Below are 57,671 nucleotides of genomic sequence, written 5' to 3'. Positions count from 1 at the left end.
GCCAACTATTATATGAGCTTTACTCGCCCGAGCTAGTCAATGCCCAAGACGATTATTCCCAAGCACAAGACTACCTTAAACAAGATAACGAGCGTGGCAGTAGTTTATTGCTTAAAGCTCGTAAACGCTTAGCACTATTAGGTGTCGATAGCACGGTGATTAATCGCTTAGAAAAAACCGGTGAAACCATTTTTAAAGTGCCTTTTTATGCCCAGCAAGATGGCTTTATCAGTAAGTTAACGATCCGTCCCGGTATGTATATCCAGCCAGGCGATACCTTGTTTGAAATCGTTAACTTAGACAGTGTATGGGTCATTGCAGATGTATTTGAAAACGAGCAAAGTTGGCTACAAAAAGGCCGCAAAGTCACTGTCAGCGCAGCAGCGCTGGGACTGTTTGATATTGACTCGACGATTGACTATATCTACCCCGAATTAGATCCCGTCACCCGGGCTATGCAGGTACGGATCAAACTCAATAATCTTAACGACAAGCTCAGACCTGGCAGCTTAGTGGATGTCACCTTATTTGGCCTTCCTAAGGATAATGTGCTCACCGTCCCAACAGAGGCGCTCATTCTTACTGGCCGCGAGAACCGTATTGTGGTGCAACGCAGTGATACTAGCTTTGCTTCAGTGCCGGTAAAAATTGGCATGATAGCAGACGGTAAGGCCGAAATTTTAGACGGGCTGAATGAGCATGACAAAGTGGTCATATCTGGACAGTTTTTACTAGACTCAGAAGCCAGTATTCAAGGCAGTTTACAGCGTTTAACGAGTAATGATTCAACCACCCAAGATTCAACCCAAGATTCAACCACCACCGATGCTCACCAGCACTAAGGAGCACGCCAATGTTAGCAAAAATTATCAGTGCTTCAATAAAGCAACGCGTCATGGTGTTGATACTCACGGCCGTTATCGCGTTAGTGGGTTATCAAGCCATGCGCATGACACCTCTGGATGCGCTACCTGACTTATCAGATGTACAAGTCATTGTTAAAACCTCATACCCAGGCCAAGCTCCACAATTAGTTGAAGATCAAATTACCTACCCATTGTCATCGGCTATGCTTGCCGTGCCGGGTGCCAAAACGGTTCGCGGGTTCTCCATGTTTGGCGATTCATTCGTCTATGTCATTTTTGAAGATGGCACCGATATTTATTGGGCACGTTCACGAGTATTAGAATACTTATCACAAACCCAAGATCAACTGCCTGCTGGCGTCACGCCAAGCATTGGGCCAGATGCATCTGGTGTAGGTTGGATTTTCCAATACGCCTTAGTCGATCGCAACGGACAGTATGATTTAGCCCAATTACGTTCATTACAAGATTGGTTTTTAAAGCTTGAATTACAAAGTGTTGCAGGAGTATCAGAAGTTGCCACCGTTGGTGGCATGGAACAAACTTATCAAGTGGTTGTCGACCCGCATAAGTTGGCCCTGTATCAAATCGATTTAATGACCATTAAAAACGCCTTAGATGTCTCCAATAGCTCAACTGGTGGCTCGGTCATTGAAATGGCCGAAGCAGAATATATGATCACCTCAAGTGGTTATCGCCAAACCATTGCCGACTTTGCTGAAATCCCCTTAGGCATTTTGTCTGAAAACGGCACGCCGGTATTAATGAAAGACGTGGCCCAATTAAGAACCGGCCCGGCAGCGCGGCGCGGCATTGCAGAGCTAGATGGTAAAGGCGAAGTCGTCGGCGGTATTGTAGTGATGCGCTATGGTGAAAATGCGCTTGAAACCATTAATAATGTGAAGAAAAAACTCGAGCAAATCAGTAATGGACTCCCTGATGGTGTTGAGTTAGTCACCACTTATGACCGCTCAGAGTTAATCTTGCGCTCAGTCGATAACCTTACCCATAAAGTGCTTGAAGAAATGTTGGTAGTCGGACTCATATGCCTACTGTTTTTACTGCATGCCCGCTCAACCTTAGTGGCGATTATCACCTTACCTATTTCAATTTTAGTCAGTTTTATCGCCATGAATATCATTGGGGTCAATGCCAATATTATGAGTTTAGGCGGGATTGCCATTGCCATTGGTGCCGTGGTTGACGCGTCGATTGTGATGGTCGAAAACACCCATAAACATTTAGAACATTATCGTCAAAAACACGGTAAGGCTCCTGAGGGAGAAGATCACTGGCAACTGGTCAAAGAAGCCTCAATTGAGGTCGGCCCAGCGTTATTCTTCAGTTTGCTTATCATCACCTTAAGCTTTACGCCGGTATTTGCCCTTGAAGCGCAAGAAGGACGTTTATTTCATCCACTAGCCTTTACTAAAACCTTCGCCATGGCCGCATCGGCAATCTTAGCGATCACTTTAATTCCAGTATTAATGGGTTATTTTGTCCGCGGAAAAATCCCTGATGAACGTAAGAATCCTATCAGTCGAGTATTAATTGCCATATATCAGCCATTACTTAAATGGGTACTGCATTTCCCTAAAATCACCATTGGATTGGCGATTATGGTCCTATTCAGTGCTTACTACCCATTAAGCCAAATGGGCTCAGAGTTTATGCCCACCTTAGAAGAAGGTGATCTACTCTATATGCCGACCACCCTGCCTGGTGTCAGCGCAGGCAAAGCTGCAGAAATATTGCAGCAAACAGACCGTCTGATAAAAACCGTTCCCGAAGTCAAAAGGGTATTTGGCAAAGTAGGCCGCGCAATGACCGCGACCGATCCCGCGCCGCTAACCATGCTCGAAACTACCATTATGCTCAAACCCACAACTGAATGGCGTGATGGCGTAACCTTAGAAAGCATTATTGAAGAACTACAACAAACCGTGCGTATTCCAGGGATGACCAATGCTTGGGTGCAACCGATTAAAACGCGCATCGATATGCTGTCTACCGGTGTTAGAACGCCTGTTGGCATAAAAATATCGGGATCGAATGTTGAAGAACTGCAACGGATTGGCGCTGAAATAGAAGCGGTAGTGAGCAAATTACCTGGAACAGTATCGGCATTCTCACAACGCAGTAGCGGCGGTCGTTATATTGATATAACCCCGGATCTTAAAAATGCCGCACGTTATGGCATGACCTTAAAAGACATTCAAGATGTGGTGCAAATAGCCATTGGCGGTATGACAATTGGTGAGTCGATCCAAGGTCAAGAGCGCTATCCCATCAATATTCGTTACCCGCGTGAGTTACGTGACAATATTGAGAAGCTCAGAAATTTACCTGTGCTGACTAAAACGGGTAAGTACTTACCGTTAAGTTATTTAGCCGAACTCAAAATCATTGATGGCGCCCCTATGTTAGCCAGTGAAAATGGTCGCCTTATCTCGTGGGTGTTTGTCGATCTAAAAGACATTTCTATCGGCGAATATATTATTGAAGCTGAAAAGGCACTAAAAAAACAAATCACTCTACCTGCGCGCTACAACTATAGCTTTGCTGGACAGTACGAGTACATGCAACGGGTTGACGCTAAAATGAAAATGGTGATCCCATTAATGATTGCGGTGATTTTTATGCTACTGATGATGACGTTCAATTCAGTAACACAAGCATCTGTGATCATGCTAAGTTTGCCTTTTTCATTGGTGGGTAGTGCATGGCTGCTCTATGGGCTGGACTATAATTTTTCAGTTGCGGTATCGGTCGGTATGATTGCCTTAGCCGGGGTCGCCGCCGAATTTGGCGTGGTCATGCAGGTCTATCTCAATAATAGTATTAAGGCCTATAAGCAAGCCGACAACTACCACAGTAAAGCGGATTTAACCGCCGCATTACTCGACGGTGCAGTAATGCGAATTCGGCCTAAAGCCATGACAGTCGCCACCATCTTTTTTGGTTTACTGCCGATAATGTGGGGTAGTGGTACGGGTAATGAAGTCATGCAAAAAATTGCCGCACCTATGGTGGGCGGCATGGTAACAGCGCCGCTATTGTCGCTATTTGTTATCCCGGCGATTTACTTGCTTATTTACGGCCGCACATTACCTAAGCAATAACGACAAACGTTAACGCTAAATACATTCACCCTAGAAACAACAATCCTCAAGTCACTCGGTGACTTGAGGATTATTTTTATGAGCGTTTATACTCATCTTATTGGTACTTACTAAATGGTTTTGATTTAGTTAACCTCTACTCAGGTTAAAAGATGGGGGTTATTGACGTTTAAGTGACTCATTTAACTGATCGACTTGATCTTGCTGCTTTTTACGGCAGGTGGCAATATCGTCTGGGTGACCATACTTGCAAGGATCGCTTGCCAGAATGGCTCTAGGAAGATTAATCACCATATAGTCAGTGTCATTTTTATTGTCATCCCCATTGCCAGCCTTACCAATACGGATTGGATTTGTTCCACTACAAGCCGTTAGCAGCACTAAACTCGATAACAATGTTAATTGAATTATCAGCTGCTTCATTGTTGTAATATCCCTTGTTTTTCACGTGCGAGAATTACCATCCGAAACATACCCCATGCCATAATGACAGCACCAGTAACCAACATAATATTGATGAGTACAGGGTTGGCTAACATAGGTAAAAAGTCTTGGTTAAATCCGGCAAATATTCCGTAAAGTCCTAGGCCAAATAGTAATGTACCGGGAACATCGGTAATGGCCACTATCAGCATACTGCGGTTAATTCGTGCTAATGCGGCTTGAGTTGTTTCTTGGGTCATAGACTCATCCTTGGGTTTTATTCATCCTTTAAAGCCACTCGCAATGACATAGTTTTTTGCTTCAAGTTCCAATTCTGACCTTTATTATCCGTGATTATGTTGTGGGATCCAATAAAGTTATAATTGAGAAAAATCCACCTTGTGGATCAGTAAGAACAGAGAAACGACCTACATCAGGAATATCGGTCGCAGGCACACAGATGGTAGCTCCTAGACTTTTGGCTTTTGCAACTGAAGCATCGCAATCGTCGACAGCAAAATAATTCATCCAATGCGCAGGAGCATCGCCCCATTCTTCAGTCATTTCCAACATGCCACCAATGGCTTGCTCGCCGACATACAATTGCGTGTATTCAAACTCAGCCATGTCAGCTAGCTTGGTTTGGTAGCCTAATACATGGCTATAAAACTGTTTCGCGCCAGCGGTATCACGACAAGCAAGCTCAACCCAACATAGGGTATTTGATTCTTGCGATCGCTTGATGCCAATATGGTCTTGGCCTTGCCACAATGCAAAACGACAGCCTTCTGGATCTGTGCATAGCGCCATTCGACCAGCATCTGCGACAGAATGAGGCCCCGCAATAATCTCACCTCCAGCTTGAATCACAGCCATAGAGGTAGCATCGACATCATCGACCGCAAAATAAATTGTCCAATGAGTAGGTAATGCCTCCATTTCTGCCGGCATTGGGTACATTGCCGCAATATCATCACCGTCTATTTGCAGCATAGTATAATGCCCTTCTGGCATGGGCATATCATCGGCTTCCCAGCCAAATAATGCCTGATAAAATGCTTTACCTGCCGCCCAATCATGAGTCGCTAGTTCAATCCAGCAAGGTTGTCCTTGTTGATACTCTTGTACCTGCATTATCATCATCCTCTATAAAAAATAGTTGCTTTTATATGGCCAACATGAAACGTGTCTCATAAGTTAAGTCGATATCAGCAGAAAAGCAAAAAGCCTTCAAACGAAGGCTTTTTTGAACAATTATAATTCTATGTAACAAGTTAAGATTATTTAAATACCGGTAAGATATCCGCCATTGCCAGTAAGTGACATGTTGCTGTGATCATCCCAAACAACACCACCAGTACAATCAGCGGAGTCCCACCTGGCACCTTAAAACCGTCGGCATTGGGATATTGTTGCCTCACTTTATAAGCCAACAAAGCGGGTACAATAACGGCCCATATGGTGGCCGCAAGCGCAGCAAATCCAATCGCTAAAATAAATCCATTCGGAAATAATAAACCCAGTATTGTCGGCGGTATAAACGTAACCGCGGCCGTTTTAATCCGTCCGGTGCGTGAATCATCAAAATTAAAGAGATCGGCAAGGTAGTCAAACAGCCCGAGTGTCACCCCTAAAAATGATGATGCAACGGCAAGATTGGCAAACAGGGTTAACATGTTATCAAGCCATTGGCTGGCAATCACCCCCGACAAGGCCGCGACTAACACCCCGATATTGCCCCCTTGCGCAATAATATCGGCAAACTGGCTGCGTTGAATATTGCCCATTGTCGCCACTAACCAACACACATAAATAACCAATGCGATACTGGTTCCAGTAACGATGGCTTTCACAATCGTATTGGCATCTTTACCGTAATACTTTACTAAGCTCGGCACGTTACCGTGATAACCAAAACTGGCCAACCCAAAAGGAATAGCAGCGAGTAAATAAGGCAGATAACGCGACTCACCATCGGGTGACGCCAATTTCACCGTGTCAATGTCGATTAATAAATTACCGATAGCCAAGAAGAAAGTGATCATCATACCACCGAGCATGATGGTGGTGATCCGATCGACCGCTTTAGTACTGATAAACACCACAAGTGCCAAGACAATAGCAAAAACCAAACCCGCCACGCTCTGAGGCAAACTAACACCCAGAGCCGATAAGCTGTGATTAACAATCGACCCGCCACCACTGATATAAGCATAGGTTAAAATATACAACACAAAGGCAATAGATACGCCGTTAATCACCCGCCAAAACTGCCCTAGAGTTACGCGGGTTAAGGTGTCAAAACTATCGCCAGGTTCAAAATGCAAATTGGCTTCTAATAACAGCAAACCCGACATTAACATGCAAAACCATACACCTAACAACATGGCTAATGAATAACCAAACCACATTCCTGCACTAACGACCGGCAAGGAAAACATGCCCGCACCGACTGTGGTCCCAGCAATAATCATCGCCCCACCCAATACTGACTTACCGCTAGCTCGATGCTTTGCTGCATTCATGTGGTTGGCCATTATTGTCCGTGCTCCGCTGCCACACTATCAACAATGGTTTGTCTTACTGAAGAACTGAGTAATTTATTGGCATTATCTCGAATTCTTATCACTTCAGAACGATTCTCGACACTGCATAAATATCCCAATTCTTTTAGTTTCACGCTCAAGGTGTTATACAACTTTTTATCATAAAATTCTGGTGCGGTAATGCCATGTAGAGCCCCTAAACGTTGGGCTAACATATGACTATCGGTTTCCAATCCTGAACGCTCAAGCTCCGGATTTATCGCCAGTAAATTAAAGATAATGGCATAGCGTTGCAACGTCTCATTGATGGTTTCAGCAAGCAGTAACACTTGAGTAATATGGTGAAGCGTGATCACCAACTGATCGCTACCGCTCAACAGACCTTGTTCAACCATAAAGTCTAAAATGCAATCTACATGTTTAGGAACATCATCAATACCCATAAAAAGTTCAGCTTTAAGTAATGGGTAAAAATCCATCACTATGGCATGGATTCGGGTGCGATCGCACACATCATAGTGCACTAAACAACTGGCGATGAGTGAAGGTAATGCCATTAAATGAATAATATTATTACGGTAATAACTCATGGTAATAGCAACTTTTTCATCAACCGAAATTATCTCGCCAATAAGGTCCTTAGTACTGACAAACTTATTTAACGACAGACAATGATCAACAATTGACTTGCCATTACCCTCTGCAACGGATGCGTAATGGGTATAAGGCACTGTGTTAAGTAATGCTAAATACAAATCAAGCTGACGTTCTAACTGGCTTCTTTCTAATGCATTTTGCTCTGATGCCAATAACACTAAACTGGTCAATGTCACCGAGCTGGCCGCAGCAGCGCCGTTGATATTGGTCATTACACGATTGGCTAGTAAGTTGACCGATGGGGTAAACCATGATGGTTTCTGATCAGGATCGTTCGCAATCTCTTTACGCCATTCTGGCGCCTGCTCGTTTAAGAAATGTTGTAAATTAATCGGCTCACCAAAGTTCACATAACCTTGGCCAAAATTGCCTAATTTACGCAGAGCCCCAAATAACTGCCAAACAGATTCTTTTTTCTTTTTCTTACCGCTTAATTCTTTATGGTAAGTGGCCACTTCCATCACATGGTCATAACCTAAATACACAGGCACTAAGGTCACAGGGCGTTCAATGCCACGTAACACACTATTAATAGTCATCGCTAACATACCGGTTTTAGGCGCTAGCAAACGCCCGGTACGAGAACGACCACCTTCAGTGAAATACTCGACCGAATAGCCCTTAGCAAATAACTGATCTAAGTATTCACGAAATACTGCGGTATAGAGTTTTTTTCCATTAAAACTACGACGGATAAAGAATGCTCCGCCACGACGGAACATAGGCCCAGCAGGCCAAAAGTTAAGATTAATACCGGCAGCAATGTGCGGTGGAACCATACCCTGATAATACAAAATATATGACAACAGTAAGTAATCCATATGACTACGATGACAAGGCACATAGACAATTTCATGGCCGTCATGATGTAACTGCCTTATCTGTTCTGCACCTTTGATATTGATACCACTGTATAATTTGTTCCATAACCAAGTGAGGAAGCGCTCGGCAATGCGCACAAAACTATCAGAATAGTCAGCGGCAATTTCATCAAGGTATTCAATGGCGGTTTCACGGGCTTTCTCGACAGATACTTTTTTGTTTACCGACTCTTCTTCAATGGCTTTCTTGATTGCATCAGATTTAAGTAACGACGCAAAAAGCACTTGCCGATTCGGTAATTGCTGCCCTGTCATCACTTTGCGTTGACGGCGGAAATGCACTCGCGCAACACGGATTAATTTGTGAGCAATTCTTTTATCGGTACCGTGTTCATCAGCCATAAGACGAAGCGATAATGCATTAGAAAACTGTACAAAATTGTGGCGACCTAGAAACAAAATCATTAGCCATTTTCGCAGCCAGGTCGGGTTTTCCCTTTCAAAAAAAGCCGCTTTCATGCTGTCATCTTCTTTACCCGGTGTGCGACCCCAATAAAGGCTCACAGGCACCAACTGAATATCTAACTCAGGACATTGACGATGAAGCGCTAACAGACTGGTAAAACTATTAATAAATTTTTCACCGCTTTCGCGTTTACCAAAAAGCGGTTTGCGGCCTTCAAGACAAACGATGCGTGATACTTTGAGGCCATCCAATTGCAGTGGCTCATATGGACTGGGCATACCAAAGCTCTCAGTGATTTCGCTTAATGCAGCGGCATCACTGATTGATTCTGTTTTCATAACATAAATCAGAGGTTTAGATGGATCTAAATTAAGATCGTCAAAAGGATCATGTGGCACAACAACCGTGAGTACCATCGATTTTTGAATCCATTTTAACGCTCGTAAAAATATTGAATCTGGTTTTGACATGGTTATTTTCGCAACATAAGCCACTGTAATATTGTCGTATAGGATACCAGAAACCAGCCTGCTTACACTATCAGACCGATTTATCTTTACGCTTGAGTTCTCACTATCAGAAATAACATCAGACAATCAATACACAATAACTAATAGAAACAGGTTGTTGAATGATACTTGACCAACAATATTCAAAAAAGAGTTGGTTAATACTTGCACGAACAAAAACACTGTGTATAATGACAGTCACTGTATAAAAAGACAGGAACCATCATGAGACCGTTAACGCCGCGCCAAGCAGAAATTTTAGACTTAATTAAAAACAATATCACCGAAACAGGTATGCCACCCACTCGTGCTGAAATTGCGAGTCGTCTTGGCTTTAAAAGTGCTAATGCCGCCGAAGAGCATTTAAAAGCATTAGCCAAAAAAGGTTTTATCGAGATCATACCTGGTACCTCGAGAGGTATTCGTTTACCTCATGAAGAACAGCTTGAAATCGGTCTGCCACTCATTGGACAAGTTGCTGCTGGAGAGCCTATTTTGGCGCAAGAGCATGTAGAACAATATTATCAAGTCGACCCAAATATGTTTAAACCCGCCGCAGATTTTTTATTACGGGTTCGTGGTGATAGCATGAAAAACATTGGTATTTTAGAAGGCGACTTGCTCGCTGTACATAAAATGCAACAAGCGCGTAATGGTCAGGTTGTGGTGGCGCGTGTTGATGATGACGTCACCGTAAAACGATTCGAACAAAAAGGTAATATGATTTATCTGCATGCAGAAAATGAAGATTATAACCCGATAAAAGTAGATTTAAGTTGCCAAAGCCTAACCATCGAAGGGCTTGCAGTTGGCGTTATCCGTAATGGAGATTGGTCATGAACAAACTAATGGGCGTAGCGCCACGTCACCCAGGCTTATGGGTAGATTTAACTGAAACAGATCTGCATGGCAACCAAACCATTCAAACATTACAAACTGTCACCCAAGGTGAAGCAGAACTGAGTCAATTGTGTAGCCAACTGGCGACGTTGAGCCAACAAGGCAGATGGATTGTATTAATTAGTCCACCTCACATAGGCTATAAGCATATGCTGGCCAGTGCTGGAGTGAGAATGGATCGTATTTTACTGGTGCACACCAAAGATGAAGTCGAAACATTATGGGCCATGGAAAAAGCTCTCACGAGCGGAACTTCTAGTGCAGTGGTTACTTGGACAAGTTCACTCGATGCTCGCGATAGTCGTCGATTGGAAATTGTCGCTAAGAGCGCGCGAGCATTAGGCGTGGTAATTGAAAATGTGAATGCTCACTTACCTCACAAACATCAACTTGTTAACTCTACATTAACAAGTGGAGCAGGTAATTTTTGCTCATTTCACTAAGCATAAATCCTTAATTACCAAGCCCTGCATTGAATTCAGGGCTTTTTTTCATCTTTTTTTAGCCTATTTACCAACAAAGTGATCTTGATCAATGTTTAATCTACAAGTAATGTGGTTAACAAGGATGAAACATTCTTCATCTTTAATTGGATAAAATGACAGTAATCAAGATTACTGTCAGACAAATAATCCAAATAGAAATTGATAAGTTCAGTCGTAGGTACAAGCGTGGTGCACAGCTAACAATAAAAGCGTAGACAGTCTGTATACAACCACCAGAGTACTTTGAGTTCATCAAGCTTTTTTCGGGAACCGAAGAGTTTGCATAGAGCTGAGATTTACTGTGTGACTTTTCTTTGTAGTTGCTATTTTGCAATTAGCAGGGGAGTAGTCTTGTGAAGCAATGGTTGTATTTTTTATTGGTTGTGTGGGTAGCACTTCCGCTTGGGGCAACAGAAATGCCCCTCAACATGACCCAAGGCGTGACGGATATCAGTGGTAAGGTTTATGACCTCCATATGACGATTCTTTACATCTGTTGTGCTATTGGGTTAGTGGTGTTTGGGATCATGATTTATTCGATGATTTATCACCGCAAATCAAAAGGTGCCGTTGCGGCCAATTTTCACGAAAGTACCAAAGTGGAAATTGCTTGGACCGTCATCCCTTTCATTATCTTAATCGGAATGGCTATTCCAGCCACTAAAACCTTAATTGCCATGGAAGATCCCAGCGATGCCGATCTGACCATCAAAATTACTGGGTCACAGTGGAAATGGCACTACAGCTATTTTGATAAAGACATCGAATTTTACAGCTCATTATCCACCCCCAGAGAGCAAATTGATGGCCGTGAGGCCAAAGGCGAAAATTACCTCCTTGAAGTCGATAAGCCGCTAGTACTGCCCATCAATCAAAAGGTGCGTTTCTTGATGACATCTGATGATGTTATCCACTCATGGTGGGTACCCGCTTTCGCGGTTAAAAAAGATGCCAACCCAGGCTTTATCAACGAAGCCTGGACTCGTATTGATAAGCCTGGAACTTATCGCGGTCAATGTGCTGAGTTATGCGGTAAAGACCATGGATTTATGCCTATTGTGGTACAAGCCTTATCGGAGACTGATTTTGATAATTGGTTAGTTGAACAAAAACAACTGGCCAATAATGCTGCAGTCGCTGCAGCCGCATCAATGTCACAAACCTTGTCCCTTGAAGAACTAAACACGCAGGGCGAGCAAGTGTACATAGCGCGGTGCGCCGCTTGTCACCAACCTAATGGGGCGGGTCTTCCCGGTGTATTCCCATCATTGATTGGCAGTCCTATCATAAAAGGCCCTGTTGACGATCACCTCAATATTGTATTAAACGGTAAACCAGGCACCGCAATGCAAGCCTTTGCCAAGCAACTTAGCGCCATAGAAATTGCCGCAGTGATTACCTTTGAGCGAAATGCTTGGGGCAACAACAGTGGCGATGTTGTTCAAGCAGCTGATGTGGGTAACTTCTCAAGTAGTAACGCGTCAAGCACTGAGCCGATCGAGGTCGTAGCCGATGCAGCAAGTACCATTGCCGCAACAACGACAGACATTACCGATGCGGCCACAGAAAAAACCACTCAAGCTATAGAAGCCGTTGCCAAGGTTGTGACACCTGAAGTTGTTGCAGCGGCAGATCTGCCCACCTTAACCTTGGAGCAATTAATAGCTGAAGGTGAGCAGGTTTATGCCACTGTTTGTGCTGCATGTCACCAGGCCTCTGGCGCTGGTTTACCCGGCGCTTTCCCTTCACTTATTGGCAGCCCTGTCGTTAGCGGACCGGTTAGCGGACATATCGATATCGTTATGCACGGCAAACCAGGCACCGCAATGCAAGCATTTAGTAGTCAACTCAGCCCTCAAAAAATGGCGGCAGTGATTACTTATGAGCGCAATGCGTGGGGCAATAATTCTGACGAGGCGGTGCAAGCTGCCGATGTCGCTAGCCATGGACAGTAGGGGAAAACAATGAGCACAACAACGCACGATACAATTGCTACCGCTCATGATGATCATCATCACGGAGCGCCGAAAGGGCTAATGCGCTGGCTACTCACCACTAACCATAAAGATATCGGCTCGCTGTATTTATGGTTTAGTTTCATTATGTTTCTAACTGGCGGTGCGATGGCTATGGTCATTCGAGCTGAGTTATTTCAGCCGGGATTACAGCTAGTCGAACCTAACTTTTTTAATCAGATGACCACAGTTCATGGTCTTATTATGGTCTTTGGCGCGGTAATGCCAGCTTTTACTGGATTAGCTAACTGGTTAATTCCAATGATGATCGGTGCGCCAGACATGGCACTACCGCGGATGAACAACTGGAGTTTTTGGATTTTACCGTTCGCCTTTTCCATGTTACTAGGTTCGCTATTCATGGAAGGTGGTGGTCCTAATTTTGGTTGGACATTCTACGCCCCACTCTCAACCACTTATAGTCCTGACAGCACCGCTTTGTTTGTATTTGCCATTCATATGATGGGGATCAGTTCGATAATGGGCGCCATTAACGTTATCGTGACCATAGTCAATATGCGCGCCCCTGGTATGACATGGATGAAATTACCGCTGTTTGTGTGGACTTGGCTTATTACCGCATTTTTACTGATTGCGGTGATGCCAGTGCTTGCGGGCGCGGTCACCATGGTGTTAACCGATAAGTTTTTCGGTACTAGCTTTTTTGATGCCGCAGGTGGCGGCGATCCGGTGATGTTCCAGCATATTTTCTGGTTCTTCGGTCATCCTGAAGTTTACATCATGATTTTACCGTCATTCGGCATTATCTCGGCGATTGTTCCGACCTTTAGTCGTAAAAAATTGTTTGGTTATTCCTCTATGGTTTATGCCACTGCCAGCATTGCCGTGCTGTCATTCTTGGTGTGGGCACATCATATGTTTACCACGGGTATGCCTGTGTTTGCAGAGCTATTTTTCATGTATTGCACCATGTTAATTGCTGTCCCTACTGGGGTGAAAGTGTTTAATTGGGTGGCAACCATGTGGCGCGGTTCGATGACATTTGAAACACCGATGCTCTTTGCGGTCGCGTTTATCATCCTGTTCACCATTGGCGGGTTTTCGGGTCTGATGCTGGCAATTACCCCTGCTGATTTCCAATATCACGACACTTACTTTGTGGTGGCTCATTTTCATTATGTGTTGGTCACAGGGGCGATATTTTCCATTATGGCAGCGGCATATTATTGGCTGCCCAAATGGACCGGTCATATGTACAACGAAACCTTAGGGAAATGGCATTTTTGGTGTTCGGTTATCTCCGTCAATGTACTATTTTTCCCGATGCATTTCTTAGGCTTAGCAGGCATGCCGAGAAGGATCCCAGATTACGCTGTACAGTTTGCCGATGTAAATCAAATTGTATCAATTGGTGGGTTCGCATTTGGTTTATCTCAGTTTATTTTCCTCGCGGTGGTACTCAAATGCATTAAGGGTGGCAAACCCGCTGGAGATAATCCTTGGCAAGCAGCAGAAGGCTTAGAATGGTCGATTGCCAGTCCAGCGCCATATCACTCGTTTACCACTCCGCCGGAGATTAAATGAGATGACGCAACCAACAAGATCAAATCGTAAGTTATTAATCATGCTGATTGCTGGATCAATTGGTATGTTTGGATTTGGTTTTGCGCTGGTACCGCTTTATGACGTGCTCTGCGATACATTGGGTATAAATGGCAAAACCCAAAATAGTGCCAGCAGCTATGAAGCGGTGGTGGTTGATAAAAGCCGAACCGTAACCATTGAATTTGTCACCCAAGTTCAATCAAATATGCCGTGGGAATTTAGCCCTAAAGTTAACCAAATAAGCGTGCATCCTGGTGAGCTTACTCACGCACAATTTTTGGTTAAAAACCTGTCTTCACGCGACACCGTAGGCCAAGCGATCCCTTCGGTATCGCCTGGCCAAGGGGCGGCGTACTTCAATAAAACGGAATGTTTTTGCTTTAATCAACAACCCTTAGCAGCGTCTGCCACAGCAGAATTACCACTGATTTTTTACGTGGACCCTGATTTACCAGCGTCCATTAATACATTGACTCTCTCTTATACCCTTTATGACATCACCGATAAACAAGCGATCGACATAGAGCAAGGAGCAGCAAAATGACAACAAAGTATCAACCTTATTATGTACCATCCCAAAGTGCGTGGCCGATAATAGGTGCTATTGGTTTATTTTTAATTGCGTTTGGTGCTGGCAATTATATACAACAATTAACCACAGAAAAAACCTCTGGGGGTTACATTTTACTCGCGGGTTTGGCCGTCATTATTTTTATGATTTTTGGCTGGTTTAAAACCGTTATTGATGAGTCCATGGCTGGATTGTATTCAGCGCAAATGGATCGTTCGTTTAGACAAGGAATGAGCTGGTTTATTTTTTCTGAAATTATGTTTTTTGGGGCATTTTTCGGCGCACTCTTTTATGCACGCATGATTTCAGTGCCTTGGCTTGGGGGCGCATCAAATAATGCCATGACTCATGAAGTGTTGTGGCCTGCCTTTGAGGCTATTTGGCCACTGGTAAAAACGCCTGATGGTACCGCAACCGAAGCCATGCCGTGGACGGGTTTGCCATTAATCAACACCATGATACTGCTAACCTCATCGGTTACATTACACTTTGCCCATACCAACCTCGAAAAAGCCAATCGTAAACCCTTGATCATCTGGTTAGCGCTGACGGTTATTTTGGGTATTGCATTTCTCGGTTTACAGGTTGAAGAGTATAGCCATGCTTACCAAGAAATGGGGCTAACACTCTCTTCTGGTGTATACGGTAACACCTTCTTTCTGTTAACCGGTTTTCACGGTATGCACGTGACGATTGGCACCCTGTTCTTAATTATTTTGTTACTCAGAATTGTCAAAGGGCATTTTACGCCCGACAAGCATTTCGCTTTTCAAGCGGGAAGTTGGTATTGGCACTTTGTTGATGTGGTGTGGTTATGCTTATTCATCTTTGTCTACGTGTTGTAAATCAACATTAATAAGGTCTGGGGTTAGGCTGAATGTAGCCAAGCCCTAAGGCCACCAGCAACACCACAATCACAGCAATAGAAAACAACACTCGGCGACCTAGAAAATGACTCATAGGTTGCTGATGTTGCCCTTTAACCATAATAACTAAGGCTCTACCTAAGTTAAATAATATGAATAAAAGCAACGAGACTAAAACTAACTTAACAATGAAAGGGGTTGTCACAGGCAATCCTTTTAGCAGTGTGGGTGTGTCTCAAATATTATTGGTAATCATTACTTTGGTCGTGTTTGGCTTATTGGTCAAGCTAGGATTATGGCAATTATCACGGGCAGCGTTTAAACAAGAGTGGCAAAGCACATTACTTCAGCGCCAACAGCAGCAAGCTCTCACTTATGAAGACATGTTGGCATTGGTTGAATCATCAAAGCGACAAACCGCCTCTCAGCCAGAGGCGTCTTTACTGACGGGTTATCGCTTATCGATTTATGCTAAACCAGCCAATAACACCGTACTGCTGTTAGACAATCAAGTGTATCAAGGCCAAGTGGGCTATTTAGCTTACCAAGTATTTGAGATAACGCCTGATCAACCTTGGATATTAGTTGAACTCGGCTTTGTTCCAGCAAATAAAGATCGTCGAATATTACCGGAGCTCACAGCGTTAAAAGTCGATTACTACACACTATTGGGTCGGGTATACCAAAAGCAAACCAACCCATTAAGTGATCAATTATATCCGGAGAAGTTAGCAGATATAGATGCCCCGCTACGTTTTCAAAACATCAACATCGCGGCATTGGCTGACATGTTGGCTCATCCGCTGATCTCTGTGGTACTGCAACCAGAGAATGTCCCGAGTTATAACTTACCTCAACCCTGGGTGCCGATCCCACTATCGGCGCACAAGCATCAAGGTTATGCCTTGCAATGGTTCACGATGGCAGGAGTCTTTTTAGGATTAATGAGCTGGATAGCATTTCGACAATTTCGACGTTAAGCCTCGTCGTGAAAAATTAACTTAACAATAATATCAAAATGATAAAGAGGAGATGGAATGAACTCCCTACCTAAAAAAAGCAATAAAGCATTAATAGTATTACTGCTGGTATTTATTTTACCGGTAGCTTTGGCCAAATTAGTGTTAAGCCTAGAACTGTATAATGGTGCGGCGACTAACAAGGGGGCGTTAATCACTCCCGAAGTAAATTATGCCAATTTAGCCATGGACAACCCCAAACCACACGTATGGCAAGTGCTGTTTTTTCTACCTGAAACGTGCAATGAACAGTGCCAAGAACGCCTGTATATTTTACATCAAAGCTATATCGCACTGGGTAAAGATCGGGATCGTGTTACCCCTATCATTGTGGTTAATAACAGCAGCGACACCAAGATACTTAAGCAATTAAATATCGGCTTCGATCAAGTAAACGCCAATCAAGCACTGGCAACCATGCTGACAGAGCAACGTCTAGTTATTGTCGATCCTCTCGGAAACTTGGTGATGCAATATGACAATGTGATAGGTCACGACGCCAATATCGCCCAAGGCAAAGCCATGATTGCTGATTTACGCAAAATGCTTAAGTTGTCGAGGGTAGGCTAATGGCAATTGAGCGATTAATCAAATTCACTTTGGTGTTTACCTTGGCGGTTATTCTAATGGGCGCCTATACACGCCTGTCAGATGCCGGATTAGGTTGCCCAGACTGGCCGGGATGTTATGGTCACTTGGCCTTTCCAAGTGCAAGTCATGATTTAGCCAACATTGAGAGTCGTTTTCCTGATGCTCAAATTGAGCCTGAAAAGGCATGGCTGGAAATGATCCATCGTTATATCGCCGGAACATTAGGCTTAATGGTTTTAGCCATTTTAATTTTATGTCTTAAACAGCCTCAAGCCCCCAAAAAACTTCCCATCTTTATTGCTGGGCTCATTGTGTTTCAAGCCGCGCTTGGCATGTGGACTGTCACGATGAAATTAATGCCTATTGTGGTTATGGCACACCTTATTGGTGGTTTTAGCCTATTTGCCTTGTTACTACTCTTGTATCTACGGCTAAAGCCATTACGGATCCCCGGAGGTGATACCTATGCTCGTAAGCTGATCCCGTTAGCATTAGTCAGTTTAGGGGTGTTAGTCATTCAAATTATACTCGGCGGCTGGACCTCATCCAATTACGCTGCGCTTGCCTGCACCACGTTGCCCATTTGTGAAGGGAATTGGGTCGATAACTTACGTTTTGCCGATGCTTTTTCACCATTTCAAGGCGATCATCCTAGTTTTGAATTTGGCGTATTAGACTACGCAACTCGAATGACTATTCATATTAGCCACCGAATTTGGGCGGTTGTTACCGCCATAACCCTGATCGTACTGGCACTAAAATTACGTTATGCCCAATCACACATTATGCGTAACAGTGGTTACTTATTAGTGTTGTTAATCATAGTTCAAGTCGGACTGGGTATTAGTAATGTAGTGATGAATTTACCCTTGGGTATCGCGGTATCACACAATGGAGGCGCAGCCTTATTGCTGCTTACCTTAGTCTTTATTAATTATGCCTTATGGCGCAAAGCATAGGCGAGGAACGACCATGACAAAACTTGTTACGATTAGTCACCATCAACTTAAATTAACCCTGCAATGGCGCGCTTATTTTGAAATGACCAAACCCAAGGTTGTTGCGCTAATGTTGCTGACCGTATTAGTCGGTATGTGTTTATCTGTGCCCGGTATAGTGCCGCTTCAACCTTTGGTCGCGGGAATGGCAGGGATTGCGATGATGGCGGGGGCTGCGGCGGCATTTAATCACTTAATTGACCGTAAAATCGATGCTTTAATGGCTCGCACCTATAACCGCCCATTACCGAAAGGAAAAATATCAGCAACCAAGGCGTCGGCATTTGCGGTGTCACTTGGCGCGCTCGGTTTTGTGGTGTTATATACCTTAGTTAATCCCCTAACAGCTTGGCTAACCTTTGCCAGCTTGATTGGTTATGCCTTGGTTTATACGGCTTATCTTAAGCGAGCCACCTCACAAAACATTGTCATCGGGGGATTAGCTGGCGCGATGCCACCGTTACTCGGTTGGACCGCGATAACCAATGAACTACACGGTTACGCCTTATTATTGGTCATAATTATCTTCACTTGGACACCGCCACATTTTTGGGCATTAGCTATCCATCGCCGTAAAGAATATGCCAAGGTTAATATTCCAATGTTACCGGTGACCCATGGAGTCGAATTTACCAAAACCTGTATTTTGCTTTACACCATTTTATTAGCCATTGCCTGTCTACTCCCGGTTTTAGTCGGCATGTGTGGTCCGATATATTTGGTCGGTTCAACCTTACTCAGTTGCGGTTTTATCTATAAAGCCTGGCAGTTAAAATTTCATGACTATCCAGAACTCGCCATGCAGGTGTTTAAATTTTCAATTTATCATTTAATGATATTGTTCATTGTATTATTAGTGGACCATTATTTTTGGGTAAACGCTTAAATTAGAAAGGGAAATACATTGAAGATAACGATTATTGTAGGGCTATTTCTTTTGGTCGTGGCCGGTGGGGTCGCTTATCAAAAAATGCAAACCGAACCTATGGAACTGGCGACCAGTTATGTATTTGAACAGCCACGCACATTAGCCCCATTTACATTGGCAGACCAGTTTGGTAATTCGTTTACGAACCAAACATTGCAAGGTAAATGGAGTTTATTTTTTATTGGTTACACCGCTTGCCCTGATGTATGTCCAACCACCTTAAATAAACTTGCGGCGGCTTACCCAAAGCTACAAAAAATAGCCAGTAATGTACAAGTGGTGTTTGTATCTGCTGACCCTAAACGTGACACTCAAGCTAAACGATTAGATTACATCAACTTTTTTAATAAAGACTTTAAAGCCGTCAGTGCAGAACACACAGATTTATTTCCATTCAGCCGTGATCTAGGCTTTGTGTATGCCATGGTAGGAGATGACAGCGATTATCAAGTAGACCATAGCGCATCTTATGTGTTGGTTTCACCGAGGGTTGAAAAAATTGCGGTATTTAAAACCAAGCCACAACCAGGCCAGTTACCACAAATTATTAATGCTGAGCTTATTGCTGACTTTGCTCAAATAGTTGCATCTTGGCACTAGCCATTATTGAATAACCGCTTATTAACCCGAGCTGAGGTTAAATTACTCTTCAAGCCAGTGACCATTATCTTGCGGGCGGATCCACGCTTGTGAAAACCAATAATAACCCGTTTTTGTTTTACTCGGTGCGGTGCAATTGTAGCGCGAACGTCCTGGGGCTAAATCTGATGATGCCTGAATGGATAAGCGATTTTCACTTAACCAAATGGGTTTTTTAGCGCCTTGTCCTTGAATAAAACACATCACTTGATGTGGATATATATCCTGAGTGTCGAGAGTCAGCACCAATTTAGGCCGCCATTGACCTGAAACTAATAGTGGATCGCTTATATTTTGCTTAATAACCGGCATAGGTAAGCTGGAAAATTTAACCGTTAAACTTGCCAAATCAGCAAAAGCATTGGCCACCGGAAAACGGGGTAATGCGGTTAATGATGCATACTCTCCCGCCGCACCAGATTGTTGACCAAAACCAACAAAACCATGCTTAGCCAAAATAGCTTCCAGCTTGTTGGTGTATTCACCATAAGGGTAAGCAAACATTTTTACACTTTGACCCGTTCGTTTTAAGATCTCCGCTTCCGTCGATAGAATATTATCTTCAACGCGTACTTGCCATTGGTCTTGGGTTTCTTTGCCTTGGCGGCGAATTAAATGTTCGTGTCCCCAGCTATGGTTAGCAATGGTTACCCCTTGCTCTGACAGAGTGTTAATATCTTGCCAACTCATCATCCCTTTGAAACCCGCATCAATCGGCGCAACAGAAATAAATACCGTATAAGGAAACTGATGCGCCACCAATATAGGCGCGGCATTATTAATAATACTTTCATAGCCGTCATCAAAGGTGATCACAATACTGTTATTGTCTAATGCCGTGTTATGCTTTAGAGACTCAACCGCATGAGTTAATGAAATCACCGTAAAATCATTATCAGCCAAGTACTGCATCTGCTCGGCAAACTGACTAGGTGTCACACTAGTACTTTTAGGCGTGTTTTCAGATACATGATGGTATTGTAAAATAACCACGGCATTGGCATCACAATGCAATACACTCAAACTGAACACCGCCAACAATAACGCTATTTTCTTAACCATGATTATCCATACCTATGTCTGTTAGCACACTACTGTTCAACCGCCAAAAAAATCGCCAATTATTAGCATTAGCGACCCCCATGATATTGTCTAATATCACTATCCCTCTATTAGGATTAGTTGATACCGCAGTAATTGGGCATCTTGAACAAGCTTACTATCTTGGCGGCGTGGCACTAGGCAGTACCATTATCACCTTGATGATTTGGTTGCTTGGTTTTTTACGTATGTCCACCACAGGACTCGTTGCACAAGCCTACGGTGCTAATGATACCTCAACTCAGCAACAATTACTGATACAAGGTTGCAGCCTAGCATTAACCTTAGGCTTAGTTGGCGTAATACTGCAATCTCCCCTGCTCAATTTAGCACTAAGTCTGAGTGATGCCAGCGAACAAGTGATGCTCTATTGTCGTCAATATGTCGAAATTCGAATTTGGTCATTGCCTTTTGCCCTTACCAATTTGGTGCTACTGGGTTGGTTGCTTGGTCGCCAAGCGCCCAAAGCAGCCATGTGGCAACTCATTATCGCTAACAGCGTCAATATTATTCTCGATCTTGTGTTTGTTATGGTCTTTAAATGGAATGTGCAAGGCGTGGCTTTGGCATCGGTTATTGCTGATATCTGTGCTTTTTCAGTGGCATTAGTCATGGTTAAACGCCAGCTGGTTGATATGGGCGGACTAAAATTAAGCCAAGTTATCGCGCATTTATCATGGCGTGGATATGCTCGTTTACTCACCTTAAATCGTGATATTTTTATCCGCAGCTTGTGTTTGCAAGCCGCCTTTAGCTTTATGACTTTCTATGGTGCCGGATTAGGCGACAACATTATTGCCGCTAATGCGGTACTGCTCAATTTACTGATGCTGATATCTTATGCGTTAGATGGCATAGCCTATTATGCCGAAGCTGAAGTGGGCCGCGCATTTGGCCAAAAAAACCCAACCTTACTCCATGACAGCGTAGTACTCGCATTTTGCTGGTCGGCAATGGTTGCGGTGTTATTTAGCCTGCTATTTTGGTTGGCAGGGCCATGGATAATTCAGCTATTAACCAACATAGAAGCAGTACAAGATACCGCAAATAATTATTTAATCTGGCTTATTTTCATGCCTATATTAGCGTTTGGCTGCTACTTATTCGATGGTGTATATATTGGTGCCGCCCATGGGCAGATAATGCGAAATAGCATGATATTGGCCACCTTTGGAATTTATTTCCCCTGCTGGTACGTGTTGCAAGATTGGGGTAACCACAGTCTGTGGGCTGCGATGTCAATATTCATGCTATGCCGAAGCTTGACTCTTGGCTGGCACTATTACTACAAACTCAGGTATCAACTGCTGACCACATCATAGTGCTTATGAGTCATCAAACTTATCCCGTAATAGCACTAGAACGAACGAAGCCTATTGATACCACAATTCAGAGAATAGCTGCGACACTCCTAATTGAGATTAATTCCAGTAAAAATGTATGCCGCAATGAAGCATTTACATAAACCCGTTAACGACATCGAACGTGAAAATGGCGATCACAATGTCAGCAATAATCCACATCGCCTAAGAAAAACTAGTGAAATAGAACACTTCTTAGCGACCAATCTTGGGGTAAAATAACCTCAAATAGCCCAAGTCGTCACACACGAGAATACTATGACTCAAGAATTGATTATTACCGACATTGAAGTTGGCAACGGTAAAACTGCAGTTAAAGGTGCGTTAATTACAACCCGCTACAGTGGACGTTTAACCGATGGCACCCAGTTTGATGCTTCTGATGCGTTTCAATGTGTCATCGGCACAGGTAGAGTCATTAAAGGCTGGGATCAGGGTATTATCGGCATGAATGTGGGCGGTAAACGAAAATTATCAGTACCGGCCCATCTAGCCTATGGCGAACGTCAAATGGGCGATCGTATTCCAGCAAATTCAGCTTTGTTTTTTGATATCGAATTACTTGAAGTGCTCACACGAGACGACTGAAGTCCAAGCTATACCAGCAAAAAACGCGACCCATAATAAGGTCGCGTTTCTCAATTCAAGCGTCAATCTTGGCATTATTATGCGTAAGAATGGTCACCATGCTGGTGTTCGGTCACATCTCGAACGCCGGTTAATTCCGTTGGGAACATATCTAACAGCTGCTTCTCGATACCATTTTTTAAGGTGATATCAACTTGAGAACAACCGTTACATCCACCACCAAACTGCAATACTGCAACACCATCATCAGTAATTTCTATCAAGGTGATGTTACCGCCGTGGCTGGCAAGTTGTGGATTAATTTCTGACTGAATAACATACTCGATACGTTCAACTAACGGCGCATCACCAGACACTTTACGCATTTTTGCGTTAGGCGCTTTTAATGTCAGTTGCGAACCAAGCTGGTCGGTTACAAAATCAATGCTGGCATCATCTAAGAAAGGGGCGCTCTTTTCATCGACCATAGCGCTGAAGCCATTAAATGGAAGTTCTACATCATCAGCTTCAGCGGCATCAGGTGGACAATAAGACACACCACATTCAGCTTGAGCGGTACCTGGACTTATCACGAAAACACGAATATGAGTGCCTTCTGGCTGATCGGCCAACAACTTTACGAAATGGGCCTGAGCTGTATCGGAAATGGTGATCATAAAAACCTGCTCCGTCAGGGTATACCTGAGTAAATTAGTAAGAATTAGATCTATGATACCCTGTGTTGCATTGGCTTTGTAGTGTCAGTGAGACAAGATCTTAAAAAAATGATCTAGTGCAAAGTTTTTTAAGCCAAATAAACTTCAGCAAACAAGATCCTCAGCCTTATAAGTAATGAGTAAGTTACTGGTTATATTAGATAATAAAACTGGTTATTATTAAAATCGAATTAATCTAACAATCCGGGCGCTTCAGCACGCGCAAGGCACCAAGTTTGTACATGGACAAATTGTGTACTAAATAATCGCGCAATTTCATCCACTGTAGTGCCTGTAGTGACAACATCATCAATCAAAGCGACACGCTGGTACGTCATCCCATCCAATAATCTGAATGCACCATGACAGTTTTTACGCCTCTGTTTACCCGCTAATCCCGTTTGTGGTGAAGTATCAACAACCCTGATTAAACAACTGTCGTCGACAGGAATATTGGTTAATAGACTTAATTCTTTCGCTATTAACCAGGCTTGATTAAAGCCTCGCTGCCGCAAACGATTTGGATGTAAAGGTACCGGGATCAACACCTGTGGCCGCCTAATGATGCCATGTTTAATGAGTAATTCGATTCGACAAGCTAATTGCTGAGTTATCGCGTTAAGCGGCGCACATTGTTGTTGGTATTTAATCGCGGCGATAAGAGGCCCTAACCCTTGATGATAACTGCAAGGTGCAACAACCCAATTGGGTGTGTGTTGAAGGCATTTACCACAATATGCCTGCAGCACTGCTATTTCGCGACCACAACCTAAACACACTTCATGCTGATACAAACTCGCCGCTAAGCACTCTTGGCAAACACCCGTGAGTACTTGATTAGGAAACAATTGCTGATAACCCGTTTGCTCTATCCTTTGCTGGCACAGCAAGCAACGGTTGGGTAAACTGGCCAGTAAAATGACTCTTGCACGCTGAACACTGTTGGTGCATAAGCGTAATACGTGGGCGATGTTGACTGAATTATTGATTGGCGGCATTGGCTATTCATTCCATTAAATAGGCTCAAAAGAGGTATTAACCGTGAGTTTTCCTGCATTGCATATTGATACCGAAGGCTCTCAAGGCCAAGACATCGTGTTATTACACGGTTGGGGGGTGAATAACCAAGTCTTCAGTCCATTAAAAAACGCATTGCAACAGTATAGAGTGCATTATGTTGATTTGCCGGGTTTTGGTTTGAGCCCCAATATCGATGGTGACATTACCCAGTGGGCACAAGCGTTGGCTGAACAACTTCCACAGCAGGCTATTTGGATAGGTTGGTCATTAGGTGGATTGATTGCTAGCCAAGTTGCCATTAACAACCCAGAGTCAGTGGCAGCATTAGTCACTATTGCCTCATCACCCTGTTTTATGGCTCGCGAAGCCAACAACTTAGCCCCAGCTTGGTTTGGGATCCAGCCACAGGTGTTAGCACAGTTTTCAAGCCAATTAAGCCACGATTTATTCCGCACAGTAGAACGCTTTTTGGCGATCCAAGCCATGGGAAGTGATAATCCAAAATCCGATATTCTACACATCAAAAACTTAGTGTTAAATAAACCATTACCGACACAACAAGCATTGTCGCAAGGATTGGATATGTTAGCGCAAGTGGATTTACGGGCAACGATCGCTCAAATAGAGCAACCGTGGTTACGTATATGGGGCAAGTTAGATAGTTTGGTGCCGAGAAAGATTATCACTGCATTACCTAACAGTGACAACATTGAAGATGTGGTGATCCATAAGGCATCCCATGCGCCGTTTATTTCCCATCCAGATGCTTTTTTAGGCCATTTATTACCTTGGATCACAAAATACAGCTAAAAATAACCTAATAGCGCTTTAGCCTTAGCGAAATATTGACTATAATTTAGTCAGGACATCGTATTGGCAAGGTCAAGATGATTATCACCACTCATTATCCGCAAGTGCCGCTAGCAACGTCAAATGTTGCAACGGATCTTGCGCGAGTGGACAACCAACAAAAACCGCCGATCCTTCCACCGCAAGAACCGGCTAAAGGCCACCGAGAGCGATCATTAAATCCACAAAATGAACGCGCTACGGCTTATATCGTCGCAGAAAAAAAACAACAGCAAGAACAGGCCAAGCGCCAGCAACAAAACCTCACCCAACAACAATCTGTTGCCCCTAAATCCGCCGCAGCACAAGCTGTTAGTGTTAAGACAATCAGAGTTATGGCAAGCCATACACCGGCATTGCAACGTAAAGATATTCAGCTAAAAACCCAAACGGTGGCCGCAAAAAAAACAGCGGAACCTTGGCAGCGCCAACTCATCGACGCTGGCGTATCAAAAGCGACCTATCAGCAATTTGGCCAACGGATTGGTCAATTCTATCAACAACAATCCGCGCCAAACAATGAGTCTCAGTTACAAATATTAGCGTGATACTTCGGTGGCTTTTTCGGTGGTCGTTATATCAGAGAGTGTTGGCTTAGCCTCTGTATTCGCCGTACGATACAACATTTTGTTATAGGCCAAACTGCCCCATAACGCCCACCCTAATGCCGCTTCCGCTTGTGTCTCATCCAATGTCGTCGGTGTCATTTTTTCTGTAGCAAAATCGTACATCACACTTTCTGGAGGTAATTCAGGTTGTAAAATTGTCATTTTATCCCCCTCTAATAAACCAAAGTTTTGATTGTACTGCATCATCGCTCGGCCAGGCCAAGAATCTGGTTCTTTGGTTAAATCACGGCCTAACATCGGATAATTATCAGAAATGCCAAGCAAAGAAACTAACGTCGGCGCCATGTCAATCTGGCTGACAATACGAGGGTCTCGCTTCATATCAATACCGTCGCCTAAAATAAGCCCAGGAATACGAAAACGAGACACAGGCACTAATGCTGCGCCGCCAACACGACTATCGTGATCGGCTATAATCAAAAATAAAGTATCTTTCCAATACGTTGATTTTTTGGCTTTCTTGAAAAACTCACCCAAGGCATAATCGGCATATTTTACCGCGTTGTGCATGGTGTACTGCGGTTGTTCATACAGCTCAATTCGATCATCAGGGAACTCATACGGATCATGGTTGCTTGAGCTAAACACTAAACTAAAGAATGGCTTACCTTCTTTGTGCATTCGCGAAAACTCTTCATCGGCGCGGAACAATAGATCCTCATCAGAGACTCCCCAAGACGCTATAAACGCTGGGTCCTTATAGTCACCTTGATCAACAATATCGGAAAAACCATTGCCTAAAAAGAAACTGCGCATATTATCAAAATGACTTTCGCCGCCATAAATAAACTGCGTGGTATAGCCATGTTGTTTTAATAAATCCGCAATGGTAAAAAAGCCGGTTTGGCTTTTACCTAGCTTAACGACCGCCCTTGCTGGCGTTGGCGTAAAACCGGTTGTCACCGCCTCAATACCTCTTACCGAGCGCGTACCTGTCGCGTATAAGTTTTCAAAAAACCACCCTTGTTGAGATAACTCATCAATATTGGGGGTTAACGGTAAGCCACCTAAACTACCCACAAAACGCGCACCTAAGCTTTCTTGTAAAATGATCACAAGGTTCTTCGGTTTACCGCTATAACTAGCTTGATTAAATGACAACGACGGTATATCTGCTGAGGTAAATGCACTCAGTGGCCGACCACTTTCACGGCGCACAATATCAATCACTTTATCATAGGGTAGTTTGCCATACACTTTCGATGCATCTTGTTCATTACCCATCTGCTTAATCGCAAAAATTAATGAAAAAGATGAGTTAAGAACTAAGGAATTAATTAACGGATCGTCAGAAAATGCCACCAGTGAAGGATTAAGCGGACGGTGCCCCAATGATGAACGCGCACCTAGTATCGTAATCGCAATGACCATCACCGCCACCACTGGGCGCCAATACCATTTAGGGTAACAAATACGCTGAGTGAGTTTACCGCTAAACCACCACCCCCCCCACAAACTGCCGATAGTGATCAATCCAGAAAGGATAAGCTCAGCTTTACGCCCAGCCCATAGCATAGATAATACTTCTTTTGGATAAACTAAATATTCTACGTATAAACGGTTAGGTCTAAAGCCATATTCGGCAATAAATGACGGCGAGGAGGCTTCAAGAAAAATAATCACCCATAAACCTAGTGTTAACCACACTCGTAATATCATCACCCAAGCTCGGCCAACTAAATGCTCCCCAGAAAACACTACGGTTCCTAAAGCTGCTATGCCCCATAACCAACACACTGAAGCAAAATCAACGCGCAGCCCCTGAATAAAAATATAACCCCAACCTTGCGCATCACTGACGCGGTCGGCCTGCCACAAAGACAAACCTAGGCGGCTTAGGCTCAAGATAATAAGTGACATAACACTGAATATAATAATGACTTGGAGTAAACTTCGCGAAGTGTGTGGTGTGGATAGCGACGAAGAACGTTCGCTAAGCCCAAAGAAATTTACAGCCATTTATTGCTCCAATATTATTGTTTTTTTATTACTACATACGTCATTTATATTTAACAAGTCGTGCTAAACGTAGCATGTTTGTTATTTACAACAGATTAATGCTCGTTCTCAAGGTCGATTTACCTTGATAAGTGTCGTCTTTACTGTTTGATTAACCCAATCAAATTAAAAATATATTGCTATCTTTATCAATATATTAACTAACACTCATAAGAGGTGAGATCTCTGACACTAAAACGTTCTGAGCCTAGGACTCTAATTAACTATCAAAGTTCAGTGACAATCGACCTATATTAACCTTTTACTAACGATTCGGCTCAATCATTTATCACTTCAATGTGATCTGCATTAGAACAATCTTGTTTAGCCGTCAGCGATTGCTGGGATGTGCAGACTAAACCTAATTTTGTCAGAGGAAACCAACGTAAAGTAAAATTCAAACCCATTCAATTTAGCGATATTTTCCACTATCGCCAATCCTAATCCATGACGTTCACTATTTGAGCGCGACCGTTCGGTTTGAAATAATGGTAATGTGAGTCGTTGTAAATCATTAGCCTTGATGGCGGTCACCAATTGATTCTCAACGCTTATCGTTAAGCCTTGGTCATCGGTTACTAAGCATATTTGAATCGCCGAGTCTGATGGGCTGTAGTAGAGCGCATTATCAAATAAGTTGCTTAGAATGAGGTGTAAAGAAAACTCATCAGCAAAACAGTGATCATTGGAAGCTCGATTGTCAATATTCAAGCGAGAATGGATAGTCGCGAACTTAAATGCTAACTCATCAACAATTTGATCCATCAAGGTATTAATATAGATATCTTGTCGATGGAGGTTAATATTTTCAGATGAGGCTTGTTGCAATAGTAATAGATTATTGACTATCGTTTTCATCCGTAAACTAATATTGAGTACATCTTGTTTATAACTCACACCAATACGTTGATCATCTGGATAACGAATGTAGATCTCGCTTAAGCTGATCAATTCACTGATAGGGGTTTTCAATTCATGAGCAATATCGGCGGTAATGCGCTTTTCTGTTTGTAAGTATTGCTGACTTAACTGAATAAACTTATTCAGTTCGTTGCGTATTGGCTCAATCTCAGTATAACGCTCAAAATGCGACGATAATGGGATGTGTTTTTGGGTTACATCGACGTTTTTTAACGCCAGATTTAATTCGTTAAGTGGCATTAATCCCCGATAAATGACCTTAACCACAGCCCAACGGATCAACACAATCACCAGCAATAAACCAATCGCTAAACTAGAATCAATGATCACCGAAATCTGGGTTAAATCTGTGGTAGCAATCGCAATAGTGAGCCACATAGGCTCAATTTTACTCGCTAGTATTGAGCTATTGCTAGGGACTTGCGGCTCAAAATAAGACACCATAGCGCGACCATCTCTGCCATCTGGTAACACCACATCAGCAAAGATTTCACTGTTTAATGGCAGGTCTTGTTTTAATAAATCCATACCTGGAAACTGGCTTAACGACTCCGAACGCTCAAAAACTGCATCGCCTTGCCATAACTGGAAAAAACTCGCTTTCGTTGAGATGCCAAATTCGGGCATAAACTCACCTGCAAAATCAAATTCCGTGCCATTTTTAGTCACTTTTACTAATGTTTTTAAGTAATTAGACTTATCGGTGAGAGCACTGTCAAATTCAACATCAACCCAGTTATCTATGCTGATATCAATGGCAAGAAACACTAAAATTAAAATCGCTGAGACCACATATGTCATGGTGTTCACTAAATGCGTGCTTAACGATCTCATTAATGTTCACCCACAAAATAGCCAAAACCACGTTTATTTTTAATTGGTAGCGTTGATCCAACTGCTTTGGATTTTTTTCGCACTGACGATAAATGAGCCTCGATGGTATTTTTCGACAAATGGTTAAATGAGCCCACAACCGCTTCACTAATTTGTTCAGGATTGAGTAATTGTTTAGGATTACTAAATAAATACTCAACAATTTTAAATTCGTTTTTAGTTAGATCGATATAGTGACCATTGGCATAAAGAGATTTGTTACTGGTATCAAGCACAAAATCAGCAATACAAATCGTTTTGGCTTGTTGATTCAGCCCACCACGACGGCCAAGAGTCATTAATCTCGCTTGTAATTCATCGAAAGAAAAAGGTTTGCACAGATAGTCATCTGCACCCGCCAATAGCCCCGTCACCCGATCTTCGGCTTGAGATTTAGCCGATAAAATAATCACCTTCGTTTGATTACCTAGTTTACGGATGCTTTTCAACAAACTCAGCCCATCTACATTAGGCAACATTAAATCTAAAATAATAAAGTCATACTGGTTAGTGAGCGCCATACTTAAGCCCTCAGAACCATCACCGGTTTCATCAACGGTGTAACCTAAATGATCTAACCCAACTCTAATGCCGCGACGCAGCGCTTCAGAGTCTTCAATCAACAACACTTTCATTGAGTGTCCTTTATAATAACTAGGCTAATACCGTTTTTTGCTAACACTATTTATTGATCATTTCGGTCAGTCATCACTGATATTAACCACTATAGCTTGCTCATAATTATGCCCACAAAATAACCCACCACACAATTGCTGCCATTAGCATGCTCAGAAAAACAAATGCCGACGCGATGTCTTTTGCTAACCCTGACAAGGTATCAAACTCCAAGCCAATGCGGTCTACCACCACTTCAATAGCCGTATTGACCAACTCAGCGAACAATACAAATAGTAATGCCAGTACCAATATGGCAGATTGCGGCGCGCTAATATTTGCCATACAGGCAAACACAGTCAATGGGATAAACAGTAATATTTCTTGCTGAAATGCCGCTTCATTTCGGCACATCCACTTTAAACCATTAAAAGTATGTTTACAGGTATACAGTAAACGCATAAAGCCATGGCGTTTTACCACAACGGTTGTCTGCTTAGCCGTAACACTTTTTGTTGCGTTCTTTGTTACATTCTTTGTTACATTCTTGATTACATTATCATCAGATGTAGATGATGAAACTGATGTTGTCATGGGTATACCCTAGGTTATTTTACAATCGGTGGTGATGTCTAATTTTGGGTCTCGCACCGAACTGCTTACACCGTAAAGCCCTAATAAAGTATGGAACAAGTTGTCATGGGAATAAGAGCCACTTAAGGCGTGCTCGGCAATACATTTACGATCAACCCCTTTTGCTTGTGTGTAGTCTTGCGGTAACCACATAAACCAAGGCACATGGGTCTGCTGGCTTGGCGCAATGCTATAAGGCGTGCCGTGTAAATACATACCACTTTCACCCAAAGACTCACCGTGATCAGACAAATACACCAGTGCGACATTATATTTGTCTTGGTACTGCTTAAGTAAGTTAATTGTTTTTGCCAACACAAAGTCGGTATAGGCAATGGTATTGTCGTAAACGTTAACAATCTCTTGGTCATTACAGTTTTCAATGTCGCTGCGGCTACAAGCTGGAGTGAATAAAGCTTTATCGGCTGGGTAACGCTGCCAATAAGTCGGCCCATGGCTACCAATAGTATGTAAGGCGATAAATTGATTATCTAACTTTTTACCCGATGCCGCGCTTGCCTCACTTTGTTGTTGTAATTTTTGACTGAGCTTTTCAACTAAAATCTCATCATAGCAACTTGATCCATCACATAATGGGTTTGCCTCACTCGGCGAAATATCTATCTTCTTAATATGTGATCCAACGTCTTTATCACCACCGTCATTGTCAAACCACGTCACATTGACACCAGCCGCTTTAATCACATCAAGTACATTGTTTTGCGAATTGACAACCTCGCGACTGTAATTGTCATGGGTTAGATTTGAAAACATGCAAGGTAATGAATGTGCTGTTGCCGTGCCGCACGACGACACGTTTTGTAAGGCAATAATGTCGAGATTTTCAGTGTAAGGGTTGGTATTACGCTGATAACCGTTATAAGCCATATTTTGTGCTCGAGCGGTTTCACCTACAACAAGTACCATAAGTGTAGGTTTGCCATTCGCACTCGGGGTTAACTGTGCATCTTGACCAATAGGGTTAAAGGTTAACTTTTCAGTAAAGTAACGTTGGTTTAGGTATTTAACCGTATTGAAAATATGCGCAGGAATAATCATCTTATTAAGATAGCTATTGTTGCGCCCTACCGATGCATAATCTTTATAGAAAAACACCACCATCATCCCCAGAACCACTAAACTGATAACCGTAAAACCAACACGGCGAAACACCGCTTTAATAAACGAAGGGCCGCTGGTGACTTTAATACTGACAAGCAATATGGAAGGTAATACCCCTAACACCAACACATAACCAATTGATTGAGCATTTATGTAGGAAAATGCTTCACCAGAATTAGTTTCAAAAATATTTTCAATCATGCCGTAATCAAACATGACATTATATTTTAACATGGCATACATAGCGGCTGACGACGAAAGCAACAACACAATCATCACCGGTTTAAACACAAATTTAAACGCAAATAAGCTAAATATCAGCACAAAACAACTCGTGAGCAAAATCGCTGGTGACAGCGAAAACAACACGTGCCCATCTGCTGATAATCGATAGATTTTACGGATTAACGGAAAATTTAATACCAAACCAAAATACACAGCGATAATGCAGGTCATCGCCTCATAACTGATACTTTTTGGGGTGATACGGGATAGTGTTTGCGTTAGTAATTTCAATGTTGCCACTCGCAATAAACTCGACTGGCGCTGATATTCCGCTTTGAAACTTAAGATTTGCTTAATAAAAACTGAATTGTTACTGTCTGGTTAATTCAGTTTTAAACTCCTCGCTAAAAAACAAAAAAGCCCTAACATCTAAGATGAAAGAGCTTTAATAATCAATGCTTTATTAAAATACGGTTTACTCTAAGCAATAATTTACTATTTCTTGAGTTTAGCAAAGGCATTTGCAAAAGCATCACCCATCGCCGCATTTTGCGGCGCTTTAACTGGCTTGCTGGCCGATTTATTATGACCAGCACTTTTGCCATTGGCTGCAGGCTGACCCGTAGCAGGCTTTTTCTGGTAACTATTTTGGGGTTTGCCTGCCGACTGTCGGGTCGCTTTTTCGGCATCGATTTTTTCATCAAGACGCATGCTTAACGCAATGCGACGACGTTCAATATCCACTTCCATCACTTTGACGTTAACCACATCACCGGCTTTAACCACAGTATGTGGGTCACTAACAAACTTGTCTGTTAACGATGAAATATGCACTAGTCCATCTTGATGCACGCCCACATCCACAAAGGCACCAAAGTTAGTCACATTGGTCACCACACCTTCTAATATCATTTCGACTTTAAGATGCTTTAACTCTTCTATACCGTCTTTAAAAGTAGCCGTTTTAAACTCACCACGCGGGTCGCGCCCAGGCTTGTCTAGCTCAGCTAGAATATCTTTTATGGTCGGCACGCCAAATGCGTCGGTAACAAACTCGGCAGCGTTAATCTGTTTTAATAAATCGCTATTGCCAATCAGTTGAGTTAAAGACAATAACTTAGCACCAGCAATCGACTCGACCAAACTGTACGCTTCAGGGTGAACTGATGATGAATCCAGTGGATTATCACCATTGCGAATACGTAAAAAGCCTGCCGCTTGTTCATAAGCCTTAGGCCCTAAACGTGCCACACTCAATAATTGCTTCCGGTTGGTAAATTGGCCGTTGGTATCACGAAAATCAACCACGTTTCTCGCTAAGGTTTTAGTTAACCCAGCCACTTGGGCCAATAACGCTGCCGATGCCATGTTTAAGTCAACACCCACAGCATTAACACAATCTTCGACGACGGCATCGAGCGACTGCGATAACTGGCTTTGGCTAACATCATGTTGATATTGCCCCACGCCAATGGCTTTGGGTTCAATTTTTACCAGTTCGGCCAGCGGATCTTGTAAGCGACGCGCAATTGATACCGCACCGCGAATAGACACATCAAGATTAGGAAACTCATTAGCGGCAAACTCTGAGGCTGAATACACAGATGCACCCGCCTCACTCACCATCACTTTGGTCAACGTCGGATGCGTTTCTTTCACGGCAGCGATTAACTCGCCGGTTAGCTTGTCAGTTTCACGCGAGCCGGTGCCATTTCCAATCGCAATAATCTCCACTTTGTGCATCGTCACTAAGTTACTTAAGGTGCGAATTGATTTGTCCCACAAGTTTTGCGGTGCATGGGGGAAAATAGTCGTGTGCGCCACCAGCTTACCGGTGTTATCCACAATCGCGACTTTCACCCCGGTACGAATGCCAGGATCCAGTCCCATGGTCGCTTTAGCACCCGCAGGTGCTGCCATCAGTAAATCGCCTAAGTTACGGGCAAACACTCTAATGGCTTCTTCTTCTGCGCTTTCACGCATCTTAGCAATAAACTCGGTTTCCATTTGCAAGGCAACTTTAATCCGCCATGTCGAAGTCACCACGGTTTTCAACCATTCATCAACACTAGAGTGGCTCAGTACTAACCCAAAGTGATCGCTAATAATCACCTCACAATAACTGCCTTCAGTCGCTTGCGTATCAGGGTCGGCGTTCATCGACAGCTTTAACATGCCTTCATTACGACCACGCAACATGGCTAGGGCGCGATGCGATGGGATTTTACTCATCACTTCATTGTGTTCAAAATAATCGCGGAATTTAATGCCTTCTTTTTCTTTACCTTTGATCATGCGGCTTTCAAGCACGGCTTGCGGTACTAAATGCTGACGAACTTTACGCAGTAATTCTGCATCTTCGGCAAAGCGCTCCATTAAAATATAACGCGCACCATCAAGTACCGCTTTGGTGTCGGCAAATCCAGCTTGTGGATTAATAAATTCAGTGGCTTTGGTATCAATATCTAATTGGCGATCGGCTAATACGGCATCAACAAGCGGTTCAATACCGGCTTCGATGGCAATTTGGCCCTTGGTGCGACGCTTAGGTTTGTATGGCAGATATAAATCTTCAAGACGGGTTTTGCTGTCGGCGTCATTAATCGCTTGAGTTAACGCTGGGGTTAATTTCCCTTGGGCGCCAATACTCGACAAAATCACCTGGCGGCGATCGTGTAACTCACGTAAATAACCTAAGCGTGAAAACAAGTTACGCAATTGAGTGTCATCTAAGCCACCGGTAGCTTCTTTACGATAACGCGCCACAAACGGCACTGTGGCACCATCATCTAATAGCGCAATGGTCGCAGTGACCTGTTGTTCACGGACATTAAGTTCTTGAGCGATAATCTGGGCAATATTATGCATAATCAATCGAATTCGACATGGTTTAAAATAAAATTATGCCAAAGATACCATAAAGACCACCCTTTCGCTGCTAGTACGAAAGGCTTTATTATGTGTTTATAGATAATCGATAAAAAGAATGCATCATCGGACATGAAGTGCTAAAACACAGAGATGAATATTGCGGCGCAACATAAAATCCTACCGTTAATCGAGAATATTAAAGAGTATCCAGCGTGAAAACTAAGTTAATCACTTTAGAAGGCTACAATAAACTCAGAATTGAGCATGACTATTTGTGGAAAGAACAACGTCCTGAAGTCACTAAAATTGTCACTTGGGCGGCAGGTCTTGGGGATCGCTCTGAAAACGCTGATTACACCTTTAACAAGCGCTTGTTACGCCAAATCGATCGCCGGGTACGCTATTTACGCAAGCTGTTGCCCGAACTGAAGATTGTCTATTACGATCCCGAGCAAAAAGGCAAAGTGTTTTTTGGCGCCACGGTTGAGATTGAAAACGATGCCGGTGATATTAAAACCTTTAAAATTGTCGGCCCTGACGAAATTTACGACCAACACAAAGGTTACATCTCAATTGACTCACCCATGGCCCGCGCCCTGCTCAAAAAACAGGTCGACGATGATGCGGTTGTCAGCACGCCTCAAGGCGATAAAACCTGGTACATCAATAAAATCACTTATCAGCAAGAGTAGCCGTCAATGGGTGTCAAGACAGCTGAGATGAGTTGGATATCGTCTAGCATAAACCCATTGGTGGTTAACTCGCACTGGATGCTCAGATGAGCAAAGCTATCACTAATGCCGCGTTAAGGTGGGAGTCGCACAGGCTAATCCGTATCATGATGCGTTAAATATAGTGCGTTAAACATGGTGCGTTAAACATGGCGCCCAAAGCAGGCTAACGTTAACTTAATGAGCCAGCATAATCTAAACAGAGTCTTTAACGTTTCAAAACCACTGCAACTAAGCCATATCGAACTGGGTTTATCCACGCTTACGGTAACAGGCCATCGGTTTGTGATCTTGTCAACTTGTCATCTTGTTCGGCATATGACTTTTCGTCTTCAAGAACTGCTCCAAGACTTGCGCCAGTAATCACCACCCTGCTCGCATCATTTAGCCATAAAGTCATTTCTCCATAAAGTCATTCATTATTCCAGCTTGCGCTACTTGGCCAACACTTCCTTAAGCGGCGTTCCCGTCGAACCCGATGGTGGTTTTATGTTGAGATACGTCGTGATTGTCGCCGCGATATCATAAGGCGTAATGGCACGACTCACCGTCGCAGCAGACAAACCCGCACCGGCAAAGATCACTGGCACGAAGGTATCGTAACGCCAGGGCGAACCATGGGTTGAAGACACGGTTAGGCCATCGAAATCATTAATGAACACATCGGGCTGGAAAACCACATAGATATCGCCGGAGCGTTTCGGGTGATAGTTGCTTTTGATTGAACGTATCATCGCATTATCTGGCACGCTATTGGTGCGCAATGCTGCGCTCGATACCGCATAAGCGATGCCATCAAATTTGAGCAGTTCATCAACCAGCGTTTGCTCTATTGCCGCTTGATCCAAGCCTTTTTTATCGATCAGTTTATGATTGAGATAAAGGTAAGGATGAAAATACGCTTCGATTAGCTTTGCTTGCTTTGGCTTATTATTAGCGTGAGCTGAAGCCGTATCCGATGGCTCACCGGACTTATCGCCTAACTTCTCTGCTGGCGTCACGAGCAAACCGAACTGTTGTTTTATCGCCGCGATTGCCGAGCTGTTATCCAGTGCCTCGACATCAAAGTAGCTCGCCTTGGCGATGCCGTTGCCATGCAGATAACCGGGAACCTCTGGTTGACCATGATCAGCAGATAACACAATCAGAGTATTTTCCAGGCCGACTTTTTTATCAACATAGGCAAACAGATCCGCCAGTGTACGATCAAGTTGGGCAATATTGTCTTCGCTCTCCAGACTCGATGCACCGAAGATATGACCGACATAATCGGTTGATGAAAAACTGATGGCGAGATAATCCGGCACGTCATCTTGGCCGAGTTTTTCTTTATCGAGTAATGTCTTGGAAAAATCCAGCGTCAGTGCATCACCGGCGGGGCTAAGTGTCAGTTTGGTGGTGAAATACTTATCATCGGCCTGACCAAAGGCATGGGGAAAGACGCGGCCAAAACCCGCGAGATCGGTCTCGTACTCGCGATCATCGGCATCAGCAAACAGATAGTCGGAAGGTTTACGCAGCAGTTGCCATGATTTATCGGCGAAGGCGTTGGCCGGTTTGCGGGTATGCCATTCAACGACCCAGTCGGGATAACGATCGTAATAATAATTACTGGTCACAAATTCACCGCTGGCCTTGGAAAACCAGAACGCTTTGCCGGCATGTCCGGCGAGTGCCACCGCACCACGGTCTTTGACCGACACCGCAAATATTTTAGAACGGCCGGCAAAACTGATTGCGATCTCATCACTGAGCGTTGAAGTCATAATATTGTTGGGTGAGCGACCATCGACCTTGGCGGTTTTTTGCGTCGGGTCGATCTCGGTTTGCTTATCGACATCAGCGCCAGCTGTGAGCAGATGATAGTTCGCATCTTCGATGTTATAGACTAGGCGGTCTTTATCACGATCAAACCAGACATTAGCCACCATGCCATGAGCAGCTGGCGCAGCACCGGTTGCTAGGGAAGTATGTCCAACAATAGTTTCGGTGTTGGCGTGCTGATAGTGGGCATTGTTATAGTTGATCCCGTTATCCAGCAGATAACGGAACCCGCCCTCACCCAGTACCTTGTCATATCGATTTAACAGATCGCCACGCAGCGCATCGACGGTGATCTGTAATATCAGCCGCGGTTGAGCAGGTGCCTCTTTTGCTACCACAGGCGATGTGATAATCATCAATACGCACATCATCATTATCGCAATGAATGTACCTGTGTTGTGCCTATCTGGCTTAACTTGCATTAGCGGCTCCTTTTTGAGATCACTTTTGAGTATAGGAAGCATAAAGCCGTAGTCAAGGTTGATTTGAACAAGCTATTTCATCTCATTGCGCGTTGAACGCCGCGATGATCACCACGTTGACCTTGCCTCATATGAAGGCATTTACTGTAAAATTGACAAGGGTATTTGTTAGCCATCGAGTCAGCTGCAGTGGGTCGATCGCTACTGTGGGGTGTCTTTCAAACACCCGGGGGGTTGCATCTTGCAGCATATACTTAGCCGGCTCGAGTGCTAGTTTGCCGCGGCGTTCTTCAAGTTCAACCATTTCGGCGAGCAAGTGCTCACGCGTACCTAAACCTATGTTCCCCGATAAATTCAGCTCGGTAGGATAAGCGGGTTTATCCAATACATGTAATAGGGTCACAGGGACATTTAATTGCTCAGCAGCCCAGCCACTGGCATCACATACGGCCAAGGTTGCTTTTGAACCGTCAATACAGGCAATCACATTTGTCATCTACACCTTAGTGCTATTGCAGCAATGCAGATTATTGGCGCCATCGTTTTGAGTGTAGCGCCTTATAACGCGCTAACTATTGTTATGCGCGCTGGAGATGTATCGGTAATTGCTCCATTTCGCTATACTCGCTTGCTTTTTCACTTTAGCGCTGGGAATTTTTATATTTGGAGAATCCCCAAGTTTGCTGACGTTACTTAGCAACCTGCGCATTGTATTAAGTGGTGGTGTACCCTAACCCAAACCCGTAAAACCGTTGCCGCATGCATCATCAAGAATGGGGCATGATTTTAGTTTAATTAGGGGTTAATCGAACTCAGAATTGGGCAAAAGTGGGGTTGAGATATTGATTAACTCAGCTTACTTGGTATTGGTTTAGCTTGATTTATAACGTAGCTTCATTTGAACTTATTGCCTGCAGCATGTGAGCTACAGGACGTAGTAAATGTCGCGATCACAGGGATGTGAAAGAGTGACCTTAGTGCAGATGATTAAGCGAGACGCCAGCTCTTGATGTTAAAATCAGCATCCCTGTGGGCTTAACCAAAACATCCCTGTTTGGATACTCGCTGACTCATCTACACCGGTAATTTAACTCTCTTCGATTTAGCCGCATAGTTGTCTATAGATGAAAGCTAAATAGGAAAAGCTCAAATCTAATTAGCTGACTTATTTTGGGGCATAAATGAGTTTGTCTGCTTAATTGAAAATGTACAAATTCAACTCTGAACTTGAGGACGTTGAAGAAAATAGCGTGAAGCTCACATGGATGTGAGCTTAGCTTTCGCGGTACAGGATGTACCATCGGAAGTGTTAGCATTTTCGAATAAGTCCGAAGAACACTAAATGAAGTTAAAAGCTGGATCAATCCCCATGGCGACCTTTTCTCATCTGTTGTTTAAGTAAATAAGGAAAATGTTGCGGGGCGGCTGGGCCAATTATTTTATAAAGAATAAAGAGGGAATAGCCGTTGATTTCCTCTTAGTCTGGTGTGGGTGAAGCGCCACGACGTTAGTGGCCGCAGGCCATAGCCTAAACACATAATGGGGCAGAAATAAGTTCGATCACAAGGTCTAACTCAAGGGATATTGATTTGCAAAAGTATCACAATAGAATATACGGTAACACCCAAATCAGTTGCCCAGTTGGCGTTACTTGGCTTATATCTTTCTAAATACTGTGATCAAATAGAACAACCTTTGGTGGCATAATTAAGCACTGGTAGACCTGTACCTTTGGACTTAAATAAATACCTTTATATTTAAAATAATATGTTGAGTTCAAAAAAATGAAAACAACTTAGGCTTGTTTCTTTGCTCGATCATTGCCTTTTAAAGGGCTACATACTTATTAGCTTTGTACCTTTTAAAAAGCGGTTGCATACGTTTCACCAAACACCTGCTTTTTTGTGAAAAAAATAACCCGCGAGCACGGTACGTGTGCTGCGGGTTACACATAAGCTATTGCAGGTTGAGACTATTTAGCCGCGTTGCGTGCTTCAGTAAGCCAACCGTTCCATTTATCTTGGTTTTTGGCAATCCACTCATCCACGTGGCCTTGAATATCCTGCGTACTCTTTTCGCCTTCGTTCATCCGAGTGTTTTGTTCGTTGATATCGCCAAGTGGCAGAGTGAATACCTCAAAAAATTTCCTTGCTGCCGGATTCTGCTTAGTGAATTTTTTGTTGGCGACTATCTGGATGTCAGAAACAACAAAACCAAGTTTTACCGGGTCAGAAACCGCACCTTCAATTCCACTTACTGTCATCCGTTCAACACCAGAACGTTGAGCTTCGGATGGCTTAATTTCAGGCACGTTTATCCAGACAACGTCCTTGCCTGGCTTCAGTTTGAAAATGGTCCAGTTTGGTGCCCAAGTATAGAAGAATATTGGTTCACCATTGTTATAACCCGCCATCGCTGATGCCATTCCTGCTGCATATGAAGCGGTCACCGGATTGATAGCATCTTTGAGATCGTATACATCCATATGGTGGCTGATAACTTTTTCACATCCCCAGCCTGGAGGGCAAGCGGTCAAATCGGCTTTGCCATCACCATTGGTATCAAATGCTTTTTTCACCTCAGGACGTTTAAAATCCTCCAGAGAGGTAATATTATATTTATCTGCCTCTTTCTTAGACACCAAATAGCCCTGCAGACCACCGGCCTTAACAACATAACCAACTTTCTCACCTTTGTCGTAAAACCCTTTCGGCATCTGGCCGTCATGATTTGGAAACCAGCCATTGGTCCAGTAATCTACATCACCGAGAGTCAGTGTTTTGTAAAAGATCGGATTCGACAGATCTTTAGGTTTTTCCACATCATACCCAAGAGTTTCAAGACCTCGTCGCACCAGAGCTTCCTGAAAAAAGCCGGTGTCCCACGTGGCCCGTGCAGGTTTGACGGTTATGCCTTCTCCTGGCTGGTGATTATCGGCAAGAGCTGCTGACCCGGTCATGGTCATTGCAGCTAAAGCTACACCCATTATTACTTGCTTAATTCTCATTTTCGTTCCTTATTTTTTTGTTGCCATAGATTGGGTCATTCTCTTTAAATGATTGCCAATAATAGACCTGTGCCTTTGAACTTAATTAAGCACATTCATTTTTCTTATGGGTTATATTTTAAATAATGTGTTGAATTTGAAAAATATGTTCAGAACTTAGGCTTGTTTCGTTGAAAAAACATCATTCCCTCTTAAAGGGCTACATCATTATCAGCGTTGTACTCTTGCTTGAAAGCAGGTCCAAACATTTGACGAAACAATTGGTTTTTGTGAAAAAAAATAACCCGCAAGCACTGTACGTGTGCTCCGGGTTATAAATAAGCTATTGTAGGTTGAGGCTACTTCGCAGCGTTGCGTGCTTCAGTAAGCCAACCGTTCCATGTATCTTGGTTTTTGGCAATCCACTCATCTACGTGGCCTTGAATGTCCTGCGCACTCTTTTCACCATCGTTCATCCGAGTGTTCTGTTCGTTGACGTCGGCAAGCTGCAGGGTAAAGACCTCAAAAAATTTCCTTGCTGCAGGATTCTGCTTGGTGAATTTTTTGTTGGCGACTATTTGGATGTCAGAAGCAACAAAACCAAGTTTTACCGGGTCAGAAACCGCGCCTTCAAGCCCACTTATCGTCATCCGTTCAACGGCAACACTTTGGGCTTTTGTTGGATTAATTTCAGGCACGTTTATCCAGACTACGTCCTTGCCTGGCTTCAGTTTGAAAATGGTCCAGTTTGGTGCCCAAGTATAGAAAAATATTGGTCCACCATTTTTATAACCCGCCATCGCTGATGCCATTCCTGCTGCATATGAAGCTTGCACCGGATTGATAGAATCTTTGAGACCGTATACATCCATATGGTGGGTGATTATTTTTTCACATCCCCAACCTGGAGGACAGGCAGTCAGATCGGCTTTACCATCACCATTGGTATCAAATGCTTTCTTCACCTCTGGGCGTTTAAAATCTTCAAGGGAGGTAATATTATATTTGTCTGCGTCTTTTTTAGACACTAAATAACCCCCTAGACCACCGGCTTTCATTACATAACCAATCTTTTCAGCCTTTTCATCGAAATTGTTCGGTAGTTGATCGTTATGCATTGGAAACCAACCATTGGTCCAATAATCAATATCACCGAGAGTCACTGTTTTGTAAAAGATCGGATTCACCAGCGTTTTGGGTTTTTCCACATCATAGCCAAGAGTCTCAAGACCTCGTGCCACAAGTGCTTCCTGAAAAAATCCGGTATCCCACGTGGCTCGCGCAGGTTTAACGGTAACGCCTTCTCCTGGCTGGTGATTATCGGCAAGAACTGCCCCTGTCATTGTCATTGCAGCTAAAGCTGCACCAATTACTACTTTTTTAAGTATCATTTTCCGTCCTTATTTTTTTTTGGTTGCCATTGATTGGGTTATTCTATCTAGAATGATTGCTAATAAAACAATCGCTAGACCGCCAACGGTGGCTAGACCAATATCGAGTGTATTCAAGCCGAGAACGACAGGTGCCCCGAGGCCTCCTGCGCCAATCATAGCGGCAATCACCACCATGGAAAGCGACATCATGATGGTCTGATTAAGGCCCGCCATGATGGTCGGCAGAGCGAGTGGTATCTGAACTTTAAGCAAAACCTGCGAACTTGTTGCCCCAAAGGCGAGCGCAGCCTCGACCAACTCTGGATGCACCTGCCTGATACCAAGACTCGTCAATCTGACGAGCGGTGGCAAGGCAAAAATTATGGTTGCCAGAACACCGGCTGTATTGCCAATGGAAAAAAGCATCACTATGGGTACCAGATAAACAAAGGCTGGCGTTGTCTGCATCGCGTCCAAAACTGGCCGTAGAATGTTATTCACACGATCACTGCGACCAGCCCATATGCCAAATGGCACCCCAACAACGGTGCAGAACACAACTGATGAAAAGACCATGGCAAGGGTTATCATGGTTTCTGGCCAAAATCCAAGTAGACCGATGAGAACTAATGATGCGACCGTAAACCCCGCAAGTTTAAAACCTGAAACCCGCCAAGCAATAATGGCAAACACCACAACAACAAGGAGAGGCGGAGTTGCCAATAGACCGTCCGATACGCCGGACAGAATAAAATCTACTGGCCACTTGATCATTTGGAAGAACCATCGATATCCTTCAACCAACCAGTCAACAAAACTGGTGATCCAAACATCCAAGGGAATCACTCTTTCATCAAAACTGAACATTATATAAAACTCCTGAAGAAAGTATTCTAGGGTGCTGACTGCTCAAAATAGGTCCCCTTCTCTGCACGATTCAAGGTGCGAAGGAAGAGGTTTTTAGAAACAACGCCGCGATATCTACGTTCTGAATTTACTACCGGAATAGGCCAAGCATGTGATGCTACCAGTGGCAAGATATCCTGGAGACTATCGGTTTCCTGAACTGATTCTGCATCGCCCAGAAAAGCATGTTCAAGTTTGCTGGTACCATTACCTTTATCAATAACGTCGCGCAGTGAATCTGAAGAGACAACACCCAAAAACCGATGTTCTGAGTCAAGAACATAGGCAAATTCTCGATCTTTCATGCTCAACATTTCCAAGGTGGCTCGCGGGCTGCCTGCTTTAGTATGCCAGACGACCGTTGGCTGGCTATCGCGAACAATGTCCCCGGCGGAAATAACACCGGTTGGATCCACGCCCCGGAAAAATGCCCGGACATAATCGTCAGCAGGGTTCTGCAGAATCTCTTCTGGCGTCCCCACTTGAATGACTCGCCCGCCCTGCATAATGGCAATTCGGTCACCGATCCGTAATGCTTCGTCTAGATCATGGGAGATAAAAATGATAGTGCGCTCATGCCGATCTTGGAGTTTCAGCAGTTCATCCTGCATCTCTGTTTTGATAAGAGGATCAAGCGCCGAAAAGGCCTCATCCATGAGCAGGATTTCCGGATCTACAGCGAGGCCACGCGCCAATCCGACCCGCTGCTGCATACCACCACTTAATTCATTTGGATATGCATTCTCCAAGCCTTCAAGTCCGACTTGTTTCAAAGCATCTAAGGCTCGCTCCTCACGCTCTTTCTTATCCATACCATCAAGTTCGAGGCCAAATGCAGCATTCTCCAACACGGTCTGATGAGGCATAAGAGCGAAGGACTGAAAAACCATGCTGGTTTTACTTCTGCGGAACCTTACTAGCTCATCCTTGCTCATTTTGAGAATATCTTCACCATCAACTAACACCTCTCCAGATGTTGGTTCAATAAGCCTGTTCAGCATTCGTACGAGCGTTGATTTTCCTGAACCGGACAGACCCATAACGACAAAAATTTCACCTTTATTCACTTCAAAGCTTGCACCTTGCACAGCAACAGTAAGTCCTGTCTGTTCGTAAATTTCTTCTTTGCTTTTCCCTTGTTCCAGTAACTTTACCCCTTTGCGAGGCTCGGAACCAAAAACCTTATAGAGGTTTTTTATAACTATTTTTTCCATATCATTTTCTTCCATTACGCTCATTTACGTCGCTCTGCTTTATTGCACAAACTCTACATAAAAAGCACATGAATAGATCCTGCGAGGTTAAATATTTACGGTACATTTGCTAAATATTTTTGTATACAATAATCCCTAACTGACCTATTTGTCAATGTATACTTACCCTTGAAAAATTATAACCACTTGAAAGCAAAGGTTTTAACTAGGTAATACAAGGCTGTTCTTTGCTTGATATAAGGCTATTCCTTGGTTAATCTAAGGATATTTCTTGGTTAATATAAGGGTGTAATTTGGTTAATATAAGGGTCTTACTTGGTTAACTTAGCTGCTTATATATTATGTTAATTCCTGCATATTATTTTAGTTCATATTCTTTAATAATGCCCCTTATTGGGAGAAAGTAATTATTGAAAAGTGGATCAATTTTTCTAACAAAAACTATTGAAAAGTAGAGAATAGTCAAAGCAAGAGGAAGACAGAGTATGCGAACAAAAACTTACCATATATTAATCGATAGCTTGTGTTAGTTACCCAATCAAAGTGTACTGCGGATCATGGATCCGCAACCGAGTTATCCATAGTCTAAACAAGAGACCAGCTTGGCAGCGTATTCATCCGCTAAGGTAAATCATTTTCTAAGGTGATTATATTGGCCCATTAAGCGCAATTTCATCGACAATGTGATTATGATGAGTACTGCTTTAATTGAGCTTTTTTTATTCTTTGAAGAGAGCTCAACAGCCACATCATTAAGCCGCAGGCAAATAACCCATCTCGTTAGCAGTGCACTTTGTGCGATAACAATGCCGTCCACCCAAGGGCCGGAACATTGCACTCAAGCACCGATCATGACCTGATCATTTGGCGATATATCCATCAGTAATGCTTGAATTAATGCGGCTAATCCTACACTGCAGCCAATAAATAAAATCAGCCTATACAATAACCAAATATTATCGTAGGCACGGACATAAGCGAGGGGAAATATAATGGAACACACTATTGCGATTCCGGTGATGTTTAAGGCAGCAATATCGGCCGCAAGTACTATAGCGGCACCACAATAAACTCCGAGAGGTAGACCACTTAAAAAAACGAAATACAATTGGCTGTTCAAGTGATGTCGCCATGGCACTTAAGCCATTAGAGATAAACATTAATATCAGAAAACAGCTAAAAATGGCGTTTTTTATGGTAGCCGTGATCAGCATTAAAATGGGCATACCCAACGGCCCTATCCCGTAAACACTAATAGCACAACCGCTCTGTGATGATGAGGAGGAAAATGTTTCGTTGATTTATGGCAGCATTGGCATCATCGAAGACGCCGATAATCCCAAAAGAAAGGTGCTTAACGCTAATGCCAGCAAAATGGCGCTAGGCCCCTGTGTCAGGATTGTTGGGGACGTCCATCTCATCACCCATTCTTCTAATCAATAACACAGTCTTTTTCAGCATTGATTGCGATAGCCTTGCGAGGCTTTCAAACACTCAACTTAAATGACATTTATCAATAGATTGAGTCTAGCTAAAGAAATGTGTGGTATGGCTAATTCAAACTAGGACGCTCTCTTTCCACTTAACATCCCTTACTTTTTATTTTAAAACTTTAGTTTCAAACTTAATTGCCATTCTTCACCAAAGTCTTTCTGAATACGTGAATTGATATAAAGGGTAATCGCCATAGCTATCAATGCGCCAAGACTTGCCAACGCCATATCTTTATGTGCATCCCAAATATCGCCCTGCGTCCCCAAATACGCCATCCCTATGTCTCCACCAAATATCTCTGCGGCGCCCCACTCAACCAGTTCATATAGCATCGAGGTTGCCATAATGAGATTTAAAGGAGCAAGATAGCTCCAAAATCCTTTCATACCAGCAATTCGGCAATACAACTCTCTGATAGGGGATGCCAATAAAAGGCCGTATAAAAGATGAATCAATCTATCAAAATTATTCCTGGTCCATCCCATATATTCATTAAGGCTAAAATTAAAATACGACGTTAAAAATGCATCATAAGGAACATTAGAATAAGTACAATATGAACCTATTTCATGTAGGCTCATAAATACAAATATAAAACCATAAGAGACTCTCGATAATGGACATTTCTTATAGGATATAGCAATAAGGATGACAGATACGACGACCAGTACATTCTCAAGCGCCCAATCGGCTCGATCATAAGGCGATATAGAAAGTACTAAGCATTCAATAGCAAAGATGATTGAAAGGATTAAAAAATATTTTTTATGTTTCATATTATGTTTAGTCATTGTGAATTAAAGTCTTTTTATAGGGCTGCTAAAGGTCAGCTGTAGACTCCTTCCGACCCAATACCATCTTAAATCTGGGGTTCAATACCGAGTATTAACACCACAAGCAGGAGGACAAGAAACACCTAAGGTTAATATCAGATTAGCTGGTTTTTTATGCTATCACGATATATTGACAAGACTAATGTTTACTTACATCAATGGATTGCTCAATCCATTTATACGCAAAAAATGAAAATATTATGCTTTTTCATTTAACAATAACTCCTTTGAACGGTATTCGCCGTGTATATTTCACAATCTCAAGCAAAATTGATGGTTTAACGCTAAGAATTAAACCTTAGGCATGCTAACACGTTCAAAATATTCGAATAAAAAAGTAAAGCATTAATGTTTGTGGTTACTTTCATGCCGATTGAACCTTTGATCGAGACGCACAGTGTCACCAAACAGCTAAACAACAAACCGTCGCTGCCCATCTCCATTTCGACAGAATACAAATAGGCCCAAGTCGTTAAACTTGGGCTTATTTACAGGTTATTTTAAACGGGTGATTACCTTATGTAGAACCCTGATTACTTAGCGAGATTGCGCAATACATAATGCAAAATACCGCCATGTTGGTAGTAATTGAACTCATTGGGGGTATCAATACGGATTTTCGCTTCAAACGAATCTTGCTTACCCGCTTTGTCGGTCGCAGTTACCTTGACTGTTTTCTGACCAGCACTCACGGCAGGAATACTGAATTGCTCTTCACCAGTGAGCTTCAGCGACTCTGCACTGTCATCTGGCATAAACTGCAAAGGTAAAATACCCATTCCAACCAGGTTCGAGCGATGAATACGTTCATAACTTTGGGCAATGACCGCTTTAACGCCCAACAGTGCGGGCCCTTTGGCTGCCCAGTCTCGTGAGCTACCCGTGCCGTATTCCTTACCGGCAAGCACGATACAAGGAGTGCCCTGTTGTTGATAGTGCATGGCAGCATCAAAAACTGTCATCGACTCACCATTAGGCATCAAGCGTGTCCAGCAGCCCTCAGTACCCGGAGCCAGCAGATTTTTCAGTCTGACATTGGCAAAGGTTCCGCGCATCATCACTTCATGGTTTCCGCGGCGCGAACCGTAAGAGTTAAAGGCCTTAATGGCCACACCAGCCTGTTGTAAATAGTCTCCAGCAGGACTGTTTGGGGCAATAGATCCCGCAGGTGAAATATGATCGGTCGTGACCGAGTCACCCAATTTGAGTAAACAACGGGCATTGTCGATAGCCATTATTGCTGGTATCTCAGCGCTGATCCCGTCAAAGAATGGCGGTTGTTTAACATAGGTGGAATCCGGCCAATTATATTTCTGACTCTGCACTACCTCGAGTCCTTGCCAGTCGGCATCGCCACTGTAAATATCGGCATAACGGGACACAAACATATCGCTTTGCACCGCGCTGGCCATGACCTGTTGGATTTCCTGATTGTCCGGCCAGATATCTTTTAAATAGACGGCCTTACCATCAACATCATCGCCAAGTGATTCACTGACCATATCGGCCTTCATATTACCGGCCAGTGCATACGCCACCACAAGGGGCGGCGATGCCAGATAATTAGCTTGTACTTCAGGATGAATACGGCCATCAAAGTTACGATTTCCCGATAACACCGAACACACCTTCAACCGGCCCTGCTGTATCGCTGCGCTGACGGGCTGAGGTAAGGGTCCGGAATTGCCAATACAGGTGGTACAACCGTAGCCAACTAACTGAAACCCTAAGGCATCCAAATCGACATTGAGACCCGATTTAATTAAATAGTCTGTCACCACCTGCGAGCCAGGTGCAAAACTGGTTTTCACCCAAGGCTTAACCTGTAAACCTTTTTGGCGGGCATTTCTGGCCAATAATCCGGCGGCGATTAACACTGATGGATTGGAGGTATTAGTACAACTGGTAATCGCGGCAATCACCACCGCCCCAGCTTCGAGGACAAAGTCCTTATCTCGATACTGGCAGGCAACGCCTGTGTTGCCATCAGCGACCGGCGCAGAGGGACCACCTTCGCTTGACAGTTCATCTTTACCTACAGTTTCGATTTGATTAACAGGGATCTGGCTGTCCAGCCACTGACGGAAACTGACACCCGCTTTATCAAGTGCAATCCTATCCTGCGGCCTTCTTGGACCGGCGATAGAGGGCACAATACTGCCCAAATCTAATTGTAAACTGGCGTGATAACAGGCTTTGTTCTCAGATGCGCTGCCCCACATGTCCATCTCTTTAAGATAAGCCTTTATGAGCTCGATCCGCTCAGGATCACGACCAGTAAGGGCTAAGTAATCTACAGTTTGCTGATCGATCGGGAAAATACCACAGGTGGCACCATATTCAGGGGCCATATTGGCAATGGTCGCCCGATCGGCTAAGGTCAATTGATCGACCCCTGCACCAAAAAATTCAACAAATTTTCCTACCACCCCAAATTCACGTAATTGCTCGGTGACCGTTAAGACCAGATCGGTGGCCGTAACCCCTGCAGGTAACTTGCCGATAAATTCAAAGCCGACAATCTCAGGTAGCAGCATGGTAACGGGTTGGCCTAACATGGCGGCCTCAGCCTCAATGCCCCCCACGCCCCAACCCAGTACGCCCAAGCCGTTGATCATGGTGGTATGAGAATCTGTACCTACCAAAGTGTCGGGGTACAATAAGTTATCATCCTCTTCTTTGACAAAGACCACCCGAGCCAAATATTCTAGATTGATCTGATGCACGATACCGCGCCCTGGCGGCACCACTTTAAAGTTGTCAAAGGCCTGCTGACCCCAACGCAGAAACTGGTATCGTTCACGGTTACGCTCGATTTCGATGGCGGTATTTTTTTGCATCGCACCGGTTTCGGCAAATACATCGACCATAACGGAATGGTCAATAACCAGCTCAACCGGATTGAGTGGATTAATAGCATCAGCATTACCCCCTAATGTTTCGATAGCATCACGCATCGCGGCCAAATCGACTACCGAAGGTACACCGGTAAAATCCTGTAAAATGACCCTAGAGGGCACAAAAGCGATTTCAGTTTCTGACCAGTTATCCAGATCCCAGCGTGCCAAGGTGTCAATATCCTCTGGCTGGACAAATTCCGAATTCTCATAACGCAGAAGATTTTCTAACAATATTTTTGCCGCAAAGGGTAAGCGGGATAAGTCATAGTGTTCGGCTAATCGGTCAAAGCTATAATAGCGGAAATTTTTTCCATTACTTTCAAGCTGTTTCAATAATTGCATCGAATTTTTCATCACTGATCTCCCAGTAAACGTTTAGTGGCACTTCATGCTAAGCTTAATTAACACCCTAACATATCCACATCAAAATCGACGCGGAAAATCCTATGAGCAAGATGCGTATAGAACATGACAGTATGGGTAATATCCAGGTACCAGAGGATGTTTATTATCAGGCGCAAACTCAACGCGCACGGGATAACTTCCAGTTTTCTGAACGGCGTTTTCCGGTAGCGGCGTTACTCGCCTTACTCGATATAAAATTAGCAGCAGCACAAGCCAATAGCCAGCTCGGCTTGCTTGATAGCACCATGGCAACAGCCATTCAGCAAGCCATTACTGCCAGTAAAAAGCTTGATTTTTCGCAGCATTTCCCGATTGACCTATTCCAAACGGGCTCCGGCACCAGTTCTAATATGAATGTTAATGAAGTGATTGCCAGCCTCGCCAGCGACATTTTGCAGGCAAAAGTTCACCCCAATGATCATGTCAATATGGGTCAAAGCAGCAATGATGTCATACCTGCCTGTATTCACATCAGCACGGTTAGGCGTTTAAAGGGGCAACTGCATCCGGCCATTATGGCTCTGAGTGACAGATTGCAGCATTTGGCTGTGCAGCATTCAAATCTGGTCAAAACGGGTCGCACCCATTTAATGGACGCCATGCCCATCACCCTAGGTCAGGAGCTGCAATGTTGGCAACAACAACTCAACAGTGCTCAAGATAGGATCCAGCAGGTGGAACTGACCTTGAATTATTTACCTTTGGGCGGCACAGCCGTCGGCACGGGGGTTAATTGCGATCCACGTTTTGCCGAACTGGCTTGTTACTACCTGCAAATGCAAGATCCGCATCCCTGGCAAGCGGCGGCAAACCCGGCCTTGTATATGAGTAGTCAAGATCACACTCTAGCCATGGCTTCGGCGCTCAAAGGATTAGCGGTCACCTTAATGAAAATCGCCAATGATTTGCGCTGGATGAATTCCGGCCCTATCGCCGGATTACACGAAATTAGCTTAACGGCGCTGCAACCGGGCTCATCGATAATGCCCGGCAAGGTCAACCCTGTGATCCCCGAAGCCATAGCCATGATTGCCGCTGAAGTGATGGGTAATGAAGCTACCATAACCATCGCGGCTCAATCGGGTAATTTTCAGTTAAATGTCATGCTGCCACTGATTGCCGATAAGTTGCTATCCAGCATCGATTTATTGACCCATGCCTGCCAAGCCATGACAGACAAAGTGTTTGCCGAGTTTCAACCTAATGTCGATAATTTAACCCAAGCATTGCAGAAAAACCCCATTCTTGCCACCGCACTCAATTCAGTACTGGGCTACGATATGGCCGCTAACATTGCCAAGCGTGCTGATGCAGAGCATAAATCTGTTTTAGAAATTGCACTTGAAGAAACCGAACTGGGCGAAAGTGAACTAAAAGCCATACTCGATCCCTTGCATCTGGCAAAACCCCATCAATAACAGGTATGAATAGGTATGAATAGGCCATAACGATTGGTAACAATAGCGAAGGAAGTAAACACCTAGGGGAAACCTGCTGTGAGGAGCCTCATGCAAGGTATTGAGGGCGCGAGAGGTTAAATAACTCCGGCTACCCGTTTATGACAGTTTATTCTTTGTGCCTAGATTCTTTTTCAGATTTTCTCCAGGCATCCTCGAGGGCTTTATATGAATCTAAGAACCCTTTTTTCATCTGGTCCCACGAATTGGCAGAACTGGTTTTCATGCTGCCATACCATTGGGCAACTTGATTGCGTTGCTTGCGAACAGTCTTAAGGTTCTCACGAGCTTCATTGCGCGCGGCCTCGCTCATTTTGTCCCAGTTTTGATCAATCGCCGCCTCCAGCGTATCGATTCGTTTATCCAGTTTATTCAGGCCCTCTTTTGCTTTTATAACCGCCTCATCTCTTTTATCAGCAGTATATGAGTCGATGGCGGCAAGTAAATCCTGCGTTTCTTTTTTAACCTCTTCTAATGAAGTATTGGCGTTTTCCGTTTGGGCATAGCCCAATGGAGTCACACCCAATATGCCAACCAATATCAATGCAAAGACGTGTGATTTCATTTGTAACCTCCTTTTAATGATTAGCAACCATAGTGAAGGATGTTTACTTGAATCTTGAAGTCGCAGACTTAAATGCATGACCAAGAGAATCCCACGCACTATCAATACCTACTTTAAGGTCCTCCCAAGCATCGTCACTCGCGTTCTTAAGCTCGGTAAGCTTATTGGTGGCAGTTACCTGCATAGCTTGCAGTTCTTCAATTTTTTTATAGTATTCAAGTTGTTTATCAGCTGCTGCACCGTCGGCTTTTGCTCTGAGTTTGTTGATCTCCGCACTCCACTCGTCTAATTGCGCCTGTAATTTCTTTTCGTATACTTGTTTCATACTCATCATTATGTTCCTGTTAATAAATGGATTAATAACCGTTTTACACTACTGTTTTACACTACTAATGTGTCGAATTTTTCGCTTTCACCGCCTTTACTTTTACAGGAATGAAAGTTAAATGATATGACGTCTAAAAAAAGCATATTAGTTTTTAATGGGATCGTCAAACAATCACCTGCCCATATTTATCAAGCTCTACTATGCTTTTATTGCCTTTCACTGCCTCATGATAATGCCAACAAGCGATCAAATAATACAAAGGTTTAAATGGTTTTAATGTTAGCGTCCTTGCTTGAGTCCTTGAGTCCTTGAGTCAACAAAAGTATTTCATACTGAAGAGGATTGACCTCAACGATCTATGCCATTTTCATCAAGAATAGAATGGATCATTTTTCGAACCTGCGCCCTTATGGCATCATGCTGGGTTCGTTCATGCCAAATTTGAAACACATTCACAGTCGCTAGTTGTACTGGACTACTAAAGCGCTGTAAGTTAGCAAATTGATCCATGGCCTGATCGGCAACTGAATCGAGACAAGTCAATATAAAATCTGATTGACTCACTATCTGTGCAGGGATCATAAAGCTTGATATACCAGAGATAACATTTCTCTGTTTTCCCATCAGTGACAAGGCTTTATCAACAACACCATTGAGATCTCCCGTGAGTGTGGTCACGATATGTTTGCATTCTAAATAGGTCTCTAGACTGAATTTGTTACCTATCGTTGGATGGTCTTTTCTGGCTAACACATTCAATCGTTCTTCTTTTAACTTTTGCTGATAAAAAGTACTGGGGAGATCTGAGTAAAATCCAGAAATCGCGATATCACATTGGCCATTTTCTAGCATTTTTCTGGGCAATTTCCCCTGGGTATTATGAGTCACAATCTGCACAAAAGGCATGATTTTTTGAATTTCAGATAGCAATTTAGGTAGCAGGATGCTTTCCATATAATCGGTTGTATAAATATGGATCACATCTTTCACTTTATCTAAAGGAACGTCTAATTCAGATTGATAAAAGTGTTCTAGCTCACTCACCAAGCGAGATATTTGTGGCGCAATAGCATGTGCCTTAGGTGTTGGAACCAGGCCTTTTATTCCCCTAACGAATAAGGGATCGTCAAACTCCTTTCTTAACTTATTGAGCCTATGGCTCAGTGCGGGTTGGCTTATCGCCAATCTTTCTGCGGCTATCGAGGCGAGCCCTTCTTGATACAAAATCTGAAACAGATAGAGAAGATTAATATCACGATTTCTAATATTCATATTTTGGAAGTCAGTTATAAATTATATTCAATTTTTAATTATATAGATTAGCTCTATAATGTACATGAGTTAAATAACCGCTTAGCTGAAGACAAAATCGAATACGCTTGAGCACAAAGACTCACTCTCAGCGCTATATTTTATTTGACGCTTGAGCAAGTAACAAAAAGCTGTGATTCACTGACTATTTGAGTTTGCGATGATGCTGTTAATACTATGATAATACTTATCTTTGAAGACAATAGACGCTTTAGCTATAAAATAATTGCCATCGTCGACATCGACAAACACTGGGCAAACTCAAGATAACTATCACTCATGCTCAACAGTAAATCGTTATCGCTTTAGCAACAGCTCCTGACGGTCACACAATGGTTCTGATCTAAAGAGACAAATCTGAAAATAACGCTAAAAGGTTTTAAAAAATGATAAATAATTTATCCAAGGTTTTGCCAATGCAAAAAACGTTTACGGGCCTACTACTGACACTCGTAGTTTCAGGTTGTGGTTTATTAGAAAACACCAATACCGACCAAAACGTCGAAAAGGCAGCCCCTCTTGCTCAGCTAGAAACCGTTCTTGAACTGCCTTTTCGCCCTGGTAATGTGAGTGCCACAAAATCCGGTAGAGTCTTTGCCACAGTCCACCCGTTTGCTGGTGAACAAGGTGTACAACTACTGGAGGTGACGGGGCCAAACAGCTATCAACCTTGGCCATCAAGCAAGGTGCAGTCCCCAAAAGGTCAATACAGTGAAAATACCATTGATACACCACTGGGTATCACTAAAGATAAGCAAGGCGGTTTGTGGATCGTAGACATGGGACTGCATATCGGTAAAACCCGAATTTGGGGTTTTGATATCGACAGTGGTGAATTAATCAGCAAAATTGTTCTGCCAACGGATATAGCACCTGCTAACAGCTTTGTTCAGGATTTAGTGGTAGACCGTGAAAGAGGTTGGGTTTATTTAGCCGATTTGGCCAATCCCGGCATACTCGCGGTGGAATTGGCAACCAATAAGGTCCGACGTTTTGGCAACCACCCATCATTAAAGCCCGAAGTTAACGCTAAAATGGTGATTAATGGTCAAGCCGTCATGTTTGGCGGTAAGCCAGCCAACACAGGCATCAACCCAATCACCTTATCTGCTGACGGAGAAACATTGTTTTTCGGTGCAATGAATGGCAGAACTTGGTATAGCGTACCGGCTAAATTGTTCCGTGATGGTGTATCGGATGACGTTATTGCCCATCATATTACACGCGTAGGTGAGAAACCGATTTCAGACGGTGCCACAACGGATAGCTTTGGCAATCATTTCATTACTAACTTAAATGAAAATGGCATCGATAAGTTGAGTGCTAACGGAGTGTTTACCCCATTTATCAGAGATGCTCGCCTAAATTGGCCAGACAATGTATCGGCTGATGATAACGGCTGGCTCTACATTTCAGTCAACCAACTGCACAAATCTCCGCGCTTTAATGACGGAGCGGATATAGGCAAAGCGCCATATTATATTTACCGTGTATGGGCTAATACTCAATAAAGTCAGTCGTTATTTACACTTAACATTAATCATTTTAAATGATTGATTAACAGTATCGAACTCGTACTATTTTCAGAATATTTACGATGAATTTAAAAACCGGCAAATGATGTAGAGAAGTAATCAACATGACCAGTAATTTATTCCAATCATTCCAATTGAATGATGCAATAACACTACAAAACAGAATTCTTATGGCACCACTCACTCGTTGTATGGCAGACGATAATTTGGTGCCAACCAAAGCGATGGCTGACTATTATGCCCGTCGTGCCGATACCGGTTTAATTATTTCAGAAGCGGTCGTCATTCGACCGGACGCTCAGGGAAACCCTAATGTACCGGGTCTGTTTACCCCTGAGCAAATTGAAGGATGGCGACAAGTTACCGATGCAGTCCATGCCAATGGAGGGAAAATGTTCGCTCAGCTATGGCATACCGGTAGACTTGCACATTCTTATTTTTATGGTGGCGGTGATATTTTAGCCCCATCAGCACTAGCGATTGAAGGCACAGTGCCTCGTCAGCGTGAATTAGTGTATGAAACACCTAAAGCCGTCACAATAGAAGATATTGAACAACTGATTAAAGATTATAGTCAGGCAGCTGCAAATGCTATTGACGCCGGTTTTGATGGTGTTGAAATTCATGGTGCAAATGGTTATCTCGTTGATCAGTTTCTTCACCATAGTAGCAATATTCGCCAAGATAAATTTGGTGGTTCGCCTGAAAATATGACCCGCTTTCCATTAGCGGTTGTTGATGCCATTTCAGAGCGTATTGGTGAACATCACACCGCACTTCGCCTATCACCCGGCGCTTATCATTATATGGAAGAGGACTCTCGTGACCGCCTCGTTTTCGACTACCTGCTTGCTGAGCTTGAACAACGCAACTTAGCTTACCTACATGTTGGGATTTTTGATGACAGCATGATCTTTACATCATTGGATGGCAGAGTATCAGCATATATGCGTGCTCATTACAGCAAGACACTTGTGGGTGTGGGTAGCTATACGCCACGAACCGGGAGCCTGGCTATTAGCGAAGAAAAATTTGATTTACTTGCCATAGGTCGTCCGCTTATTGCCAATCCTGATTACGTTACCAAAGTAAAAATGGGCGAAGCGTTAATTGAATTTTCAGACGATATGCTCTCGCAATTGATTTAACCTTACTTATGAGCTGAAATATTAGGTATTCCCTATATATTTCAGCTAATAAGCCTCAATAACAAGTCTATTTTCAGTGAAGGATTCACTCACGGGCCTCCCAATGAGTGTCTATTCCGACAGTGTATAAACGTCTATTTAGGTAAATAAATATGAGCAATAAATTGACAATCGTAGCAAGAATTGAAGCTAACAACGACAAAGTCGAACGGGTTAAAGCTGAGCTATTAAAGCTAATTGAACCCACGTTAAAAGAAACGGGCTGTATTCAATATCACTTACACCAAGACAACGAAAAACCTAGCGTATTTGTATTCTATGAAATATGGGAAAGTCGAGCGCTTTGGCAGCAACACCTGAGCAGTGTTCACATTCTTGAGCATAGAAGTGCCGTCGATGGTGCTATTTCATCTTTTACCCTAAATGAAATGACTCATCTATAGCATCTTACATGCAGCTAACCTATTTAAAATAAAGACTTTAGTGGCACAATGTCGTTAGGAGTAATATAAATATAACTAATATAAATAGCTCCCATATAAATAGGACAAATATAAATAGAAACCATGTGATTATTTTATTATATGCACAAGATTCATTAGCAATAAAAGCGCACGTTAATCGTTATTAACGTGCGCTTTTATGTGTGGCAGCGCTTAACCTAAATTAATGATATATACTCAAGTGAATTCAAACTGCAGGTTTTAATTTCTGAAAGTTATCATTAATTGTATCACCGAGTGTATCGGC

The 57,671-nt window shown here is 43.3% G+C and carries 50 protein-coding genes and 1 pseudogene (1 of these 51 running past the window's edge); 23 read left to right on the top strand and 28 right to left on the bottom strand.

The window, feature by feature from the left end; all coding sequences use genetic code 11:
* Both AAEY93_RS12275 and AAEY93_RS12270 read left to right on the top strand, forming a co-directional pair.
* A protein-coding gene (locus AAEY93_RS12275) for an efflux RND transporter periplasmic adaptor subunit (protein WP_351077236.1) crosses the window boundary here: on the top strand, positions 1 to 842 show its 3' portion. 940 nt of this gene lie to the left of the window's left edge; only the last 842 of its 1,782 coding nucleotides appear in the window; the start codon falls outside the window, past its left edge; the stop codon is at positions 840 to 842.
* 11 nt (positions 843 to 853) lie between these two features.
* Complete coding sequence (locus tag AAEY93_RS12270; RefSeq protein WP_351077233.1) at positions 854 to 3,988, top strand: efflux RND transporter permease subunit; 3,135 nt, start codon at positions 854 to 856, stop codon at positions 3,986 to 3,988.
* 159 nt (positions 3,989 to 4,147) lie between these two features.
* Here the strand turns inward: AAEY93_RS12270 and AAEY93_RS12265 are convergent, their stop codons facing one another.
* The 5 genes from AAEY93_RS12265 to plsB form a co-directional block, all read right to left on the bottom strand.
* On the bottom strand, positions 4,148 to 4,411 hold the full coding sequence (locus AAEY93_RS12265; protein WP_124012720.1) for a hypothetical protein: 264 nt from the start codon (positions 4,409 to 4,411) through the stop codon (positions 4,148 to 4,150).
* Positions 4,408 to 4,671: a hypothetical protein gene (locus AAEY93_RS12260; protein ID WP_124012721.1), complete on the bottom strand. Its 264-nt coding sequence runs from the start codon at positions 4,669 to 4,671 to the stop codon at positions 4,408 to 4,410. Before AAEY93_RS12260 ends, AAEY93_RS12265 begins: the two co-directional genes overlap by 4 nt.
* Positions 4,672 to 4,765: 94 nt before the next feature.
* Complete coding sequence (locus AAEY93_RS12255) at positions 4,766 to 5,545, bottom strand: VOC family protein (protein WP_124012722.1); 780 nt, start codon at positions 5,543 to 5,545, stop codon at positions 4,766 to 4,768.
* Between the two features lie 146 nt (positions 5,546 to 5,691).
* On the bottom strand, positions 5,692 to 6,948 hold the full coding sequence (gene mtr / locus AAEY93_RS12250; RefSeq protein ID WP_124012723.1) for a tryptophan permease: 1,257 nt from the start codon (positions 6,946 to 6,948) through the stop codon (positions 5,692 to 5,694).
* A complete protein-coding gene (plsB, locus tag AAEY93_RS12245; protein WP_351077227.1) occupies positions 6,948 to 9,371 on the bottom strand; it encodes a glycerol-3-phosphate 1-O-acyltransferase PlsB in 2,424 nt (807 codons plus the stop codon). The genes mtr and plsB overlap by 1 nt, the downstream gene beginning before the upstream one ends.
* A 264-nt stretch (positions 9,372 to 9,635) precedes the next feature.
* Here plsB and lexA point away from each other — a divergent pair, with 264 nt between their 5' ends.
* The 6 genes from lexA to AAEY93_RS12215 all read left to right on the top strand — a co-directional run bounded on the left by lexA (position 9,636) and on the right by AAEY93_RS12215 (position 15,792).
* Positions 9,636 to 10,250, top strand: a complete 615-nt coding sequence (gene lexA / locus AAEY93_RS12240; RefSeq protein WP_101033162.1) for a transcriptional repressor LexA — start codon at positions 9,636 to 9,638, stop codon at positions 10,248 to 10,250.
* Positions 10,247 to 10,753 carry a cell division inhibitor SulA gene (locus tag AAEY93_RS12235; RefSeq protein ID WP_351077224.1) on the top strand — a complete coding sequence of 169 codons (507 nt, stop codon included), beginning with the start codon at positions 10,247 to 10,249 and terminating at the stop codon, positions 10,751 to 10,753. Before lexA ends, AAEY93_RS12235 begins: the two co-directional genes overlap by 4 nt.
* A 395-nt stretch (positions 10,754 to 11,148) precedes the next feature.
* The gene (gene coxB / locus AAEY93_RS12230; protein ID WP_351077221.1) at positions 11,149 to 12,750 is read left to right on the top strand and encodes a cytochrome c oxidase subunit II; all 1,602 of its coding nucleotides are present in this window, start codon (positions 11,149 to 11,151) and stop codon (positions 12,748 to 12,750) included.
* Positions 12,751 to 12,759: 9 nt separating this feature from the next.
* Positions 12,760 to 14,355: a cytochrome c oxidase subunit I gene (ctaD, locus tag AAEY93_RS12225; protein ID WP_101033165.1), complete on the top strand. Its 1,596-nt coding sequence runs from the start codon at positions 12,760 to 12,762 to the stop codon at positions 14,353 to 14,355.
* Between the two features lies 1 nt (position 14,356).
* Positions 14,357 to 14,920 carry a cytochrome c oxidase assembly protein gene (locus AAEY93_RS12220; RefSeq protein WP_124012727.1) on the top strand — a complete coding sequence of 188 codons (564 nt, stop codon included), beginning with the start codon at positions 14,357 to 14,359 and terminating at the stop codon, positions 14,918 to 14,920.
* Complete coding sequence (locus tag AAEY93_RS12215) at positions 14,917 to 15,792, top strand: cytochrome c oxidase subunit 3 (protein ID WP_101033167.1); 876 nt, start codon at positions 14,917 to 14,919, stop codon at positions 15,790 to 15,792. The genes AAEY93_RS12220 and AAEY93_RS12215 overlap by 4 nt, the downstream gene beginning before the upstream one ends.
* Positions 15,793 to 15,799: 7 nt before the next feature.
* Here the strand turns inward: AAEY93_RS12215 and AAEY93_RS12210 are convergent, their stop codons facing one another.
* Positions 15,800 to 16,018 (bottom strand): DUF2909 domain-containing protein, encoded by a 219-nt coding sequence (locus AAEY93_RS12210; protein ID WP_124012728.1) that lies wholly within the window; start codon positions 16,016 to 16,018, stop codon positions 15,800 to 15,802.
* Between AAEY93_RS12210 and AAEY93_RS12205 the strand changes: the two genes are divergently transcribed.
* Genes AAEY93_RS12205 through AAEY93_RS12185 form a run of 5 tightly spaced genes read left to right on the top strand, consistent with a single transcriptional unit; the run spans position 15,966 to position 19,949 of the window.
* Positions 15,966 to 16,793 carry an SURF1 family protein gene (locus tag AAEY93_RS12205; RefSeq protein WP_124012729.1) on the top strand — a complete coding sequence of 276 codons (828 nt, stop codon included), beginning with the start codon at positions 15,966 to 15,968 and terminating at the stop codon, positions 16,791 to 16,793. The genes AAEY93_RS12210 and AAEY93_RS12205 overlap by 53 nt on opposite strands.
* Before the next feature lie 57 nt (positions 16,794 to 16,850).
* A complete protein-coding gene (locus AAEY93_RS12200) occupies positions 16,851 to 17,402 on the top strand; it encodes a redox-active disulfide-containing membrane protein (protein ID WP_101033170.1) in 552 nt (183 codons plus the stop codon).
* Positions 17,402 to 18,382, top strand: a complete 981-nt coding sequence (locus AAEY93_RS12195) for a COX15/CtaA family protein (protein WP_124012730.1) — start codon at positions 17,402 to 17,404, stop codon at positions 18,380 to 18,382. The genes AAEY93_RS12200 and AAEY93_RS12195 overlap by 1 nt, the downstream gene beginning before the upstream one ends.
* 13 nt (positions 18,383 to 18,395) lie before the next feature.
* Positions 18,396 to 19,307, top strand: coding sequence for a heme o synthase (gene cyoE, locus AAEY93_RS12190; protein ID WP_351077212.1), 912 nt, complete (start codon positions 18,396 to 18,398; stop codon positions 19,305 to 19,307).
* Positions 19,308 to 19,325: 18 nt separating this feature from the next.
* A complete protein-coding gene (locus AAEY93_RS12185; protein ID WP_351077209.1) occupies positions 19,326 to 19,949 on the top strand; it encodes an SCO family protein in 624 nt (207 codons plus the stop codon).
* Positions 19,950 to 19,991: 42 nt separating this feature from the next.
* Here the strand turns inward: AAEY93_RS12185 and AAEY93_RS12180 are convergent, their stop codons facing one another.
* On the bottom strand, positions 19,992 to 21,050 hold the full coding sequence (locus tag AAEY93_RS12180) for a polysaccharide deacetylase family protein (RefSeq protein ID WP_101033174.1): 1,059 nt from the start codon (positions 21,048 to 21,050) through the stop codon (positions 19,992 to 19,994).
* Positions 21,051 to 21,064: 14 nt separating this feature from the next.
* Between AAEY93_RS12180 and dinF the strand changes: the two genes are divergently transcribed.
* The 3 genes from dinF (at position 21,065) to AAEY93_RS12165 (ending at position 23,038) form a co-directional block, all read left to right on the top strand.
* Positions 21,065 to 22,411 carry an MATE family efflux transporter DinF gene (gene dinF / locus AAEY93_RS12175; RefSeq protein ID WP_351077205.1) on the top strand — a complete coding sequence of 449 codons (1,347 nt, stop codon included), beginning with the start codon at positions 21,065 to 21,067 and terminating at the stop codon, positions 22,409 to 22,411.
* A gap of 126 nt (positions 22,412 to 22,537) precedes the next feature.
* Positions 22,538 to 22,672 carry a hypothetical protein gene (locus tag AAEY93_RS12170; protein WP_351077202.1) on the top strand — a complete coding sequence of 45 codons (135 nt, stop codon included), beginning with the start codon at positions 22,538 to 22,540 and terminating at the stop codon, positions 22,670 to 22,672.
* A 36-nt stretch (positions 22,673 to 22,708) separates the two neighbouring features.
* Positions 22,709 to 23,038, top strand: coding sequence for an FKBP-type peptidyl-prolyl cis-trans isomerase (locus tag AAEY93_RS12165; RefSeq protein ID WP_351077199.1), 330 nt, complete (start codon positions 22,709 to 22,711; stop codon positions 23,036 to 23,038).
* 77 nt (positions 23,039 to 23,115) lie between these two features.
* Here AAEY93_RS12165 and nfuA read toward each other — a convergent pair whose 3' ends face one another.
* Both nfuA and AAEY93_RS12155 read right to left on the bottom strand, forming a co-directional pair.
* Positions 23,116 to 23,694 (bottom strand): Fe-S biogenesis protein NfuA, encoded by a 579-nt coding sequence (nfuA, locus tag AAEY93_RS12160; protein WP_101033177.1) that lies wholly within the window; start codon positions 23,692 to 23,694, stop codon positions 23,116 to 23,118.
* 230 nt (positions 23,695 to 23,924) lie between these two features.
* Positions 23,925 to 24,731: a ComF family protein gene (locus AAEY93_RS12155; protein ID WP_351077196.1), complete on the bottom strand. Its 807-nt coding sequence runs from the start codon at positions 24,729 to 24,731 to the stop codon at positions 23,925 to 23,927.
* Between the two features lie 43 nt (positions 24,732 to 24,774).
* Between AAEY93_RS12155 and bioH the strand changes: the two genes are divergently transcribed.
* Both bioH and AAEY93_RS12145 read left to right on the top strand, forming a co-directional pair.
* The gene (gene bioH, locus AAEY93_RS12150) at positions 24,775 to 25,563 is read left to right on the top strand and encodes a pimeloyl-ACP methyl ester esterase BioH (protein WP_351077193.1); all 789 of its coding nucleotides are present in this window, start codon (positions 24,775 to 24,777) and stop codon (positions 25,561 to 25,563) included.
* A 77-nt stretch (positions 25,564 to 25,640) separates the two neighbouring features.
* Positions 25,641 to 26,150 (top strand): hypothetical protein, encoded by a 510-nt coding sequence (locus tag AAEY93_RS12145; protein WP_124012734.1) that lies wholly within the window; start codon positions 25,641 to 25,643, stop codon positions 26,148 to 26,150.
* On the opposite strand, the gene AAEY93_RS12140 is transcribed toward AAEY93_RS12145, so the two are convergent.
* From AAEY93_RS12140 to AAEY93_RS12115, 6 genes are all read right to left on the bottom strand, one after another.
* Entirely contained in the window at positions 26,142 to 28,091 is a 1,950-nt protein-coding gene (locus AAEY93_RS12140) for an LTA synthase family protein (RefSeq protein WP_233768640.1), read from the bottom strand. The genes AAEY93_RS12145 and AAEY93_RS12140 overlap by 9 nt on opposite strands.
* A gap of 462 nt (positions 28,092 to 28,553) precedes the next feature.
* Positions 28,554 to 29,984 (bottom strand): sensor histidine kinase, encoded by a 1,431-nt coding sequence (locus tag AAEY93_RS12135; RefSeq protein WP_101033182.1) that lies wholly within the window; start codon positions 29,982 to 29,984, stop codon positions 28,554 to 28,556.
* Positions 29,984 to 30,658: a response regulator transcription factor gene (locus AAEY93_RS12130; protein ID WP_101033183.1), complete on the bottom strand. Its 675-nt coding sequence runs from the start codon at positions 30,656 to 30,658 to the stop codon at positions 29,984 to 29,986. The genes AAEY93_RS12135 and AAEY93_RS12130 overlap by 1 nt, the downstream gene beginning before the upstream one ends.
* Before the next feature lie 106 nt (positions 30,659 to 30,764).
* A complete protein-coding gene (locus AAEY93_RS12125) occupies positions 30,765 to 31,232 on the bottom strand; it encodes a diacylglycerol kinase (RefSeq protein WP_351077188.1) in 468 nt (155 codons plus the stop codon).
* Positions 31,233 to 31,241: 9 nt separating this feature from the next.
* Positions 31,242 to 32,909 carry a phosphoethanolamine transferase gene (locus AAEY93_RS12120; RefSeq protein WP_351077186.1) on the bottom strand — a complete coding sequence of 556 codons (1,668 nt, stop codon included), beginning with the start codon at positions 32,907 to 32,909 and terminating at the stop codon, positions 31,242 to 31,244.
* A gap of 204 nt (positions 32,910 to 33,113) precedes the next feature.
* Positions 33,114 to 35,486, bottom strand: coding sequence for a Tex family protein (locus AAEY93_RS12115; protein ID WP_351077183.1), 2,373 nt, complete (start codon positions 35,484 to 35,486; stop codon positions 33,114 to 33,116).
* A 215-nt stretch (positions 35,487 to 35,701) separates the two neighbouring features.
* On the opposite strand from AAEY93_RS12115, the gene greB reads away from it, so the two are divergent.
* Complete coding sequence (gene greB, locus AAEY93_RS12110; protein ID WP_124012741.1) at positions 35,702 to 36,181, top strand: transcription elongation factor GreB; 480 nt, start codon at positions 35,702 to 35,704, stop codon at positions 36,179 to 36,181.
* Between the two features lie 301 nt (positions 36,182 to 36,482).
* Here greB and AAEY93_RS12105 read toward each other — a convergent pair whose 3' ends face one another.
* From AAEY93_RS12105 to acnA, 10 genes and pseudogenes are all read right to left on the bottom strand, one after another.
* A complete protein-coding gene (locus tag AAEY93_RS12105) occupies positions 36,483 to 36,620 on the bottom strand; it encodes a hypothetical protein (RefSeq protein WP_164839413.1) in 138 nt (45 codons plus the stop codon).
* Positions 36,621 to 36,654: 34 nt separating this feature from the next.
* Positions 36,655 to 38,466, bottom strand: coding sequence for an alkaline phosphatase family protein (locus AAEY93_RS12100; RefSeq protein WP_233768588.1), 1,812 nt, complete (start codon positions 38,464 to 38,466; stop codon positions 36,655 to 36,657).
* 127 nt (positions 38,467 to 38,593) lie between these two features.
* Positions 38,594 to 38,962, bottom strand: coding sequence for a universal stress protein (locus AAEY93_RS12095; RefSeq protein WP_233768589.1), 369 nt, complete (start codon positions 38,960 to 38,962; stop codon positions 38,594 to 38,596).
* A 1,476-nt stretch (positions 38,963 to 40,438) separates the two neighbouring features.
* The gene (proX, locus tag AAEY93_RS12085) at positions 40,439 to 41,473 is read right to left on the bottom strand and encodes a glycine betaine/L-proline ABC transporter substrate-binding protein ProX (protein WP_124012742.1); all 1,035 of its coding nucleotides are present in this window, start codon (positions 41,471 to 41,473) and stop codon (positions 40,439 to 40,441) included.
* A 338-nt stretch (positions 41,474 to 41,811) separates the two neighbouring features.
* Positions 41,812 to 42,843 (bottom strand): glycine betaine/L-proline ABC transporter substrate-binding protein ProX, encoded by a 1,032-nt coding sequence (proX, locus tag AAEY93_RS12080; RefSeq protein ID WP_124012743.1) that lies wholly within the window; start codon positions 42,841 to 42,843, stop codon positions 41,812 to 41,814.
* A 9-nt stretch (positions 42,844 to 42,852) separates the two neighbouring features.
* On the bottom strand, positions 42,853 to 43,692 hold the full coding sequence (locus AAEY93_RS12075) for an ABC transporter permease (RefSeq protein ID WP_101033190.1): 840 nt from the start codon (positions 43,690 to 43,692) through the stop codon (positions 42,853 to 42,855).
* Between the two features lie 26 nt (positions 43,693 to 43,718).
* Entirely contained in the window at positions 43,719 to 44,945 is a 1,227-nt protein-coding gene (gene proV, locus AAEY93_RS12070) for a glycine betaine/L-proline ABC transporter ATP-binding protein ProV (protein ID WP_101034765.1), read from the bottom strand.
* Positions 44,946 to 45,632: 687 nt separating this feature from the next.
* Positions 45,633 to 46,366, bottom strand: a pseudogene (locus tag AAEY93_RS12065) (hypothetical protein).
* Between the two features lie 183 nt (positions 46,367 to 46,549).
* The gene (locus tag AAEY93_RS12060) at positions 46,550 to 47,215 is read right to left on the bottom strand and encodes a DUF2238 domain-containing protein (RefSeq protein ID WP_351077176.1); all 666 of its coding nucleotides are present in this window, start codon (positions 47,213 to 47,215) and stop codon (positions 46,550 to 46,552) included.
* A gap of 590 nt (positions 47,216 to 47,805) precedes the next feature.
* A complete protein-coding gene (gene acnA, locus AAEY93_RS12055) occupies positions 47,806 to 50,526 on the bottom strand; it encodes an aconitate hydratase AcnA (RefSeq protein ID WP_351077173.1) in 2,721 nt (906 codons plus the stop codon).
* A gap of 92 nt (positions 50,527 to 50,618) precedes the next feature.
* Between acnA and AAEY93_RS12050 the strand changes: the two genes are divergently transcribed.
* Entirely contained in the window at positions 50,619 to 51,995 is a 1,377-nt protein-coding gene (locus AAEY93_RS12050) for a lyase family protein (RefSeq protein WP_351077170.1), read from the top strand.
* Between the two features lie 148 nt (positions 51,996 to 52,143).
* Here the strand turns inward: AAEY93_RS12050 and AAEY93_RS12045 are convergent, their stop codons facing one another.
* From AAEY93_RS12045 to AAEY93_RS12035, 3 genes are all read right to left on the bottom strand, one after another.
* A complete protein-coding gene (locus AAEY93_RS12045) occupies positions 52,144 to 52,599 on the bottom strand; it encodes a hypothetical protein (RefSeq protein WP_351077167.1) in 456 nt (151 codons plus the stop codon).
* A 43-nt stretch (positions 52,600 to 52,642) separates the two neighbouring features.
* On the bottom strand, positions 52,643 to 52,924 hold the full coding sequence (locus AAEY93_RS12040) for a sll1863 family stress response protein (RefSeq protein WP_232772099.1): 282 nt from the start codon (positions 52,922 to 52,924) through the stop codon (positions 52,643 to 52,645).
* Positions 52,925 to 53,275: 351 nt separating this feature from the next.
* Positions 53,276 to 54,199 (bottom strand): LysR family transcriptional regulator, encoded by a 924-nt coding sequence (locus tag AAEY93_RS12035; protein WP_351077164.1) that lies wholly within the window; start codon positions 54,197 to 54,199, stop codon positions 53,276 to 53,278.
* 455 nt (positions 54,200 to 54,654) lie between these two features.
* Between AAEY93_RS12035 and AAEY93_RS12030 the strand changes: the two genes are divergently transcribed.
* The 3 genes from AAEY93_RS12030 (at position 54,655) to AAEY93_RS12020 (ending at position 57,364) form a co-directional block, all read left to right on the top strand.
* On the top strand, positions 54,655 to 55,749 hold the full coding sequence (locus tag AAEY93_RS12030; RefSeq protein WP_351077160.1) for an L-dopachrome tautomerase-related protein: 1,095 nt from the start codon (positions 54,655 to 54,657) through the stop codon (positions 55,747 to 55,749).
* Between the two features lie 128 nt (positions 55,750 to 55,877).
* Positions 55,878 to 56,921, top strand: a complete 1,044-nt coding sequence (locus AAEY93_RS12025; protein ID WP_124012746.1) for an alkene reductase — start codon at positions 55,878 to 55,880, stop codon at positions 56,919 to 56,921.
* Positions 56,922 to 57,073: 152 nt separating this feature from the next.
* Positions 57,074 to 57,364: a putative quinol monooxygenase gene (locus tag AAEY93_RS12020; RefSeq protein ID WP_124012747.1), complete on the top strand. Its 291-nt coding sequence runs from the start codon at positions 57,074 to 57,076 to the stop codon at positions 57,362 to 57,364.
* The last annotated feature ends 307 nt before the right edge of the window (positions 57,365 to 57,671 follow it).

The organism is Shewanella sp. CAL98-MNA-CIBAN-0140 (assembly GCF_040309905.1).
GTDB classification, from domain to species: Bacteria; Pseudomonadota; Gammaproteobacteria; order Enterobacterales; family Shewanellaceae; genus Shewanella; species Shewanella psychromarinicola.
Note: the sequence above shows the minus strand (reverse complement) of the source record. Positions and strands in the feature narration are given on the sequence as shown.

What these genes read in the sequence shown, in the direction of transcription:
- AAEY93_RS12270 (WP_351077233.1), top strand. Translation starts at nt 854, where the DNA reads ATGTTAGCAAAAATTATCAGTGCTTCAATAAAGCAACGCGTCATGGTG.
- AAEY93_RS12265 (WP_124012720.1), bottom strand. Translation starts at nt 4,411, where the DNA reads ATGAAGCAGCTGATAATTCAATTAACATTGTTATCGAGTTTAGTGCTG.
- AAEY93_RS12260 (WP_124012721.1), bottom strand. Translation starts at nt 4,671, where the DNA reads ATGACCCAAGAAACAACTCAAGCCGCATTAGCACGAATTAACCGCAGT.
- AAEY93_RS12255 (WP_124012722.1), bottom strand. Translation starts at nt 5,545, where the DNA reads ATGCAGGTACAAGAGTATCAACAAGGACAACCTTGCTGGATTGAACTA.
- mtr (WP_124012723.1), bottom strand. Translation starts at nt 6,948, where the DNA reads ATGGCCAACCACATGAATGCAGCAAAGCATCGAGCTAGCGGTAAGTCA.
- plsB (WP_351077227.1), bottom strand. Translation starts at nt 9,371, where the DNA reads ATGTCAAAACCAGATTCAATATTTTTACGAGCGTTAAAATGGATTCAA.
- lexA (WP_101033162.1), top strand. Translation starts at nt 9,636, where the DNA reads ATGAGACCGTTAACGCCGCGCCAAGCAGAAATTTTAGACTTAATTAAA.
- AAEY93_RS12235 (WP_351077224.1), top strand. Translation starts at nt 10,247, where the DNA reads ATGAACAAACTAATGGGCGTAGCGCCACGTCACCCAGGCTTATGGGTA.
- ctaD (WP_101033165.1), top strand. Translation starts at nt 12,760, where the DNA reads ATGAGCACAACAACGCACGATACAATTGCTACCGCTCATGATGATCAT.
- AAEY93_RS12220 (WP_124012727.1), top strand. Translation starts at nt 14,357, where the DNA reads ATGACGCAACCAACAAGATCAAATCGTAAGTTATTAATCATGCTGATT.
- AAEY93_RS12215 (WP_101033167.1), top strand. Translation starts at nt 14,917, where the DNA reads ATGACAACAAAGTATCAACCTTATTATGTACCATCCCAAAGTGCGTGG.
- AAEY93_RS12205 (WP_124012729.1), top strand. Translation starts at nt 15,966, where the DNA reads ATGAATAAAAGCAACGAGACTAAAACTAACTTAACAATGAAAGGGGTT.
- AAEY93_RS12200 (WP_101033170.1), top strand. Translation starts at nt 16,851, where the DNA reads ATGAACTCCCTACCTAAAAAAAGCAATAAAGCATTAATAGTATTACTG.
- AAEY93_RS12195 (WP_124012730.1), top strand. Translation starts at nt 17,402, where the DNA reads ATGGCAATTGAGCGATTAATCAAATTCACTTTGGTGTTTACCTTGGCG.
- cyoE (WP_351077212.1), top strand. Translation starts at nt 18,396, where the DNA reads ATGACAAAACTTGTTACGATTAGTCACCATCAACTTAAATTAACCCTG.
- AAEY93_RS12180 (WP_101033174.1), bottom strand. Translation starts at nt 21,050, where the DNA reads ATGGTTAAGAAAATAGCGTTATTGTTGGCGGTGTTCAGTTTGAGTGTA.
- dinF (WP_351077205.1), top strand. Translation starts at nt 21,065, where the DNA reads ATGTCTGTTAGCACACTACTGTTCAACCGCCAAAAAAATCGCCAATTA.
- AAEY93_RS12170 (WP_351077202.1), top strand. Translation starts at nt 22,538, where the DNA reads ATGAAGCATTTACATAAACCCGTTAACGACATCGAACGTGAAAATGGC.
- AAEY93_RS12165 (WP_351077199.1), top strand. Translation starts at nt 22,709, where the DNA reads ATGACTCAAGAATTGATTATTACCGACATTGAAGTTGGCAACGGTAAA.
- nfuA (WP_101033177.1), bottom strand. Translation starts at nt 23,694, where the DNA reads ATGATCACCATTTCCGATACAGCTCAGGCCCATTTCGTAAAGTTGTTG.
- AAEY93_RS12155 (WP_351077196.1), bottom strand. Translation starts at nt 24,731, where the DNA reads ATGCCGCCAATCAATAATTCAGTCAACATCGCCCACGTATTACGCTTA.
- AAEY93_RS12145 (WP_124012734.1), top strand. Translation starts at nt 25,641, where the DNA reads ATGATTATCACCACTCATTATCCGCAAGTGCCGCTAGCAACGTCAAAT.
- AAEY93_RS12140 (WP_233768640.1), bottom strand. Translation starts at nt 28,091, where the DNA reads ATGTCACTTATTATCTTGAGCCTAAGCCGCCTAGGTTTGTCTTTGTGG.
- AAEY93_RS12135 (WP_101033182.1), bottom strand. Translation starts at nt 29,984, where the DNA reads ATGAGATCGTTAAGCACGCATTTAGTGAACACCATGACATATGTGGTC.
- AAEY93_RS12130 (WP_101033183.1), bottom strand. Translation starts at nt 30,658, where the DNA reads ATGAAAGTGTTGTTGATTGAAGACTCTGAAGCGCTGCGTCGCGGCATT.
- AAEY93_RS12125 (WP_351077188.1), bottom strand. Translation starts at nt 31,232, where the DNA reads ATGACAACATCAGTTTCATCATCTACATCTGATGATAATGTAATCAAG.
- AAEY93_RS12115 (WP_351077183.1), bottom strand. Translation starts at nt 35,486, where the DNA reads ATGCATAATATTGCCCAGATTATCGCTCAAGAACTTAATGTCCGTGAA.
- AAEY93_RS12105 (WP_164839413.1), bottom strand. Translation starts at nt 36,620, where the DNA reads ATGACTTTATGGCTAAATGATGCGAGCAGGGTGGTGATTACTGGCGCA.
- AAEY93_RS12100 (WP_233768588.1), bottom strand. Translation starts at nt 38,466, where the DNA reads ATGCAAGTTAAGCCAGATAGGCACAACACAGGTACATTCATTGCGATA.
- AAEY93_RS12095 (WP_233768589.1), bottom strand. Translation starts at nt 38,962, where the DNA reads ATGACAAATGTGATTGCCTGTATTGACGGTTCAAAAGCAACCTTGGCC.
- proX (WP_124012742.1), bottom strand. Translation starts at nt 41,473, where the DNA reads ATGAGAATTAAGCAAGTAATAATGGGTGTAGCTTTAGCTGCAATGACC.
- proX (WP_124012743.1), bottom strand. Translation starts at nt 42,843, where the DNA reads ATGATACTTAAAAAAGTAGTAATTGGTGCAGCTTTAGCTGCAATGACA.
- AAEY93_RS12075 (WP_101033190.1), bottom strand. Translation starts at nt 43,692, where the DNA reads ATGTTCAGTTTTGATGAAAGAGTGATTCCCTTGGATGTTTGGATCACC.
- proV (WP_101034765.1), bottom strand. Translation starts at nt 44,945, where the DNA reads ATGGAAAAAATAGTTATAAAAAACCTCTATAAGGTTTTTGGTTCCGAG.
- AAEY93_RS12060 (WP_351077176.1), bottom strand. Translation starts at nt 47,215, where the DNA reads ATGAAACATAAAAAATATTTTTTAATCCTTTCAATCATCTTTGCTATT.
- acnA (WP_351077173.1), bottom strand. Translation starts at nt 50,526, where the DNA reads ATGAAAAATTCGATGCAATTATTGAAACAGCTTGAAAGTAATGGAAAA.
- AAEY93_RS12050 (WP_351077170.1), top strand. Translation starts at nt 50,619, where the DNA reads ATGAGCAAGATGCGTATAGAACATGACAGTATGGGTAATATCCAGGTA.
- AAEY93_RS12045 (WP_351077167.1), bottom strand. Translation starts at nt 52,599, where the DNA reads ATGAAATCACACGTCTTTGCATTGATATTGGTTGGCATATTGGGTGTG.
- AAEY93_RS12040 (WP_232772099.1), bottom strand. Translation starts at nt 52,924, where the DNA reads ATGAAACAAGTATACGAAAAGAAATTACAGGCGCAATTAGACGAGTGG.
- AAEY93_RS12035 (WP_351077164.1), bottom strand. Translation starts at nt 54,199, where the DNA reads ATGAATATTAGAAATCGTGATATTAATCTTCTCTATCTGTTTCAGATT.
- AAEY93_RS12030 (WP_351077160.1), top strand. Translation starts at nt 54,655, where the DNA reads ATGCAAAAAACGTTTACGGGCCTACTACTGACACTCGTAGTTTCAGGT.
- AAEY93_RS12025 (WP_124012746.1), top strand. Translation starts at nt 55,878, where the DNA reads ATGACCAGTAATTTATTCCAATCATTCCAATTGAATGATGCAATAACA.
- AAEY93_RS12020 (WP_124012747.1), top strand. Translation starts at nt 57,074, where the DNA reads ATGAGCAATAAATTGACAATCGTAGCAAGAATTGAAGCTAACAACGAC.